Source organism: Bradyrhizobium lablabi (genome assembly GCF_001440475.1).
Lineage (GTDB): Bacteria > Pseudomonadota > Alphaproteobacteria > Rhizobiales > Xanthobacteraceae > Bradyrhizobium > Bradyrhizobium lablabi.
On sequence record NZ_LLYB01000066.1, the window covers coordinates 514 to 56764 of the forward strand.

A 56251-nucleotide genomic window follows, 5' to 3' on the forward strand; every position below is an offset into this window, starting at 1 on the left:
TGATAGCAAACCTCGGGCGCAACGCGCCGCGCGATCGCCAGATCATATTCAGTTGTCATCCCCGCGAAGGCGGGGATCCAGTACGCTGCGGCTTATCGGTTCAATCATTGACGTCTCTGGAATACTGGATCCCCGCCTTCGCGGGGATGACGATGGTGTGTTGCGCCGCTATCTCCACGTCATTGCGAGCGCAGCGAAGCAATCCATGTCACCTCATGCGCCGAAAGATGGATTGCTTCGCGAAGCCGGTCATCGGGCGGCGCTTCGCGCCGACCCGTTGGCTCTCAATGACGGTGAGGCCGATCGTTCTCCCTCAGAAACCGCTCCAGGTCCTCCTGCACCGAATAAGGCAGCGGGATCGGATCGCCCTGATGGTCTACCGCGCGATCGAGGCAGAGGCGCACCATGCGCGCCAGCTCGGCCTTGCGGTACGGCTTGGCAAGCAACAGCACGCCCTCGCCGGGACGCCTGTCGAGGTCGAACGCACCGAACGTGTTGCCGGAGGTGTAGAGCACCCGCAGCGGTGTGCGCAGTTCGGCGGCCTTTTGCGCGAGCTGCCGGCCGTTCATGGCGCCGGGCATGACGATGTCGGTGAACAGGAGATCGAACGGCGTGCCGGCATTGATCAGCTCGAGTGCCTGCGCCGCGTTGGCGGCAGCAATGACCTTATAGCCGAGGCTTTCGAGCCGGCCGATGACATGCGCGCGGACGACGTCGTCATCCTCCACGCAGAGGATGGTTTCCGTTCCGCCGCGCAGCTCGCCATGCGGCGCGGACGGCGCGGCGCCGGCTTGCGGCATTTCCAAAGGCTCGACGTTGGCCTTCGGCAGATAGATGCGAAAGCAGGCGCCCTTCCCCTCCTCGCCGTCGACCACGACGCCGCCGCCCGACTGTTTTGCAAATCCGAACACCATGCTGAGCCCGAGACCGGTGCCGGTGCCGAACTGCTTGGTCGAAAAGAACGGCTCGAAAACCCGGTCGCGTATCCCAGCCGGAATGCCGGCTCCGCTGTCGATGACCTCGATGGTCACATAGTCGCCGGGGCCGAGCCCGGCCACTTCGGCATCCCCTTCCTCGCGCGTAAAATTCGCGGTCCTGAACAAAAGCCTTCCGCCCTCAGGCATGGCGTCGCGGGCATTGATCGCGAGATTGACCAGCGCGGAAGAGAGTTGGCCGCGATCGACCAGCGCCGGCCAGGCCCGATCGCTCAATGCCGTCTCGATCTCGATCTGCCGTCCGAGCGTCGGAGACAGCAATTGCACCACCTCGTCGACCAGGCCGTTGACGTCGGTCTCGCGCGGCCGCAGCGGCTGCTTGCGGGCAAAGGCGAGCAGGTTGGCCGTGAGCTGGGAAGCGCGATCGGCGGCATCGTCGATCATCCGCACGATCGAGGCGAGCGCGGGATCGTGCTTGACGCCGTCGGCCAGGATTTCGATCGTGCCTGTGATCACGGTCAGCATGTTGTTGAAGTCGTGAGCGATGCCGCCGGTCATTTGCCCGACCGATTCCATCTTCTGCGCCTGGAACAGTTGCTCCTCCGCGGCGCGCTTGGCGGTGATGTCCCTGACGAAGGCGTTGATGATGTGGCCTTCACCGCGGCGCAGCGCGGTAAACGAGACCTCGGCGAAGAATTCGCGGCCGTTCTTTTGCAGCAGCGGCGTTTCGTATCGTCCGCCGACCCCGCTGCCTTCGGCCTCGCTCAGGAAACGATCGAGCCATTGCCGGTACAATACGCGCAGCGGTTCCGGAAACAGAAGCTCTTCCACGCTCCTGCCGACGGCCTCGGCGCGCGTCCACCCCATCAAGGCCTCGGCGTGTGGAGACCAGTTGAGGACGATGCAGCGTTCATCGGTCTGGACAAAGGCATCGAGCGCGCCTTCGATGATGGCTTGCGCCATTTCGCTGTCGATCGTTGTCCGGTGCGAATGTCCCTGCTCCGGAGCATTGCGAATATCCGCGATCTCAGCGGCGTCGAGCCGTTTGAGCCGGAGCCCCCCAAATCCGGCCACAACTGCGAGCACACTGGCCGTTGCGGCGCCCACCAGCGCGGCGCCGACGAGTGTCGCCAGCAGCCCGACCGGCGGAGCGCGTGTCGCAAAATAATAGCTCACCGCGCCCACCACGCAGGACGTCACGACGACCAGCAAAATCATCGCCAGCGCGAGACGTCCAGGTTGCGTCATGGCACCTTTACCAATCTGGGGATGACGGAAAATTTAGCCGACTTCCCGGACCCGATCCCATCTTTTCCGCTCCGTAAAATTACGGATCGGACCGGCGGCAGCGTCTCCCGGTCAGTTCGCGCGGTGCGCCTTGAGCGCCGTCCCGAATGCTTCGAACAAGGCGCGGTTGATCGGGTTGCGCTGCGGGTCGTATTCGGCGTGCCACTGGACGCCGAGCGCAAAGCTCGGGGCGTCCGCGATCCGGATAGCTTCGATGGTACCGTCCTCGGCAATGCCTTCAATGACGACGCGCTCGCCGGGTTCGAGGATGCCCTGCCCGTGCAGCGAATTCACGCGGATGGTTTCGCAGCCGAGCAGGCTCGCAAAGGTGCCGCCGGGCGTAAGGTGGACGTCGTGGCGGTCGGCAAACACGACTGTCGGATCGGGATGGATCTCGCCGTTCTCCAGCCGCGGCATGCGGTGGTTCATGCGGCCGGGGATCTCGCGGATTTCCGGATGCAGCGAGCCGCCGAAGGCGACGTTCATCTCCTGCAGGCCGCGGCAAATGCCGAAGATCGGCACTCCGCGGGCGACGCAGGCCTCCGTCAACGCCAGCGCGACGTCGTCACGGTGGATGTCGTAGGGCTCGTGCTTCTCATGCGGCTCGGTCTTGAAGCGGGTGGGATGAACGTTGGCGCGGGCGCCGGTCAGGATCACCCCGTCGACGACGTCGAGCAGCGCACCGATGTCGGTGATTTCAGGCGACCCCGCAAACATCAGCGGCAACGCGCCTGCGACGTCGGTGACCGCACGCAAATTGCGTTCTCCGACCATCTGGGTCTGGAAACGATTTTCGACGCGATAGGCGTTCCCGATCACACCGACGACGGGCCGTCTCATCGCAAGTTTTCCGCTGTCATCGTCCTGTGCAAGGATCTTCTGGGTTGGGTCATGATTGGAGAAGATAATGCCTGCGGCACGGCTGCGGATCAATATCCGCAGGGCGGCAGCGGAGCTGCCTTGCTATTTTCGCGTGAAAGCCTCCCGGGCATCGATACCGTCGACCCCGGGCAGACCGGCCGCCCGAAGCGCCGAGGCCGCCGGATTGCCGGCGACATCCAGCCAGGGCAATTTGGCCTGGATTCCGCGGGTGACCGGCTCGCCCAGCGCACCGCCAAAATCGAGCGGCCAGTATCCGTTCGGCACTACCTCGGCCGATATCCCCTGGAGGCGATAGCCTTTGCCGAGCACCGCTTCGGCATCATCGGGGCCTACCTGCCGCGCGCTGCCGGGTGTGGCCGGGTCGGCAAAGCTGACGAGCACCGGAATCAGCTCGCCCCTCACCGGTACGATTCCGGTCTGCCGGCTCATCTCGCTGAATGGCACGCGCTTGCCGGCGGCCGCCCCGTAGGCACGCAAGGCCACATAGTTGATGTCATCGAGCACCAGCTTGTTGTCGACATGGGCGAGCAGCGCGACGAGGTTCTTGCCCTGCCCGAGATCGACGAAAACGGCGTCGCCCAGGGTGCGGGTCTGGCCGCGGCGGGTGTAGCTGCGGTCGGGATGGACGGCGACGACGCCGGATGCCGATTTGCGCCCCTCCGGCGTCTCGACCTCGACCGTCAGGCGATATTTGTGGGCGGGCCGGTTGATCCTGATCTGGTCGCCGATCACCAGCGCCGCCAGCAGCGCCAGCGGGCCGAACCATTTGAAGCTCATCTCGTCCTCGCCGGCGTCATATTAGTTCATCCACCGCTTGGCATACCTGACGCGGCAGCGTCAAACCGGCGCGTGCGCCGACGCTTGATCCCGGCGGCGTTTTGTCGAAAGACTGCCCGGTCAATATTCTGCAAGAAGGAATCAACGTGACAGGTCCGGCTGACAATCGCCTTCAGGCCCGCAGCGACATGGCGTGGGCGATCTCGGTCGGGGGCATCGGCGTCGTGCTGTTCGCCGCGATGCTTGCGTTCACCTGGCACTTCGCCGCGACGCTGTTTCTGATCTTTTCCGGCATGCTGCTCGGCGTCGCCCTCAACGCCATGAGCAATTTGCTCGGGCGCGTGGTGCGCCTGCCGCATGCGCTGCGGCTGACGACGGTCTGCCTGGTGGTCGCGGGCATGCTGTCCGGCATCATCTTCCTCGGCGGCACCACGATCGCCCAGCAGACGACGGCGCTGAGCAAGACGCTCAAATCGCAGCTCGTCAACGTCAAGGGCTTTCTCGATCAGAACGGCATCGACACCAGCTTCTTCGATTTCGGCACGTTGTCGTCGACCTCGGATGACGGCTCGCCGGCGCCGGCCGCGACGCCGACGCCGCACGCGCTTCCGAGCGCCGGCACGATCGCGGCAAGCGGCGGCGCGATCTTCAGCCAGAGCCTGAAACTGATCCTGGGTACGGCAAGCGCGGTCGGAAACTTCTTCATCGTGCTGTTTCTGGGGATCGCATTCGCGACCCAGCCGAGTGTCTACCGCGACGGGCTGTTATTCATGGCGCCGGCCAAGCATCGCACGCGCGCGGTGGCAATCGTCGACCGGATCGGCGAGACGCTGGAGCGCTGGCTGATCGCGCAGATCATTACCATGGTCGCGGTGTTTCTGGTGACCTGGATCGGGCTGTCGATCATCGGCATCCAGAGCTCGTTCATCCTGGGCATCCAGGCCGGGCTGCTCGCCTTCATCCCGACGGTCGGCGCCATCCTCGGCGGGCTGATCGTGGTGATGGCAAGTCTTGCCTCCGGATGGGTCGCCGCCCTCTCCGCCTTCATCCTGTTCCTCGGCGTGCACGCGCTGGAAAGCTACGTGCTGACGCCGATCATCCAGCGCCAGGCGCTGGATATTCCGCCGGCGACGCTGTTTGCATTCCAGATCCTGCTCGGCGTCGTCTTCGGCATCTGGGGACTGGCGCTCGCGCTGCCCCTGATGGCGATCGCCAAGGTGATGATCGACCACTTCAAGGCGGAAGCCGCGCCCATACAGGTGATGGCGGCGTGACGGTCTCAGCCCGCCGTGGTCAGCACCGTCTCGGTATGCTCGACCTCGGGGGGCGAGGCAAAATACGGCCCGACCAGCGCGCGCCAGGCGGTGAAATCCTCCGAGCCGCGGAAATCCACCGTGTGGTTTTCCAGCGTCTCCCACTTCGCCACCAGCCGGTAGCGCTGCGGCTTCTCGATCGACTTGTGCAGCTCGAACCCCTTGCCGCCCTTGGCGCGCAGGAACAGCGGACGCGCCTTGGCGACGGCCGCTTCAAACTCCTTCTCGGTGCCCGGCTTGACGTCGATTTGTGCGATTTCGGTGATCATCGGTTACGCCTTCTCATAGGAATGGCCGTGTCTAACCCAGCCGTCCCAAAAGCAAAAGGCCGATGCATCGGCGTTGCTGCGTTGCACGATGCCGCGAGCGTGAGGAAATCGCGCGCGTGACATGCTCCCGCCGCAACCCTCGTTTGATGTACGCTTGCGCCACACGACGAGCGGCAAGCTCGCGGTCACGGGGAGAGAAACCATGAATCTCGATCGGGCCTTGTTCGCATTCACCCTGGCAGTATCGGCAGGTGTGCTCAGCTTGATGGCGCCACCATCGCGCGCCCAGCAGTCGGCGGCGGTCCCGATCGACAATGACGATATCGGCGGCGTGGTCGCCGGCCCGAACGGGCCAGAGGCTGGCGTCTGGGTCATCGCCGAGACCAACGAGTTGCCGACTAAATTCGCCAGGATCGTCGTCACCGACGATCAGGGGCGCTATGTGATCCCCGATCTTCCACTGAACGTGAACTACACGATCTGGGTCCGCGGCTACGGGCTGGTGGATTCACCGAAGCTGCGCGCCAAGCCCGGCCAGCAGATTAATCTCGCGGCGGTCCCGGCGCCGAACGAGGCGGCAGCCGCCCATTATTACTCGGCGATCTACTGGTACACGATGATGAAGATCCCGCCGGCGAAGGATTTCGGCGGGACGACCGAGATTCCGAAGGAGATCACGCAGGACATCTGGCGCCAGCGCATGAACAATGTCGACTGCATCGGCTGCCATCAGCTCGGCCAGGAATCCACGCGCACGATCCCCGGCGCATTCGGTGAATTCAAATCGGGCGAGGAAGCCTGGATGCGCCGCGTCTCCTCAGGGCAGACCGGCGAATGGATGGTGAACCGGCTCGCGGGCCAAATGGGCGGCGTGCCGTTCAAATATTTCGGCGACTGGACCGACCGGGTCGCCAAGGGCGAACTGCCGAAATCGAGGCCGCCACGGCCGGCCGGCATCGAGCGCAACGTCGTCGTCACGTCCTGGGAATGGGCGACCGAAAAACACTTCGTCCACGATCTGATTTCCTCGGACCGGCGCTATCCGACCGTCAACGCTTACGGCCCGCTGTTCGGAGCGAACGAATATTCCTCCGACGACATGCCGATCCTCGATCCCAAAACGCACAAGGTGACATTCTCGAAGATGCCGGTCGCCGATCCCAACGCACCGGAATCGTTCGGCCCGCCGCTGCATGGCACCGCCGTGCTCAATCCGGTCAGCCCGTCCGCCTATTGGGGCGAGGAGAAGATCTGGAGCCAGCGCGCCAACAATCACAACAGCATGTTCGACAGGAAGGGCCGCGTGTGGCTGGCGGCGGCAGTGCGCGGCATTGAAAATCCGGCGTACTGCAAGAAGGGGTCCGACCATCCGTCAGCCAAGGCCTTCCCGCTCGAGCGTTCAGGGCGGCAGGTGACGGTGTTCGATCCCAAGACCCAGAAGTACAGTTTCGTCGATACCTGCTTCGGCACTCATCACCCGCAATTCGGCTACGATGCCGACGACACGCTTTGGACGTCGGGCACGGGTCCGGTCGCCGGCTGGATCAACACCAGGATCTGGGACGAGACCGGCGATGCGGTCAAAGCGCAGGGCTGGGCGCCGTTCGTGCTCGACACCAACGGCAACGGCAAGGTCGACGAATACACCGAACCCGGCAAGCCGGCCGAGGCCGGCAAGGACATGCGCGTCGGCGGCTCGGGTCCCTATGCGGTGATGCCGCATCCGACCGATGGCTCGGTCTGGTACACCGTCAACGTGTTCGTCGGCCAGCCCGGCTTCATGCGCTTCGACCCCAAGACCAAACTGTCGGAGTTTTATGCCATCCCGAAGGAAGGCATCGGCGTGCGCGGCGGCGACATCGACAAGAACGGCGTGCTGTGGGGCTCGGGCTCGAACGGCAGCCTGATCCGCTTCGACCGCAGCAAATGCAAGGCTCCGCTGAACGGGCCGGAAGCCACCGGCAACCACTGCCCGGAGGGATTCTCCTACTTCAAATATCCCGGACCCGGCTTCGAGGGCTTCGAAAACTCCAGCGCCGAGGCGAGCTACTACACCTGGGTCGATCACCACAACACGGTCGGCCTCGGCGAGAACATCCCGATCTCCACCGCCAATCTCAATGACGGCTTCGTCGCCTTCAAGGATGGGCAGATGGTGATGCTGCGCATCCCCTATCCGCTCGGCTTTTTCGCCAAGGGCCTCGACGGTCGCATCGACGATCCGGCCGCAGGCTGGAAGGGCCGTGGCCTGTGGAGTTCGAGCGGCGATCGGACGCCGTGGCTGATGGAGGGAGGCAAGGGTTCAAAGCCGCGGGCGGTGCACATTCAAGTGCGTCCCGATCCGTTGGCGAAGTAAAGGATTCTAGCTGAACAGCAGGACCGTCCCGGCCACCATCAGCGCACAGCCGATGAAGAAAATGGCAGGCCAGCGCATTCTGCGCTGATCATAACGCCCCTGCGCACGGCGCTCAGTGATGAGCGCCATCTCGTATTCTTCCGAGGTCGAGAACATGCAACCAAAACCGCCGCGGGCTGAAGCTGCCGCAGCTTCGAGCGACATCAGGGCGGACCGCGGGTTACGTCTGCGAGATGAATCCATAAGCAGATGATATGGACGGAATGGTAAACGGGAGGTTACCGCACCGTCTCCGTCCGGAGATCAATTCAAAACTATTGAATTAGCCTCCGGACGTATCGCGTTGTTCGCACGCGATGTTTGCGAAAGCGCTACTCGCGCCCTACTCCAGCTTGATGTTGGCGGCCTCGATGACCTTCTTCCATCGCGTCGTCTCGGAGGCGATGTAGGCCGCGAACGGCTGGGAATCGAGCGCTACGGCGTCCGCACCGAGTTCGGCCATCTTCTGCACCGTCTCCGGCTGCTGCATGAACGCCCGGATCTCCGCCGACAACTTTTCGACGATCGGCTTCGGCGTCGCGGCCGGGACGAAGAAGCCGTGCCAGGCGACCGCCTCGAAGCCGGGCAGATGCTCGGCGACGGTGGGAAGGTTCGGATCGAACGACGCGCGCTTGGGCGTCGCGGCCGCGATCAGCGCCAGCTTGCCGTCCTTGGCCTGCGGCAGGAGCAGCGGCACGTTGTCGAAGGCAAGGTCGATCTGTCCGCTGATCAGATCCGTCAGCATCGTGCTCGAGCCCTTGTAGGGCACATGCACCATCTTGGTCCCCGTCATCTGCTGGAACAATTCCGCCGCCAGATGCTGCGAGGTGCCGACGCCGGCCGAACCGAACGAGACCTTGTCCGGGTTGGCCTTCAGGTACGCGATCAAATCCGGCAGCGTCCGCGCCTTGATCTTGTCGGGGTTAACGACCAGCACGTTGGGAACCATGCTGATCTGGACGATCGGCTGCAGATCCTTGTCGGGCTGATAGGTGAGCTTCGGACCGTACAGCGACGGGTTGATCGCAAGGGCGGACGTGCTCGCCAGGCCCAGCGTCAGGCCATCAGGCGCCGCGCGCGCCAGCCGCGTGACGCCGACGATGCTGCCGGCGCCGCCGACATTTTCGACCACGAACGGCTTGCCGAGTTTCGCCTGAAGATGATTGGCGACCATGCGCGCAAAGATATCGGCGGTGCCGCCGGCGGCGAAGGGAACGATCACGCTCACCTGCCTGGAAGGATACGCATCCTCCGCCTTCGCGGGCGCCGCCAGCAGCATTGCCGACGCAAGAATAAGCCACATTGATCTCATCGAAGTTTCCTCTGCTTGCTATTGGTTTACCGCCGCCCCGCCCCCAGCGAGTTGGCTAAAACGCCGTCTCGTACATCTTCAAAATTTCGTCGCGGGAGAGATCCCGCGGGTTGTTGTCGAGCAGGCGGCGAATGGCATGGGCCTCATCCGCCATGGTGCTGAGATCGTCCCTGGGAACGCCGAGCGCCGACAGGCGCATCTCGATGCCGAGATCGGCGCAGAACTGATAGGTGGCGTCGAATGCAGCCGCGGGAACGTTGCGCTCCGGCAGGCCGAGCGCGTGCAGCACGGCGATCGTCTTTACCGATGTCTCCGGCATATTGAACGCCAGCGTATGCGGGAAGATCACCGCACAGGCGAGGCCATGCGCTACATGGTGCCGCGTGCCGAGCGGATAGGCCACCGCATGGCCGGCCGTCGTGTTCACCGGGCCGAGGCAATAGCCGCCATAGAGCGAGGCCAGGGCGAGACCGGCGCGGGCTTCGCGATCGCTGCCGTCGGCAACGGCACGCTGCAGGTAGCGTCCGACCAGCCGTGCGCCTTCGAGCGCGTAGAGGTCGATCGCAGGGTGTGCCTTGCGGCTGGTATAGGCCTCGACGCAATGCGCCAGCGCGTCCACACCGGTTGCGGCGGTAACTTCCCGCGGCACGGTCATCGTCAGGTCGGGATCGACGATGGCGATATCGGCCAGCATGAAGCGGCTCTGCACGGCGAGCTTGTTGCGGCTCGCGGGATCAGTGACGAGCGCGCGGGTGCCGGCTTCGCTGCCGGTTCCCGAGGTGGTCGGAATCTGCATCAGCGCGACGCCGCGGCCCGCGACCTTTTCGGCGCCGACGATGTCGGCAAAGGCCACCTCGCTAGTGCAGAGCACGGCAACAAGCTTGGCGAGATCCATCGCGCTGCCGCCGCCGAAGCCGACGATGAGGTCGGGCGCCACTTCGCGCGCCATCGCCACCGCCTTGTCGAGGTTGGGCAGATCGGGCTCGGGCTTCACGTCGCCGAACACCTTGACCGCGCCGGGCAGTGCCAGTTGATCAACGCGGCGCGCGTTGAAGGAATCCGAGATCACCAACGGCCGCCGTGCGCCGATCCGCTCCGCAAAGCGCGCCGCAGCGGCGATGGTCCCACATCCGAACTCGAGGATGGTGGGACGAAGGATTTCGATCGGCGTGAAGGAATTGGTCATTGGACGTCCGGCCTTATTGCTTTGGAGCTGAAGAAATGCCGCCGGCCAGACGCTCGGCGTAGTCGATGGCCTCGATCAGGCTGTGTTCGTTGGCGATGCCCTTGCCGGCAATGTCGAAGGCGGTGCCGTGATCGACGGAGGTGCGGATGATCGGCAGGCCCAGCGTGATGTTGACGCCGGACAATTCCTGCCAGCGGCCGGTCGCGGGATCGACCTGGAAGCCGAGCAGCTTTACCGGGATGTGTCCCTGATCGTGATACATCGCGACCGCGGCATCGAACTGGCCGGCACGAAGCTTGACGAAGATGGTGTCGCCGGGCACCGGACCGACGACGTCGAGACCATCGGCGACCGCCTTGGCGATGGTCGGCGCCGAGACGTCGATATCCTGACGGCCGAACAATCCGCCCTCGCCGGCATGCGGGTTGAGCGCCGCAATCGCGATCTTCGGGCGCGCAATGCCGAGCCGCAACAACGCGTCGTTGGTGAGATCGATCACCTGGCGCAGCCGCTCCGGGGTCAATCGCTTCGGCACGTCCTCCAGCGCCACATGGGTCGAAACGTGGCTGACGCGCATGTTGCCATGGGCGAGCAACATCACCGAGCCGCGCACGCCGGTGAGATGGGCCAGCATCTCGGTGTGTCCGGGATAGTGGAAGCCCGCCTTGTTGAGCGCCTCCTTGTTCAACGGCGCCGTGACGATCGCCGCGGTCCTGCCAGCCTGCGTCAGCCGCACGCCCTGCTCCACTGCCTTGTACGCGAAGCGTCCGCCATCGGCACTCAGCACGCCTGGATGGATCGGCGTCCCCTCGGCGTCGGCCTGCAGAAAACAGAGATTGGGCCAGTCGCGGTCGTCGGCCTCGACCCGCGGAATCGCAACGCTGGCGCCGAGCGCAGCTTTGGCACCCTCCAGCGCCGCGCCGCTACCGATGATCAGGAGGCGCAGATCGCCCTTTGCGATCCGCTCCTGCAATCCGATGCAGGCCTTGACGATGATCTCGGGACCGATCCCGGCCGGATCGCCCATGGTGATCGCAAGATGGCGAGAGGTCATGTCAGTTTCCCTGTGCTGAGCAATTGATTGTCATGGAGCAAATCGCGCCATAGCTCCCTTGTACCAAACGCTCCGGATTTGGAGATCACGTCAACGCCGGCCCAGCGGCCGCCCTGCAGGATCGAACGCGGCAGCCCCGGCACGAGGCGGCCGGTGACCTGCAACGCCTGCGCACCAAGCGCGACGCAGGCCGCCTTCAAGGTCTCACCACCGGCAACGATCAGCGTGCCTGGAGGATCAAGCGCTGCGATCAGCACGGTCATTTCGCGCGCGATCCGCCGGGCCGCGTCGGCGCGCGACAGGCCTTCGGGTAGCGCGAATTTCACCAGGGCCGCGCCATCATCGGCAAGCTTGCGCTGCACCCGCGCAGCACCTGCAGCCTCTCCTTCGGCAAGGGTGATGGTGGCCTCGCCGCACGCCTCGAGTTGGGATGCGGTGACGATCTGATCGGAACCAAACAATCCGAGCACCGGCTTCTTCAAACGCCGAGACACGCCGGCGTCACGGCCGCGCGCCAGGGCACCGGCCAATCCGCCGCTCCCGCACCACAGCACGGGCGCGGCCAGGCTTCGCCCCATCTCGACCACGCGGTCGAGATCGCGATCGCTTTCGGCATCGAAGACCTGAACGCCGCCATGCGACAGCGTGTCGGACCGGCCTTGCCGGGCGTCGATGTTCTCCGCTTTCAGCCGCGCCAGAAGGTTCGCGCCGACCGGATACCAGTCGCCCTCCGGCGTGCGCGCGAATTGCTGCCCCTCGCAGGTGCGGCGGCCCTGGTATTCGAAGGCCGGCGCAACAACGCAGGAAGCCCACTGACCGCTGCGCAGGCAGGCGCCGAGTTCGGCGGCCCACGCGCCGCGCAACAGGCTATCGACCTTTTTGTAGGCGATGGTGCCTTCGCCAAGCAGCGGCGCCAGCCGCCCAACGATCTCGACGCTCTCATCTTTGGCGAGCTCGCGCGTTCCACTATCGATCGCAAGACTTTGCGACTTGTCCGTCGAGAGCGCCTCCGGCCAGGTCACATCGAACGGTCCGCACAGCCCGACAAACTCTGCCGCGGTGTCGAGCGCACCGGTGAGGTCGTCGGCGAGGAGGCGGACGCTCGTCATCGTCATGCCGCTCCTGCGTGCTTATTCGCGAAGATCTTGTCCGGATTCATCAGGCCGTTCGGATCGAGCAGTTGCTTGATGCCCCGCATCAGGTCGATGTCGAGTGGATCGGTCACGCGCGCGAGCCGGCCGCGATTGGTGATGCCGATGCCGTGCTCGGCGCTGATGGCGCCACCCTGCGCCGCCGTCTCGTCGTCGACGATCTCGTTGATCTCAGCCACCAGGGCAGCCGTCGTCGCAGGGTCGCTGCACCGATCGCGGTCGATCAGGGCGACCACGTGAATATTGCCGTCGCCGATATGGCCGTGCATCACCACGCGCGCATGCGGGACGGCCGCCATGATCCTGGCCTCGACATTGGTGACGAACGCGGCCTGCCGCTCCAGCGGAACCACGCTGTCGTGCGACACCACATAGCCGCTGCGCTTGTTGCCTTCGGACACGCTGTGCCGCACTGCCCAGATCGCCTTCGCCTGCGCGAGGCTCGAGGCCAGCACGGCATCCTCAGCCAGTCCCGCATCCATCGCATCCGACAGCACGGTGGCCAACGGCTCGTTGAGGTCGATCCCGGCCAGCGTATCGGTCAGTTCGACGATCAGGTACCACGGCGTGGTGAGTTCGAAGGGAATGGTGACATGCGGCACGGTCTCGGCGATCGCCTCGATCTGGCTGCGCGACATGATTTCGAGGCTGCCGAGTCGGTCGCCGACCGCGCCACGCAGGCGCTTCATGATCTCGAGGGCCTGCGCGACGCTCTGCAATTTGAGCAACGCCAGAGCCGAGCTGCGCGGCGGCGCGAACAGTTTCAGCACGGCAGCCGTAACGATACCGAGCGTCCCCTCCGCGCCGATGAAGAGCTGCTTGAGCGCATAGCCCGTGTTGTCCTTGCGCAGCGCGCGCAGGCCATTGAAGATGCGCCCATCCGGCAGCACCACTTCCAGCCCGAGCACGAGATCGCGCATCGGTCCGTAGCGCAGCACCGCCGTGCCGCCGGCATTGGTGGAGATATTGCCGCCGATCTGGCAGGAGCCCTCGGCGCCGAGGCTCAACGGAAAATAGCGGTCCGCGGCCGTGGCCGCAGCCTGCACCTCGGCGAGGATGCAGCCGGCCTCAACTGTAATAGTGTTGGCGAGCGGGCTGACATCGCGCACGCGCCGCATACGGTCGAGCCGGATCACCACGTTGCACGCGCCGTCATCCGGCGTGGCGGCGCCGCACATGCCGGTGTTGCCGCCCTGGGGGACGATCGAGAGCCGCTTGTCGGCACAATAGCGGACGACCGCGGCCACCTCGGCGGTCGAGCCGGGCTTGACGACCGCAACAGCACGGCCGCGATAGCGTCCGCGCCAGTCCACCACATAGGGCTCCTGATCGCCGGCGGAATCGATGACGTAATTGTCGCCGACGATATCAGCCAATCCAGCGAGCACATCCTGGAAGGATTCGGACATCGGATCGCCTCGTCGCCGGCGTCGCGCTAGGCGACCGCCGCGGCATTCGCGCCGGCGTTGGCAAGCAGCTCTTTCAAATACGGAGCCGGCAGGGACTCCAGCGGCGGCCGCAGGCGCTGCCATCCGGCATGGCCGGTGCGCTGTGCAACCAGCGCCTTCAGCGATGCCATCTGCGAGAAACGCGAGACAAGCTCGCGCGCCTTCACAATGCGGGCCTGTGCCGCCGCAAGCTCGGCGTCATCGTCGGCCTTGCCGAAATTCCGGTAGACATGGGCAAGGTCGCGCGCGACCAGGTTGGAGGTCGCGGTGATGCACCCCGCGCCGCCCTTGCGCAACAGCGGCAAGAGCAACGGATCCGCGCCGGTCAGCACCGAGAAGCCCGGGAAGCGCTCGACCATCGCGGTCATGTTGGCGAAGTCGCCGGAGGAATCCTTGATACCGACGAAGGTCGTCGGATAGGCCGCGCGCAGCCGCTCGATCAGCGCATGCGAGATCGGCTGCATCGACATCTGCGGAATATGGTAGAGCACGACCTTGAGCCGCGCATCGCCAAGGCGCTGGACGATTTCGCTGTAGGACGCGTAGACGCCGTCGTCGGTGACGCCCTTGTAGTAGAACGGCGGCAGCATCACCACGGTATCGACACCGACCGAGAGCGCATGACGCGTCAGCGCAATGGTATCGCTGAGGGCCGCGACGCCGGTGCCGGGCAGCAGCCGGTTCGGCGCGATGCCGTCCCGCACGACGGCCTCAAGCAACGCCGTGCGTTCGGCGACCGAGAAGGAATTGGCCTCGCCGGTGGTGCCGAGCATCGCGATGCCGTCGCAGCCCTCGCTCAGGAGATAACGGCAATGCGCGACGAAGCGCGCGTGGTCAGGGCCGAGTTTGGCGTCGAGCGGGGTCAGCGCGGCACAGAACACGCCATGAGGATGCAGGGATGATGTCGACAAAGGTTCCTCCGATCCGCCCGAATCCCATTGTTCGGAATGCGAACATTTGTTATATTTACTGCATTCTCCTAGAACCGGACCGGTGTGGCCGTCAAGGGCCGCCGGCCGGCGTTCTTGCAAGCGGGCATTGACGTAATGGCGAAAACCTCCAGGCGCGCATCGACCAGTGCGCCGAAAAATCCGAAGAACTATGTCGCATCCGTCGGCAAGGCCTTCGCGGTGCTGCAGAGCTTTTCCAGCGACGCCTTCGAATTGACGCTCAGCGAGATTGCCGCGCGCGCCGATCTCGATCGCGGAACGGCGTTCCGCCTGATCCAGACGCTGATCGAACTCGGTTATCTCCAGCCCGTTCCACAGAGCCGACGGTTCCGGCCCGGCGTCGCCTGTCTCGATCTCGGCTACACGGTGCTGTCAGGAGGAACGCTGCGAGCCCTGGCCGAGCCGCTGCTGCGCGACCTCGTGCCGTCAGTGAGCGATGCGGCCTCGCTCGGCGCACTTGATGGAGGCGACGTGATCTACCTTGCCCGCGTCGGCACCGGGCTCGACCGGCACAAGATGGATCGCCGGCCCGGCGCCCGCATTCCGGCGTACAGCGCTGCCCTCGGCCATATCCTGCTGGCGCACCTGCCGCGGGACGAGCAAATACGCCGGCTGGAATTGCGGCCACGCGTCAAATTGTCGGAGCGGACCCTGACGGACCTCGATGCCCTGCTCGACCGGCTCGATCTGGTGAAGCGGCTGGGCCACGCAATCTCCGATGGCGAAAACGCCTACGGTCTCCGCACGCTGGCAGCGCCGATCTTCGATGCGCAAGGCTCGGTGACGGCTGGATTGAGCGTGACGGTCGATGCGACGCGCATGGAGATGGCGGCGTTCCGCGACCAGGCCCTGCCCCCACTGACGCGCGTCGCGGCCGTTGTGCAGGATCTCGCAATCAAGGCCAGTCTGTCGAACTAGCGGCGCGTCGCATTCCGCTACGTCGTTGCCGTCACCTGCCGTGCGGAAGCTGAGCGTCCGGCGCTCTTGCGCCGCCACTTCTCCAGCGACAGCGGCAATTCTTCCGCGACCTCGACCCGGTTACGGCCGGTGCGTTTGGCCTGATAGAGCGCGGTGTCGGCTGCCGCCAGCAGCACCTCGAGCTCCGTGCCCGCCGGACCGCCGGCGACGCCGATGCTGACGGTGGTGACGACCGGGCCTTCCTCGCAGACGATGTTGGATGCCTCAAACGCCTCGCGCACCCGCTCGGCCACGATCACCCCCTCCTCCAGCGGACACGCCAGCAGCGCTGCGAACTCCTCGCCGCCGATGCGTCCCGAAAGATCGCTGATGCGCAAACTGCTGACCACGACGGTGGAGAACAGTTTGAGGATTTCGTCGCCGGCGGGGTGGCCGAAGCGATCGTTGATGCTCTTGAAATGGTCGATGTCGAAAATCAGCACGGTCACCGGCCGCCCCGCGGCGGCCTCGCGCTCGATCACGCGGTTGCAGGCTTCCGTAAAGCCGCGGCGGTTCAACATGCCGCTCAGGGGATCGACCGAGGCAGCGGTCTTGTGCACCGTCACGGCGCGGTCCGACACCAGCATGAAGATGACGAAGACAGTGCCGATCGCATACAGGATCAGTTCGATCGAGAATGCCGTCACCCAGATGCTGCTGACAAAAGTCTCGTCATGCGGGCGCAGCAGGCTGCCGAGCAGGAGCGGCAGCATCAGCACGCAACCATGCATCACCGGCACGGCGATCGACGGCCAGCGCGACTGCATCGTCCGCCGCCGCTCGTTCCACAATTCGGATGCCGTCAGAGCCGCGTAGATTGCGACGATCGATGCACCGACGATCAACCGCATGGCCGGGTTCAGCGACGGCAAGGCCAGCATCGTGCCGACCCAGGCGACCGCGCCAAGCGCGAGCCCCAACAGATTGGGCTTGCGGCCGTGGAATACGCGCGAGGCGTTCCACACCATGCCGCAGGCCATGACTCCGACCGCGTGCAGCGCCAGCAACAGCGGCTCGCCGAGCGCAGCGCCGCCGATGGTCCAGATCGCGACCGAAGCCGCGCCCAGCAGATAGGCCGACCCCCACCACTTCAAGGCCGGAATGTTGTCCTGCTTGCCGAACAGCACCAGCATGGCCCCGAGCATGCCGGCGACCATCGTGGCAAACAGATATAGCGTGGAAGTATCGAATGACATGGGCTCACCCGAACGCGTGTGATGCTACTTGTTCGGCGCACACTGAAATGCAATTTCGCGCCATCGCATCATCGACACTAGGCGGGCCGTGTTCCATTTTCGTGAGTGCGGGTAAGCAAGTTTTCACGAAAATCCGTGGTAACCCATCACTAAATAGTAAGCAAAAAGGGCGCCGATCGGCGCCCTCTTTCGTCTGGTGATTGCAGCAATGCGCTGCAAATTTTAGCGAAGCAATTAGCGCTTCGAGAACTGAAACGACTTGCGCGCCTTCGCTCTGCCGTACTTCTTGCGCTCCACGGTACGGGAGTCGCGGGTCAGGAAGCCGCCCTTCTTCAGCACGCCGCGCAGATCCGGCTCGAAGTTGGTCAAAGCCTTCGAGATGCCGTGACGCACCGCACCCGCCTGGCCCGACAGACCGCCGCCGGCGACCGTGCAGATGACGTCGTACTGGCCGTTGCGCGCGGCAGCAACCAGCGGCTGCTGGATCAGCATCCGCAGCACCGGGCGGGCGAAATAGACTTCGACCTCGCGGGTGTTGACTGTGATCTTGCCGGCGCCCGGCTTGATCCAGACGCGGGCGACCGCGTCCTTGCGCTTGCCGGTGGCATAGGCGCGGCCGTACTTGTCGACCTTCTTGACGTATTTCGGCGCTTCCGGAGACGCCGTCTTCAGCGACGCCAACTGGTCGAGCGACTGCATGGTATCCGACATCTTATGCGGCCCTCATGTTCTTGCGGTTCATCGAAGCGATATCAACCTTCTCGGGCTGCTGGGCTTCATGCGGATGTTCGGCGCCGGGATAGACGCGCAGATTGCCCATCTGCACGCGGCCGAGCGGACCACGCGGAATCATGCGCTCGATGGCCTTCTCGACCACGCGCTCGGGGAAACGACCCTCGAGGATCGACTTCGCGGTGCGCTCCTTGATGCCGCCGATGAAGCCGGTGTGCTTGTAGTAGACCTTGTTGTCGCGCTTGCGACCGGTCAGCACGACATGCGCCGCGTTGATGATGACGACGTTGTCGCCGCAATCGACGTGGGGCGTGTAGGTCGGGAGGTGTTTGCCGCGCAGGCGCATGGCGACGAGGGTGGCGAGACGACCGACCACCAGACCCTTGGCGTCGATCAGGACCCACTTCTTCGTCACCTCGGCGGGCTTTGCCGAATAGGTTTTCATGTGAGGAAATCCGTGAAAATGGAAATCGGCGCCAGATGCGCCGAACTGGCGGGTTTCTAGAGAACGGCGCGCCACCCGTCAACGCCCTTGATCGCAAATTATATACGTAAAAACAATGGCTTAAAAATATGGTGCAATAATACCGCTAAAAACCTCACGTATTTGGAATGGAGTAAGTAGACGTCACGTGGGCGATCGGATCGGGTGACGATCCCGAAAGCAGGCTGNACCTCGCCGACCGCCAGCCGCTTGCCGAGCTTCAACAGCTTCGCGGCGGCCANGCACGTCCTGGCCCGGCTGGCCCTTGCGCAGGAAATTGATGTTGAGATTGGTCGTCACCGCCAGCCCCACCGGCCCGATCGCCGAGAGCAACACCACATACATCGCGAAATCGGCCATCGCCATCAGCGTCGCCCCCGAGACCGTGCCGCCTGGACGCAGCATGCGCTCGCTATAGCGCTGCCGCAGCAGGCAGGTCTCGCCATCGGCGCTCTCTATGGTGATATCGCCGTCGCTGAAGGCTTGCGGAAATTCCTTGCGGAGGAACTGCTCCAGTTCAGCCACGCTCATTTTCGCTGCTGCCATGCCGTACCCTGCCCTCGCTTCGGACCGCCTGTTACATTAGGTTATCATCAAAACCCAAATCAAAATCGTCGGAGTGGAAACCCCGGAAATGCCCGCCCAGACCGCCCGCGCGCCCACGCCGCAAGCGCCGATCCTGCTGCAGGAAAATGTCGGCAGCATCCGCGTGCTCACCCTCAACCGGCCGGCCGCGCGCAACAGCCTGTCGGAGGGCCTGATCGCCGAGCTGCACGGTGCGCTGAAGGAAATCCACGATGACAACAGCGTCCGCGCCGTCGTCATCGCGGCCAACGGCCCGGCCTTCTCCGCGGGCCACGACATGAAGGAATTGACAGCGCGCCGCAGCGATGCCGATCGCGGCCGTGCTTATTTCGGGCAGATCATGAACGCCTGCAGCGCGATGATGCAGGCCGTCGTACTTCTGCCGAAGCCGGTCGTCGCTGCCGTGCAGGGCATTGCGACCGCCGCCGGCTGCCAGCTCGTGGCGAGCTGCGATCTTGCAGTCGCCTCCGAGGCCGCGGGCTTCGCCACCCCCGGCGTCGATATCGGCCTGTTCTGCTCGACGCCGATGGTGGCGCTGTCGCGCAACATCCCGCGCAAGCAGGCGATGGAGATGCTGCTCACGGGCGAGCCGATTTCGGCAGCGACAGCGAAGAATATCGGCCTCGTCAACCGCGTGGTCGCCGCCGGCACCGAGCGCGATGCGGCGATTGCGCTGGCGCAGAAGGTCGCGCTCAAATCCGCCTACACCGTCAAGCTCGGCAAGGAGGCGTTCTATCGCCAGGCCGAAATGAACCTCGCCGACGCCTACCGCTATGCGGCGGAAGTGATGACCGAAAACATGATGGCGCGCGACGCCGAGGAAGGCATCGGCGCCTTCATCGAGAAGCGCGAGCCGAAATGGCAGGATAAATAGTTGCTCCTCATCCTGAGGAGCCGCGCAAAGCGGCGTCTCGAAGGATGAAGGCCCGACTGGGGCCTCATGGTTCGAGACGCGCGTTCCGCGCTCCTCACCATGAGGGTCTAAGGAATAGAGATGAACCACGACGCTTACGACGACAACTACATCCGCGGCATTCTCAACTCCGTCAAGTCGATCGCAATGGTCGGCGCCTCGCCGGTCAATGTGCGGCCGAGCTACTTCGCCTTCAAATATCTGGCGCAGCGCGGCTATGACATGATTCCGGTCAATCCTGGCCATGTTGGCAAGAGCCTGCTCGGAAAACCCTTCGTCGGCTCGCTGTCGGATATCGGCCGTCCCGTCGACATGATCGACATCTTCCGCAACTCCAGCCACATCATGCCTGTGGTCGACGAGGCGCTGACCTTGTCGCCGCCACCGAAGGTGATCTGGATGCAGCTCGGCGCGCGTGACGATGCGGCAGCCGAGAAAGCTGAAGCCGCCGGCCTCAAGGTGGTGATGAACCGCTGCCCGAAGATCGAGTATGGGCGGCTGTCGTCGGAGATTTCATGGATGGGCGTAAACTCCCGCACGCTGAGTTCGAAGCGCGCACCGATTCCGACGCAGGGCATGCGCCTGTCGCTGAACCGGATGAGCGTCAGCGGCGGGACGACGGCTGCATCGGATCGCGCCGCGAAGAACAAAAGCGAGCCGACGTGAGGCCAAGCGAAACGATTATTCCGAAGACGCGACCTAACGAAGCAGACCCGTTTTCAATCCAGCGCATGTGAACCCCTCGCCTTGACGGCGGACGCGGCGACGATCAGCATGCCGCACATTTCGAGCAGGCCCAAAGACAAGCCCAAAGAACAGGACGCCAAGTATGACCGATCGTCTCCCGGGATTTTCGACCCTTGCCGTGCATGCCGGCGCACAGCCCGATCCCACCACCGGCGCGCGGGTGACGCCGATCTATCAAACCACGTCCTTCGTGTTCAACGATGCCGACCATGCCGCCTCGCTGTTCGGGCTGCAGGCGTTCGGCAATATCTATACCCGCATTGGCAACCCGACCACGGCGGTGCTGGAAGAGCGCATTGCGGCACTGGAAGGCGGTACCGCGGCGCTGGCGGTTGCCTCGGGACACGCGGCGCAGGTCGTCGTGCTGCAGCAGCTATTGATGCCGGGCGACGAGTTCATCGCCGCGCGAAAACTCTATGGCGGCTCGATCAACCAGTTCACGCATGCATTCAAGAGCTTTGGCTGGAACGTGGCGTGGGCCGACCCCGACGATGTCGCCAGTTTCGAGCGCGCGGTGACGCCGCGCACCAAGGCGATCTTCATCGAATCGATCGCCAACCCTGCGGGCAGCATCACCGACATCGAGGCGATCGCGGAGGTGGCCCGCAAGGCCGGCGTGCCGCTGATCGTCGACAACACGCTGGCGACGCCCTATCTGATCCGCCCGATCGATCACGGCGCCGACATCGTCGTGCACTCGCTGACGAAATTCCTGGGCGGCCACGGCAATTCGCTCGGCGGCATCATCGTCGATGCCGGCACCTTCGACTGGTCGAAGGACAACAAATATCCGATGCTCAACGAGCCGCGGCCGGAGTATCATGGCATCCGCATCCAGGAGACGTTTGGCAATTTCGCCTTTGCGATCGCCTGCCGCGTGCTGGGCCTGCGCGACCTCGGCCCGGCGCTGTCGCCGTTCAACGCCTTCATGATCCTGACCGGCATCGAGACCTTGCCGCTGCGCATGCAGAAGCATTGCGAGAATGCCAAGGCGGTCGCGGAATTTCTGGCCGGCCATCCGGCGGTGGCGTCGGTGAACTATTCGGGCCTCGCCAGCGACAAGTACAACAAGCTCGCACGCAAATACGCGCCAAAGGGCGCCGGCGCGGTGTTCACCTTCAGCCTGAGGGGCGGCTACGACGCCGGCGTCAGCCTGGTGTCGAAGCTGCAATTGTTCTCGCATCTGGCCAATGTCGGCGACACCCGATCGCTGGTGATTCACCCGGCGTCGACCACGCACAGCCAGCTCGACGACGAAGCCAAGGTGAGATCCGGCGCCGCGCCGGATGTCGTGCGCCTGTCGATCGGCATCGAGGACAAGGAGGATCTGATCGCGGATCTGGAGCAGGCGCTGAGCGCATAGCCTTCCGGCGATGCGCGTGGCGGGCACCGTGTTGCCCCACAAGAGCTGTCATACCCGCGAAGGCGGGTATCCAGTACGCCGCGGCCTCTCGGTTAAACTACAATTTTCTCTGGAATACTGGATCGCCCGCTTCCGCGGGCGACGACATCGGAGGCGGCTGGCCGCAGCCTGCAATCACGTTCTACCATTACAAGCCTCTCATTAACGCCCATTCCGGCATAAAGTAGCGTTGATCCGCCCTCGATGATTCGGAGCTGACGATGCTGCGCTGGACGATGCCATTCCTGGTCGCGATTTTCGCGGTCGGAACCGCTGCGGCTGCCGAAGACCCCGGAGCTTCGAAGGCCGCCGATGGCCCCGCCGCAGCGAAGCCTGCCGATCCTCCTGCCGCCGCTACGCCGGCCGACAGCCCGGCCGCCGCCAAACCCGCCGATAGTCCCGCCCCCGCCAATCAAGCCGCGACAAAGCGCGTCGACAAATCTGCCGCCGGCAAACGCGCCGCAGTCCGCGCCGCCAGCCAATTGCCGCCCGGCCTGCCTCGCGCCCATTACAATTACCGGACCACTGTGGCCCCGGCCGCAGCCCCCCTCTACGTGCGGCGCGGCCGTGCATTGGTGGTCGAGGAAGAGAGTCCCGGCGTCCTGTTGGTACCGATCGACGTGGCGGCCTACGCGCCGCGCCTCTTCAACACACCGCTGTTGCCGGGATCAGCGACACTGCCCGGTTACTACGGGACCAGTCATTCCTACAGCTATGACGGCCCCTACTATGGCGGCCCCTATGAGCCGTATTGGAACCGCCTGCCGTATGCTTGCGGCGTGTACGGATACTGCTAAACGCGCATCAGCCAATAACGGAGACGGACGACCGACGTGGCAGGGGCAACGCGGAAAGTAGGCAAAACGGGCGCGGCCAATGCGATCACGGCGGACCTTGTCGCCGTCCTCGTCGCCGTCACCGACGGCGAGCCGAAGATCATGACCATCGCCAACGACGGTGCGCTGCCGAGCGGCCCGTTCGAATTCGCGCACCGCTCGCTGCAGACGGGATTGCGGGCGTGGGTCGAGGCGCAGACCGGCCATCCGCTCGGCTATGTCGAGCAGCTCTACACCTTCGCCGATCGCGGCCGGGGCGGCGATGCGAAGTCGCTGCATTCGATCTCGATCAGCTATCTGGGACTGACGCGCGAAGACAAGGTCGGCAAGGGCTTTCAGGCGCATTGGTCCGGCTGGTACGAATATTTTCCATGGGAGGACCAGCGGGCCGGCCTCTCCGCTTCGCTGGCGAAGACATTGGCATCGCGGCTGCGGGCGTGGGCAAAATCCGCCGATACCACGGCCCTGCAGCGCGAACGCTGGCAACGCGCCGCTATCACCTTCGGCCTCGACGAGCGCGACTGGAACGAGGAGCTGGTGCTGCAGCGCTATGAGTTGCTCTACGAAGCCGGCCTGATCCCGGAGGCGGCGCGCGACCGCAGCACTGCTGCGGCGGTCATTCCCGGCCGTCCCATGACCGGCGATCATCGCCGCATTCTCGCCACCGGGATCGCGCGGCTGCGCGCCAAGATCAAATACCGTCCCGTGGTGTTCGAGCTGATGCCGGCGGAATTCACCCTGCTGCAACTGCAACGCAGCGTTGAGGCGCTTGCAGGCCGCCTGGTGCACAAGCAGAATTTCCGCCGCCTGATCGAGCAGCAGCAACTCGTTGAGGAAACTGGCGCAATCGCCGCCGAAACCGTCGGCCGCCCCGCCAAATTGTTCAGGTTCCGCCACGGCGTGCTGGCGGAACGGGCCGTCGCCGGAACCAAGCTCCCGCTATCGCGCACTTGACTTCGATTATGCTCAGGATAAGTATAAGCCAAGATATACTCAAGGAGAGTATAAATGGCCAATCTCAGTTCCACCGCGCTCGCCCGCACCTCCCCGCTTTACGATCGTGTCAAACGGGTCATCCCGCCGCCTGAATGGGCGGTTTTCGCCGAGGACGTCGACGCCATCCTCGAGCTGAAGCGAAGCCGCAATGCGGTCATCCTCGCGCACAACTACCAGACGCCGGAAATCTTCCACGGCGTTGCCGACATCGTCGGCGACAGCCTCTTGCTGGCGCGCGAAGCCACCAAGGTCGATGCCGACATCATCGTTCTAGCCGGCGTGCACTTCATGGCCGAGACGGCCAAGCTGCTGAACCCGGAAAAGACCGTGCTGATCCCCGACCTTTCGGCGGGCTGTTCGCTGGCGGAATCCATCAACGCGCAGGACGTGCGGCTGATGCGGCAGCGCTATCCCGGCGTCCCCGTCGTCACCTATGTCAACACGTCGGCGGCGGTGAAGGCGGAATCCGATATCTGCTGTACCTCCGGCAACGCGCTCAAGGTCGTGGAGTCGCTCGGCACTGAGCGCGTGATCATGCTGCCGGATGAATATCTGGCGCAGAACATCGCCGCGCAGACCAACGTCAAGATCGTCGCATGGAAAGGCCATTGCGAGGTGCACGAACTGTTTACGGCATCCGACGTCCGGCAACTGCGCGAAAATCACCCTGATGTGACCATCCTGGCGCATCCGGAATGTCCGCCCGAAGTGGTCGCGGAAGCCGATTTCTCCGGCTCGACGGCGGCGATGTCCGATTTCGTCGGCACGAAGCGCCCGCCCCGCGTGGTGCTGCTGACGGAGTGCTCGATGAGCGACAACATCGCCGTGCTCCACCCCGATGTGGAGTTCGTCCGGCCCTGCAATCTCTGCCCGCACATGAAGCGGATCACGCTGAAGAACATCCGCGATGCGCTGGAAACCGGTCGGCATGAGGTGACGATCGATCCCGCCATCGCCGCACCTGCCCGGCTCGCCGTTGAAAGGATGCTGGCGATATGAGCACGGAGATTTCATCGCTTGACAACCTTCCCGTCATCATCGGCGGCGGCGCTGCCGGACTAATGACGGCGCTGCAAATGGCGCCCGAGCCCGTGGTGCTGTTGTCAAAGGCATCGCTGGGTGCGGAAGCCTCCAGCCTGTGGGCGCAGGGTGGACTGGCCGCGGCGATGGGCGAAGACGATGCCCCTGCCCTGCATCTCGCCGACACGCTCGCCGCAGGCGCAGGCCTCTGCGACGAAGCCGTTGCGAGCCGGATCGTCCACGCAGCCCCTGCGGCGGTCGAGCATCTCGCCCGACTTGGCGTCGCCTTTGACCGCCGGCCCGATGGTGGTTGGCGGCTTGGCCTCGAAGCGGCACACAGCCGCAACCGGATCGTGCACGCTACCGGCGACGGCACCGGGCGCGAGATCATGCGCGCACTGATCGCAGCCGTGCGCCGCTGTCCGTCGATTACCCTGCTTGAAGGTGTCGAGGCGCGCAGCCTGATCGTCGAGGACAATGCCATCAAGGGCGTGGTTGCGGTGAACGCGCAGGGACCCCGGGCGATCAATACCGGTCGCGTCGTGATCGCCACGGGCGGAATCGGCGGACTGTTTTTGGAAAGCACCAACCCGGCTGGCTGCTTCGGCCAAGGGCTGGCGCTGGCGGCACGCGCGGGCGCAAAACTCTCCGATCTCGAATTCATCCAGTTTCACCCGACCGCCTTCGACGGGCCGTCGCGCCCGATGCCGCTGGTGACGGAGGCCGTCCGCGGCGACGGCGCGATCCTGATCGACGACACCGGCCAACGCTTCATGGCAGACCAGCCAGGCGCCGAACTCGCGCCCCGCGACATCGTCGCCCGCGCGGTCTGGCGCCGTCGTGCCGAAGGACATCGCGTCTTCCTCGACGCGCGCCAACGTCCGGGAGCGGAATTTGCAAAACGCTATCCCGTGATCTCCGCGTTCTGCAAGATGGCCGGGATCGATCCCGCGACCGATCCGATTCCAGTGAGGCCGGCCGTGCACTATCACATGGGCGGTATCGCCGTTGACACCGAAGGCCGCAGCACCGTGACCGGTCTCTGGGCCTGCGGCGAAGCCAGCCGCACCGGGCTGCATGGCGCCAACCGGCTCGCCAGCAATTCGCTGATGGAAGCGATTGTCTGCGCGCAATGGGTGGCCGAGAGCGTACGGGCTGCAAGCGGCGACCCGCTGAAGGCACGCGCCGCCGACGCGCCTCCGCCGGCATCCGATCCTTCGGCCGTAAAGCCGATCCTGTCGCAAGGCCTCGGCGTGCTCCGCGAGCGGCACGGTATCGAACGCGCGATCCGCGGCCTCTATCCACTCGCCAACGGCCGAAGTGCAGCTTCCGATCCCGCTCTGGTGGGATTGATGATCGCAGTCGCGGCCTGGCGGCGCGAGGAAAGCCGCGGCGGGCATTTTCGCAGCGACTTCCCCGATGCCCTGCCTTCGGCCGCACCTTCATCCATCACGCTTGCGAAAGCGCTCGACGCCGCGCGCGACCTCTTTGAAACCGAATCCCTGCCTGTCGGGAGTGCCCAGCCGTGACCCTTACGCCGCTTCTGCCTCTCATGTATGAGCCGCTGGTTCGAACCGCCCTGCTCGAAGACCTGGGCCGCGCCGGCGACATCACCGCCGATGCGATCGTTCCGGCCGACAGGCGAGCTTCACTGGTGCTGCGCGCGCGCCAGCCCGGCGTCGTAGCCGGACTCGACATCGCGCGCTGTGCGTTTCAGTTTGTCGATCCCGCGATCCAGCTCGCTGCCGAGCGGCCTGATGGCAGCGTGGTGGCGCCGGGCGATGTGATCGCCGCCATCGAAGGCCCGGCACGCGGGCTGTTGACCGGCGAGCGGACGGCCCTGAATTTTCTCTGCCATCTCAGCGGTGTCGCGACCGCGACAGCCTCGCTGGTGTCGGCGGCGCAAGGCACCAGGGCGCGCATCGTCTGCACCCGCAAAACCACGCCCGGGCTGCGCACGCTGGAAAAATACGCGGTTCGCGCCGGCGGCGGCAGCAATCACCGCTTCGGCCTCGACGACGCCATCCTGATCAAGGACAACCACATCGCGCTGGCCGGCGATGTCAGGACCGCGATCGAGCGCGCCAAGGCGCATGCCGGCCACCTCGTCAAGATCGAGGTCGAGGTCGATACCCTGTCGCAGCTCGAACAGGCCCTTGCGATCGGCGTCGATGCCGTCCTGCTCGACAACATGACGGTCGAGCAATTGCGGCAGGCGGTGGCGATGACCGGCGGCCGGGCCATCACCGAGGCTTCCGGCCGCATCACGGCCGAGACCGTGAAGGCCATCGCCGCGACCGGCGTCGACCTGATTTCGGCCGGCTGGCTGACGCACAGCTCCGCCGCGCTCGACATCGGGCTCGACTATCTCGGACTCAACCGGCAGGCAGCGTAGCTATCGGCGGACTACTCGGCCGCCCGCATGGTGGCCTTGTCCTCGCGCATCAGGCGGCTGTTGCGCTGGAACACCGAATAGGTCGCGAACACGAACAGGATCACCAGTCCCTGGATCGACAGCGCTTCCATGGACGGATTGAGGCCGATCGCAGTCAGGAACGCCGAGCCCTTGACCTCGGTGACGGTGATGATCGCCTGCTCCTGGAATTCCTGCACCGCCTCGCCGATGAACTTGATGGCCATGATGAACAGGAAGGCCGAGGTGATGATGAACAGCGGCCGCAGCGGCAGCTTTCGCGCAATCAGGTTGATGAAATAGAACAGCACGGCAAGTCCCGCCGTCGCGGCTGCGAGACCCGCGAACAGCCCCACGCTCCAGCCGCCTTCGGCCGTCGCCAGCGCGTTAATGAACAGCACGGTTTCGGCGCCCTCGCGGAACACCGCGAGGAAGGCCAGCGCGCCGACCGCCCACACCGTGTCCTGCGTCAGCGCCTGATCGGCCTTGTGCGCAAGATATTCCTGCCAGCCGCGCGGATCCTGCTTCACCATCAGCCAGCCGCTGACATAGAGCATCAGGCCGGCGGCGACGAGAATGATGACACCTTCGAGGATGTCGCTGTGCTCGCCCGAGTTCAGCACCGCGAACAGCCAGGCGGCGATGATGCTGGCGCCCACGGCCGCGAGCGCGCCGCCATACAGCGCCTGAATGCGATGAGCGGCGCCGGCCTTGGTCAGATAGCCCGCGAGCGCCGCGATCACCAGCATGGCTTCGAGCCCCTCACGGAGCAGGATGACGGCGGCCTGGACGAATGCTGATGACATGAAACGAGACCTGTTTTTGGTCTCGTTTTATCGTCCAGACCATCCAAGTAAAGCGGGGCGCCCCCACACAAATGCGTCAGGGCGCGAGAAAGCCCGGAAAATTCGGCACTTCCGAAACATGCGGCAGATTAGAATCGCTCAATTTCAGCCGGGTTGCCCGACCGGCAGCACCAGTTTCCGCTGGTCGGCCTCGGTGCGGCGCGCAACCAGACGCTCGGTCTGAAGGACGGCAAGCGTCAGCACCACGATCGCGACCGCCTGATGCGCCAGCGCCAGGTCGATCGGCACCTGATGCAGCAGCGTGAGGATGCCGAGCACCGCCTGCAGCGTGATTGCCGCAACCAATGACCACGCGCCGCCGACGATGGCCGCTCCGGCGCGCGCGCGAGCCGCGTCGACCGCATGCCATAGCGCCAGCGCCAGCAGCGCATAGGCCGTCATGCGATGTTCGAACTGCACGGTGAGCGTGTTGTCGAACAGATTGCGCCACCACGGTTCCTCGAACCATAGCCGCGCTGCCGACGGAATGAGGGCGCCGTCGATCTCTGGCCAGGTGTTGTAGACCCTGCCCGCCCGCAGGCCCGCGACCAATGCGCCGAAGTAGATCTGGACGAACGTCAGGCCGAGCAAAGCCAGGCCGGAGATCTTCAACCGCGCGGCAACGACCGGCTGCGGACGCGGCGTCGTCCGCCGCAGCGTCCAGACGATCGAGGCAAAGATGATCAGCGCCAGCAACAGATGCGTCGCCAGACGATATTGCGACACCTCGGTTCGCTGCGAGAGACCCGAGGCGACCATCCACCAGCCGACCGCGCCCTGCAGCGCGCCGAGGGCGAAGATCAGCCACAACCGCTTTTTCAATTCGGCACCGAACGCGCCACGCCACAGGAAGTACAGGAACGGCAGCAGATAGACCGCGCCGATCACGCGCCCGAGCAGGCGGTGGCTCCACTCCCACCAGAAGATGGTCTTGAACTCGGCAAGGCTCATGCCGGCATTGAGTTCGCGGTATTGCGGGATGGCCTTGTAGCCCTCGAACGCCTGCGTCCATTGCGCCTCGCTGAGCGGCGGCAACGTGCCGGTAACCGGCTTCCACTCGACGATCGACAATCCGGATTCGGTCAGCCGCGTGGCGCCGCCGACCAGCACCATGACGGCGATCAGCGCGGCGACCACGATCAGCCACCATCTGACGGCGGTGGCATGCGCGGCCTGCGGTGTGGAACTGGCGGTCATAAAACCCGTCTTGAAGCTTGTCTTAAAGGCCCGTCTTGGCTTGCCCCGAAGGCGCGCTTGATTGAATTCGCGCGCCCCTTATAGTCCGCCCCCTCCCGCGCGCAACCCGCCACGAGCCTGACATATCCGCCATGACGATACGCACCCGCAAATTCTTCGGAACCCTCGCCTTGCTGGTGCTGGTCGTGGTGTGGTCGCTGCTCGGAATGACCATCGCCCAGACACCGTGGCTGGCCAGTTCGGGCCTGCTGCAGGCGATCTTCTATGTCGTCGCCGGCCTTGGATGGGTGCTGCCGGCGATGCCGATCGTGAGCTGGATGTCGCGGCCCGACCGCGCCGCTTAGACCCACGCTGCTTAGACCCAATTGTCGCGGGTCGGCCGGACCGCGGGAAACATCATCCCCGACAGCATCACCCGCATGATGCGCAGCGAACCCTGCCGTCCGTCCCAGGCGATCCGCGGCAGCGCGTGCAGATTGGTATATCCCCTGGCCTCGACGATGCCGGGAATCGTCGATACCGCGCTGGCGAAACCGGCCTCCTGCCCCATGACCACGTGCTCCCGCCGCCAGGACTGCCGGTCGCCGAACGGATAGGCGAAATGCTTGACCGGGCGGCGCAAGGCGGTCTCGGCGACCGCCTTTCCCATCGTCATCTCGCGCTGCGCGTCGGTCCCTTTCAGGTTGGACAGCGCGGCATAGTTCACGGTCGCGCTGCCGATCGTCACCAGCGGATCGGCGGCAAGTTTCGCCAGATCGTCCCAGTCCATCGACTGAACGCGCGACAGCGCCGCGAGATCGACGGAATAGCGCGTGCAGAGATCATGGATCGCGAACGAAAGATCCGGCGGCGGCAGCGTCCGCAGCCAGCCCGCCAGAAATTCGAAAGTGTCATACTTCTCCGGCATGCTCCCGGTTGCAAAACGCCGCTCCTTGCGGTCGATCACCAGGCTGATGCGCTCCTCGCGCGCGATCATGTCTTCCAGCGCGAGCCACCAAGCTTCGCCGAGCCCGTCGGGAAACGCGGTCGGCAGGTAGACGGTGAAGGGCACGCGGTGCTTTGCCAGCACGGGGTAGGCCAGCGTGATCACATCCTTGCAGCCGCCATCGAAGGTCAGGCAGGCAAATCGATTGGCTCTTGGCAGCGTGACCGCCCGCCGGCACACTTCGTCCATCGTGATCAGATCGAAGTTCCAGCGCTTCAGCGCGCGGATTGTCCGATCGAGAAATGGCGGCGTGATCTCACGCCAACGGTTCGGCTGGAACGGCCGGGAATCGCGCGGACGCACCCGCTCGAACCGCAAAATGGCGCCGGCGCCCCCGGTCTGCCGCTGCTTCAGCCTGAAATAACCGCTGAAATAGCCGAGCTCCATCCGGGCCCGCTGCAAAATTCCGATATCCGACGCCAACGTCCCGCCCTCACTCACGGGTCGCGCTGCCCCGCCGCGCCCCGATTGTATTACCCTTTGTTGACATTTCCCTGCGAAGGTCGGCCAACGCCAAAATTGTAAACAATTTCATATAGCACGGGCTTTGCGATGACCATGGCTGCCGCGATTGAAGAACGCACGGCGGATCGAGATGCGTGGTCGAAGGCGGGCCGCATCGCCGGCATCGACATCGTTCGCGACCTCACTGCTGCGGAAACGATCTGGCGCAACCTGGAAGCCGCGCAAACCTCGTTCACGCCATATCAGCGCTTCGATTTCCTCAGTTCCTGGCAGCGGCAGGTCGGCGCGCGTGAAGGTCTCGTTCCCTTCATCGTGATTGCCTACGACGCCGAGCGTCGTCCGCTGCTGCTGCTGCCACTCACGCTGAGGCAGGCCTATGGCGCGCGCTGCGCCAGTTTCATGGGCGGCAAGCATTCCACCTTCAACATGGCGCTGTTCGACCGCGATTTCGCCGCAAGCGCAACGTTAGCCGACCTCGAGAGCCTGATATCGGCGATATCACAGCGATCCGAAGCCGATGTCCTCGCGCTGCATCAGCAACCACTCCGCTGGCGCGATCTGCCCAATCCGCTTGCCTTGCTGGCGCATCAGCCGTCCGCCAATGATTGCCCGCTGTTGGTGATGGAGCCCGGCGCCGCACCTGCGGCGCTGGTCAGCAACTCGTTCCGCCGCCGCCTCAAGGGCAAGGAACGCAAGCTGCAGTCCCTGCCCGGTTATCGCAGCCACGTTGTGTCATCGGAGGGCGACATCAGGCGGGTGCTCGACTGGTTCTTCCGCGTCAAGCCGCAGCGGATGGCCGAGCAGAAGCTGCCGAATGTGTTTGCCGATCCCGGCATCGAGGATTTCGTCCGCAGCGCCTGCACGGCGTCGCTTCCCGGCGGCAGGCACGCCATCGACATTCATGCGCTGGAATGCGATAAGGAGGTGATCGCGATCTTCGCCGGCGTCGCCGACGGCCATCGCTTCTCGATGATGTTCAACACCTACACGATGTCGGCGAATTCGAAGTACAGCCCCGGCCTGATCCTGATGCGCGACATCATCGATCACTACGCCGGACAGGGCTATCGCGCCCTCGACCTCGGAATCGGATCGGATGACTACAAGCGGCTGTTCTGCAAGAGCGACGAGCCGATCTTCGACAGCTTCATTCCGCTCAGCCAGCGCGGCAAGCTTGCCGCCGGCGTGATGTCGGGCGTGAACCGCACCAAGCGGCTGGTGAAGCACAATCCGGCGTTGCTGGAAATGGCGCAGAAGCTGCGCAACGCGTTCAGTTAGTTCAGTATCAGACCTCATCCTGAGGAGCCTGCGCAGCAGGCGTCTCGAAGGATGAATGGCACCAGCGGGGCCACATGGTTCGAGACGGCNNNCGCGCCTCCTCACCATGAGGGTTTNGATGTCTTCAGGCCGCCACCACGCTCGGGCCTGGCTCGACGGCATCCGACGGCTGGCACGGCTTGCTCAGCATCATCACTTCGGAGAATCCCACCGCCCTGAGCTGGTCACACATCAGCGCGCGGGCATCCTGCGCCATCGACGCTTCGGGCACCACGATGGCCCGCGCCTGCGACGTCAGCAATTCGGCCGGCAGATCGGACGCGGTGCCGGCATCCAGCAGCACATGGTCGTAAACACGCAGCAGTGCGTCGATCGCTAGCGTCAGCCGCGGCGACTGAAGCTGCGCGCGGTCGAAACCGGGACGTCCGGCGCTGACGAGATGCGCACGCGACTGCCGGTCCTTGGTGATGATTTGCGTAAACGAGGCTTCACCCTGCATCAGCTCGGCAAGTCCGGGCGCTACCGGATCGGCCGACGCTGCCACGATCGTCGGCGAGGACGCGACGAGATCGACGACGACGACTTTCGCCTGCTGCGCCATCAGCCGCGCCAGCGTCAATGCAGTCAGCGTGATGCTCTCGCTCGATGCGGTGCCGAGCACGGTGACCTTCCGCGTCGCGGCGCCGGCCTCAACCAGCGCATCGGCCAGTTGCTCGATCTCGCCGCCCGCTGCCGCAACATCCATGCGGGGAGCGTCTGTGCGGGGCTCGTGCAACACAGGCTCAAGGATGTGGTCTGACTCGATTGGAAGTTCCGGCGCAATGGCCGGCGCGCGCACCGGTTCCGGCGTTGGCGCCATGACGATGTCGGGCGCAATCTCACGCACGGTCTCCGGCGCAACTGCACCGCGCGCCCGCGGCGCGGTCATGCGCAGCAACTCGCCGGTCGCAATCGCACCTGACGTCAGCAGCAGCGTCGCCAGCGTCGCGATCAACACGATCGGCAGCTTCTTGGGATAAGCCGGCGTGTTGGAAACGGTGGCGCGGGAGATGATGCGGCCATCGGCCGGCGCTGCCTCGATATTCTCGCGGGCGGCCGCCTCGCGGTATTTGGCGAGATAGGTTTCCAGGAGGTCGCGCTGCGCCTTCGCCTCGCGCTCGAGCGCGCGGAGTTGCACGTCCTGGCCGTTGTTGGAGGAGGCCTGCTTCTTCAATTGGTCGAGGCTGTTCATCAAACCCTCGACCCGGCCCCCGGCAATGCGCGCATCAGTGTCCAGCGAGCGCGACACCTTGCCCGCCTCCTCGCGTAGCTGGCGATCGAGATCGGCGAGCTGCGCCTTCAACTCCTTGATGCGGGGATGGCCGCCGAGCAGCGTCGACGATTGCTCGGCAAGCTGGGCACGCAGCGTCACCCGCTGCTCGGAGAGCCTTCGGATCAGTTCGGAATTGAGCACCTCGGATGCCTCGATCGGCTGGCCGCTTTGCAGCATTTCCCTGATCAGCCGGGCCTTGGACTCCGCGTCCGACTTCAATGCGCGGGCGTTGTTCAACTGCGTGTTGATCTCGCCCATCTGCTGGTTGGACAGCGTGGTGTTGTTGGTGCCGACAAAGAGGCTGGATCTGGAACGGAAATCCTCGACGCGGGATTCGGCATCGGCGACCTTCCTGCGCAGTTGCTCAATTTCACCCGACAGCCACTGCCCGGCCGATTTCGCCTGCTGCTGCCGCGCGTCCTGCTGGAGCACAAGATAGCCTTCCGCGATGGAATTGGCGACGCGCGCCGCAAGTTCGGGATCGCGCGATTGGAATTCGACAACGATGACGCGGGATTTGTCGACCACATAGGCAGTGAAGCGCTCGTAATAGGCTTCCAGCACCCGCTCTTCCGGCGTCAGCGAGAACGGGTCGCGCCCGATGCCGATCAGGGCCAGCAGCGACTTGATCGGCGAGAAGCCCCGCAACACCGGATCGAACTCGGGGAGTTCGGCAAGCTTGTTCTTCCTGATGATCTCGCGGGCAAGGTCGCGCGACTGCACGAGCTGCACCTGGCTGGCAACGGCTTCGGGGTCGAGCGCGCTGCGCTCCTCGTTGCGCTCGCCGGTCGGCCGCAGGAACACGTTCTCGCGGCCATCGACCAGGATGCGCACTTCCGACTTGAACCGCGGCGTAATCGTGTTGACGGCGATAAGCGACAATACCAGCGCCAGCACCGTCGGGACGATGATCCAGCTCCGCTTGCGCATCAGCGCCTGACCGAGCGCATGCAGATCGAGATCGCCAGATTCGGATGCGGCGACGGGCTTTCGAGCCGCCGGCGCAGGCTTTGTTACCGCCCGCTGCACCACCGGCTTGTCCTTGCCTGAACGCCAGAACCCCAAACGCATCGCACACCCCCGCGGACGCAACTATCGGTCCGCTCGACCGGCGCGATTACACTTCATTATGGTTGCCGCTGGGTTAATTCGCGCAGTACGCGCGCCGAAACGCCGCCCCTCGCGCATCAGGTCATTTTTTGTTAACCATCCACGCCCTTAATCGCGGAATAGTTTTCTAGGAATTCCCGTAATGCGAGGCGTGCTCGCCCCAACTCCATGTCTGGTTGCTTCGCTGGCGTTTGCGGGCTGCATGGCCCGGGGCTCGCAGGTATCGGTCGCATCTGAAGGCGGTCTCGATGCCTGTCGTTGACGGTCAGCCGCTTCGGATCCTGCACGCGACGCGCGCGCCGGTCGGCGGCATTTTCCGCCACATCCTCGATCTCGCCAACGGCCAGGCCGACCGCGGCCATCACGTCGGGATCATCGCCGACAGCCTCACCGGCGGCGAACGCGCCGAGCAGGCGCTGGCGGAAATCGCCCCGCGCCTCAAGCTCGGCGTTCACCGCACCGCCATTCGCCGCGAGCCGCTTCCGACCGATGTATTGGTATGGGCCCGGTTCCAGCGCATGATCCGCGAGCTGAAGCCGGACGTGCTGCACGGTCACGGCGCCAAGGCCGGCGCCTTCATGCGCCTCAGGACCGCATCCCGCGACAGGATCCGGGTCTACACCCCGCATGGCGGCTCGCTGCACTATCCGCTGTCGACGCTGAAGGGCAACATCTACGCCCGCGTCGAGCGCGCGCTGATGAACGATACCGACCTGTTCCTGTTCGAAAGCGCGTTCGCGCAAAACACCTATCAGCGCACCATCGGCACGCCGAAGGGGCTGGTGCGATGCGTGTTCAACGGCGTCACCGCCAGTGAATTTGATCCCGTCACCAAGGCCGAAGACGCCACCGACCTGATCTATGTCGGCGAGTTCCGGCACATCAAGGGCGCCGATCTCCTGATCGACGCCGTGGCGCGGCTGCGCGCCGACGGCCGACCGGTGACGCTGACGCTCGCCGGCGACGGCGAGGAAAGCGAAAGCCTGAAAGCCCAGGTACAGGAGCTCGGCCTTGGCGAAGCCGTGCGGTTCATCGGCCACGTCAAGGCGCGCTACGGGTTCTCCAAGGGCTCGCTGCTGGTGGTTCCCTCTCGCGGCGATTCAATGCCCTATGTCGTGATCGAGGCGGCTGCCGCCGGCATTCCGATGGTCGCCGCCAATATCGGCGGCATTCCCGAGATTTTCGGCGAGCATGGCGACGCCCTGTTCGCGCCGAGCAACGCGGCGGCCATGGCCGATGCCATTAAAGCCGCGCTTGAGGATCAGGCCGCGACCGAGGCGCGGGCCAAATCGTTGCGCGAACGAATCTTCATGCATTTTTCGCAGAAGGCGATGGTGGAGGGCGTATTTGCCGGCTACCGCGACGCATTTGCCAATCGTTAACCGTTATTTACCAACGTAACCGTTTCTTCCGATTTGTCCCGTAAGCCGTGGTGTGGGGAATTCCGCACCGGCGGGCACGTTTCTATGTGCCCGCTCAAGAACGGGATGAGGACAGTGGAACCGATTAACGCACGCTCGATGCTCGATGCCGCGGCGACCGCCAGCGCCAATCGCCCGCCGGTCGAACGGCGCCGCAGGCTCACGCCAGCCGCTCTTGCTGTCGCCAATCAGAAAGTCGGCCGCGCCTATTCACCGATCGTGATCGCAGGCGTGGTTCGCGTCATCGACTTCGTGATGCTCAGCGCGATCGGCATCGCGCTCTATTTCGGTTATGCTGTCCCGCTCAGCGGCTTCTACTGGGAATTTCTCGCGGCAATCTTCGGCGTCGCCGCCACGGCGGTGATCTGCTTCCAGGCCGCCGACATCTATCAGGTGCAGCTATTCCGCGGCCACCTTCGCCAGATGACCCGGATGATCTCATCCTGGGCGTTCGTGTTCCTGCTGTTCATCGGCGCCTCCTTCATCGTCAAGCTCGGCAGTGAGATTTCGCGGCTGTGGCTCACGGCGTTTTTCCTCACGGGTCTCGCCGCGCTGCTGGCGCAGCGCCTGGTCCTGCGCTCGCTGGTGCGCAGCTGGGCGCGTCAGGGCCGGCTCGATCGCCGGACCATCATCGTCGGCGCGGACCAGAACGGCGAAGAGCTCGTCCAGGCGCTCAAGACCCAGGACGATTCCGATATCGAAGTCCTCGGCGTGTTCGACGACCGCAACGACGACCGCGCGATGGACACCTGTGCCGGCAGTCCGAAGCTCGGCAAGGTCGACGACATCGTCGAATTCGCCCGCCGCACCCGCATCGACCTCGTGCTGTTCGCGCTGCCGATCTCGGCCGAGACGCGCATTCTCGATATGCTGAAGAAGCTGTGGGTGCTGCCGGTGGATATCCGCCTTTCAGCCCATACCAACAAGCTGCGCTTCCGCCCCCGCTCCTATTCCTATCTCGGCGAGGTGCCGACGCTGGACGTGTTCGAGGCGCCGATCACCGACTGGGACCTGGTGATGAAGTGGCTGTTCGACCACGTCGTCGGCTTCGTCATCCTGGTGCTGGCGCTGCCGGTGATGGGGCTGGTCGCGCTCGCGGTCAAGCTCGACAGCCCCGGGCCGGTGCTGTTCCGCCAGAAGCGGTTCGGATTCAACAATGAGCGCATCGACGTCTTCAAGTTCCGCTCGATGTACCACCATCAGGCCGATCCCACCGCCTCCAAGGTCGTGACCAAAAACGATCCGCGCGTCACCCGCGTTGGCCGCTTCATCCGCAAGACCAGCCTCGACGAACTGCCGCAACTCTTCAACGTCGTGTTCAAGAGCAATCTGTCGCTGGTCGGCCCCCGGCCCCACGCCGTGCAGGGCAAGTTGCAGAGCCGCCTGTTCGACGAGGCTGTCGACGGCTATTTCGCCCGCCACCGCGTCAAGCCGGGGATCACCGGCTGGGCGCAGATCAACGGCTGGCGCGGCGAAGTCGATACCGACGAGAAGATCCAGAAGCGCGTCGAGTTCGATCTTTATTACATCGAGAACTGGTCGGTGCTGTTCGATCTCTACATTCTGTTGAAGACACCGATCGCGCTGATGACCAAGAGCGAGAACGCGTATTGAGTTGAGGTTAGTCGTCATTGCGAGCGCAACGAAGCAATCCATCGCGCGGCATCGGGATCGATGGATTGCTTCGCTTCGCTCGCAATGACGGGAGAAGCGGTTCGATTGCTTAGTTGAGTTGCGTGAGTGCGTAATGGCGTATGCGGCCACAGCCGAGAGTTCCCTATCATCGACAACGGCCGCGCCCGGCGTGCTCGCGTTGCAGCGCGCGCTGGTGTGGCTGGTCGGGGCATCCGGCGCCATCGTCTTCATCGAGCCCTCGCCCTATGAGCTTGCGACGCTTGCGGCCACGGTGATCTTCTTCGCAACCGGCTTGCGGATGCGACTGGTGTTCATGCCGCTGCTGCTGCTGCTGTTTCTGGTCAATATCGGCTACAGCATCAGCGCGGTTGCCGTCATGGACCGGCCCAATGTTCCGAACTGGATCGCGACCTCCTGGTACATGGCGATCACGGTCATCCTCTTCGCGATGGTCGTCTCCGAGGATACGACGGCCCGGCTCGACATGCTCCGGCGCGGCCTCGTCGTCGGTGCGGTGATTGCGTCGCTCGCCGGCATCGCCGGTTATTTCAATCTCGTCCCAGGCGGGCGTGACCTGCTGACGCTGTATGACCGCGCCCGCGGTACATTCAAGGATCCCAACGTGTACGGCGCGTTCCTGATCCTGCCGGCGCTGTTCGCGCTGCAAAGCGTCGTCACGGACAGAATCGGCAAGGCGCTCCGCAGCGCGACGGCGTTCGGCATCATATCGCTGGCGATCCTGCTTTCGTTTTCTCGCGCCGCCTGGGGCCAACTGATTGTTACGGCAGCCGTCATGCTCGCGCTGATGGTGCTGACCAGCCGCTCCCAGGCGCAGCGATCACGCATCATCGTCATCGCGCTCGTCGCCGCCGTCATCGCGGCGGCGCTGGTCGCAGTGCTGCTATCGCTCGATTCGATCGCGCAGCTATTCAAGCAACGCGCCAGCTTCGATCAGAGCTACGACTCCGGCCGCTTCGGCCGTTTCGGCCGGCACATCCTCGGCGCCGAGATGGCGCTTGGGCTGCCATTCGGCATCGGGCCGCTGCAATTCAACCGCTTCTTTCCCGAAGACACCCACAATTCCTACCTGAATGCGTTCATGTCGGGCGGCTGGCTCTCCGGCGTCTGCTATCCGGCGCTGGTCTTCGTTACAGTGTTCACGAGCTTCCGCTATGTCTTCGTCCGTGTGCCCTGGCAGCCGATCTATCTGGCGATCTTCGCGGCTTTCCTCGGCACGGTCGGCGAGAGTTTTATCATCGACACCGACCATTGGCGGCATTTCTGGCTGATGCTGGGCACGATGTGGGGCATGTTCGTCGCGGCCGAACGCTGGAAGGCCGACAACGATCCGGTGCTCATGGCGCCTGCGAAACCGTACTAGGAACGCTTGCTTTTCTTGGCGGGCTTTGGCCTGGGCGCTTCGACCATCGACTTCAGTTCTTCGGTCGCCGCCAGCATCGTCTCATAGCCCTTGGTCGCGAACTCCAGCAGCAACTTCAACTCGGCGTCCGAATAGGACTCCCAGAGTTTGACCATGCCGCGCTGCATGTGTTCGTAGAACCGCCCGATCCTGGCAAGGTTTTCCGGCACAATGGCGATGAACACCTTGCGGCGATCGGCGGGATCGCGCTCGCGGCGAACGAGACCCGCCTTCTCAAGCCGGTCGATGACGCCGGTAATGGCGCCGGTGGTCAGCCCGGTCATCTCCGCCAGCCGCCCGGCCGTCACTCGGCCCTCCAGGTTGAGGAAGTCGAGACATTCGAGGTCGGAGCCGGAAATTCCGACCGTATTGGCCACCGTTTGCCCGAAAATGACGCCCTGCGCCGACGAGCGCCGCAGCGCGTTCTCGAGTTCCTGCATCAGCGCAGCCCGCGCCTTCGCCCTTGACAAAGCCAGCCTCTTCTCTTAGTCGATATATATCTTAGTCACTAAGATAATTAGCGACTGTACGTTCCTATCACTTCACGCACGCATGGAGCAAGGCATGAGCGGACGACCCAAGGCCCTGATCATCGGCGGCGGCATCGCAGGGCCAGTGACGGCGATCTTCCTGAAGAAGGCTGGCATCGATGCCGAATTGTTCGAGGCGTGGCCCTACTCCACCGGCATCGGCGGCGGCCTGCAGATCGCGCCGAACGGCATGCATGTGCTGGCGGATATCGGGCTGGCCGACGAGATGACCCGGCGCGGATCGATCGCGGAGTCCTTTGATTTCCATTCGCAATCCGGCGCCCGCCTCGGTTCGGTCAACCAGAACATGCGGCAGCGCTTCGGCCAGCCGGCGGTAAACATGTGCCGTGCCACGCTGAACGAAATGCTGATCAACAAGGCCTGGTGCGAGAATGTTGAACTGCGGTTCGAGAAGCGGCTGGTCGCCATCGAGGATCGCGCCGACAGGCCGGTGGTTGCGCATTTCGCCGACGGCACCATGGCCGAGGGCGATTTCGTGATCGGGGCCGATGGCGTGCACTCGGCGGTGCGGGCGCATGTCATTCCGGACGGCCCAAAACCGTTCGACACCGGACTGATCGGCTTCGGCGGCTTTGTCCCGCGCACCGTGATCGCAGATGCGCCGATCGGCCAGCGCGTCGTGACGACCTTTGGACAAAGCGGCTTCTTCGGCTACGGCTTTTGCAGTTCCGATGAGAGCGACGGCGTGATGTGGTGGAGCACGCAGCCTTCGCACGGCGTCGACGCAGCCGCGTTTCGCGCCATGAGCCAGGACGCGATCAGGCGGCATTTGCTCGATTTCCATGCCGGCTGGCACGATCCGATCCCGCGGATTCTTGACGCAGCCGAAAATATCGTGGTGACGGCGACACTCGACGTCGCGACGCTGCCGACCTGGTCGCGCCAGCGCGCGCTTTTGATCGGCGACGCCGCGCACGCCACCAGCCCGCATGCCGGCCAGGGCGCATCGCTCGCGCTCGAAGACGCGATGCGGCTCGGCCGGCTGATGCAGGACAAGCAGGAGCTTGGCCTGACCTTCCAGCGATTCGAGACCGAACGCCGCCCTCGCGCCGAGAAGATCGTCGCGCTGGCCCGTCGCAACGGCAACAGCAAGCGTGAGTTCAGCGCCACCGGCGCCTGGGTTCGCGATCGTATGTTGAAGTTGCTGTTGCCGGTCACGGCCAAGGGAATGGACTGGATGTACGCCTACGATCCGCGGGCGGCGTAGCGGTCGCGACGCGGCGTAGGGTGGGCAAAGGCGCGCAAGCGCCGTGCCCACCATCCATCTACGACCGAGCTCGCGAGGGTGGGCACGCTGCGCTTTGCCCACCCTACGATTCAACCGTGAACGTCAGCCCCGCATGATCAACAAGCCGCTTGATCAGCTTGTGCTGCATCGCTGCACCCGGCGTCCAGAAGCCGGCCGGCACGTCCGGCGTATCGCGCAGCAGGCAGATCGCGCATTCCGAAATCATCTTCGACGTCGAGCCGTAGCCGGGATCGCGATCGCCCTTGACCGCGGCGCGGACCTGCCGGCCATCGGGCGCGATCGCGACATAGAGCAGATCGTAAAGCCCGTTCTCGCGCTCTTCCTTTGACGGCCCTTCGCCGGGCTTCGGGGCGTTCGGGCCGGTCTTTTCGGTATTGGCCGCCATCACCAGCTTGGCGTTGGCCTCGCCCTTCTCGCCGGGTCCGGTCAGCACCATCTCGTCGTAGATGAAGTCGCGGCCATACGGGAATCCCATCAGCATGTTGGAGCGATGGACGTTGCGCGTGTTGATCAAGGCCATCATGAACGGCGCGGTCCAGGATTGCATATCCTCTTCATAGGCGGGCTTGTTGCCGCGCGGCTGTTTCGGGCCGGTGAAGCCCGGCGTCAACGCAAAGGGATCGTTGAGGATGGCGACAAGACTGAGATCCTTGGCGACCGCATCGAAGGTCGCCTTGGCGCTCGCCGCCGTGCCGCCGGAAAGCGTACCGCGCATGTTGCGCACGCGGCCCTTGACGCGCAGTGCCGGCGCGCCGAACACCCGCTTGGCTTCCTCCTGCACGAAGAACGCGCCGAGTTCGAACGGCACCGAGTCGAAGCCGCAGGAAAACACGATGCGCGCACCGCTCGCTTTGGCCGCGGCCTCATGCTTGTCGATCATCTGCCGCATCCAGATCGGCTCGCCGCAGAGATCGACATAGTCGGTGCCGGCCTCGACGCAGGCTGCGATCAGCTCGTTACCGTAGAGCTGGTACGGGCCGACCGTGCTGATGACGCACCTCGCCTGGCCAACCATCGCCTTGAGCGACGCGGGATCGCCGGCATCGGCCACGATCAGCGGCGTCTCCTTGGGCGCACCGACCGCATCACGAACGGAAGCGAGCTTGTCCTTGCTGCGCCCGGCCATCGCCCATTTCAGCGTCGCGTCGCCCTTGTAACGCTCGGCAAGATATTCGGCGACGAGCTGGCCGGTGAAGCCGGTGGCGCCGTAGACGACGATGTCGAATTTCGACGAAGACATATTCGAATCCTTTTTCTCGTCATTGCGAGCGAAGCGAGGCAATCCATTCTGTCCCGACGTGGAAAGATGGATTGCTTCCGCCTTCGCTCGTTGAGCTACGGCGGACAAGTCGCTGCGCTCGCAATGACGGTTTCCTGTCGCTTTCGCAAGCCTATTTCTTGCCGTACGACACGCCCATCCCGGCGCGCACGTCGGCCTGGATGCCGTAGGGCGCGATCGGATAGCGCAGGCCGTTCTTGGCGAGCTGCTTCATGCCGGCAATGGCCTTGGCGAGATGCTCAGGCTTGAGCGCCATCAGCATCTCCTCATCAGGCACGCCGCCATAGCGCCGTTCGGCAAAGCACGGCAGCGAGAGTGACGGCTCGCCGGTCTTGAGCGCCCTGCCCCAGGAATCCGCACAGGCGGTCTCGCCGACCACGCCCCATTCGAACTTCTTGTAGCCGGTATATTGCAGGCCGTTGATGAGAATGATCATTTGTCCGGGCGTGGCGTAGACCAGGCAAATATCCGGCGGATTGAGCCGGCCGCTGGTGAGCGGGCTCACCGCCATCGCCTGGTACTGACCGAAAGGCACGACGTCGAGCGCTTCCTGACGCTTGCGCGCATCCTCCGCCGTGCCGTGCCAGACGCCGACGTAGTTTTCACCGGCGAGCCATTTTTCGTCCCTTGGCGCCAGACCGATCACGGCGCGGCATTGCGCGCCGACGAGATCCTCGCCGGTGATACCGACGGTCCAGCCGAGCCGCGATGCCATGCTGACGATCTGGTCGGTGGTATGCACTGCCGACGGACGCCGGATCTTTGGGATCGCGGTCATCTCCTCGACGCTGGCAAACATCTTGATGCCGATCACCGTCGTCTTCAGCCGCAGCAGGCTGTTCAGGTCGGCCACCATGCCGGTCAGATCGAACGCTTCCGGCGGTGTCTGCTGTTGCATGGCGTCAACTCCCAAAATCGGCGATCTGCGCGCCTGTTTCCACGATTGTAACCCGGCTTCCGGCCGGCTTCTACTTCGGCGCCGGCCCCGGCAACAGATCATCGATCCTGCCGGTGGCGCGGTAGGCAACGAGGCCCATCCATTCGCGCACCGCCATCTCCGTCCGCCCCAGTCCGTCGAGAGCGGAGTTGGTAAAGCTCAGCACGTCGGCGCGTTTGCCGACGCGCCAGTCGACGGGATAGGGTTCGACCGCAAATCCCGCCTTCCGGAACAGGCCGACCGATCGCGGCATATGAAAGGCCGAGGTTACCAGCAGCCAGCGCTCGCCGTCCTTCGGCGCAAGCAGAGCCTTGGAGAATTCCGCATTCTCCTGCGTGTTGCGCGACGCCCGTTCCATGATCAGCCGCGATTTGTCGATACCGAGGCTTTCGAAGATGGCGCCGGCGAAATCGGCTTCCCTGGCATCGTTCGAAATCAGTTTCGCGCTGCCGCCGGAGAATACGACGCGCGCCTTCGGGTAGCGGTGCGCGAGCGCCGCAGCCGCGATCAGCCGGTCGGGAGAGCTGCGGACCACCGGCGTGCCATGCGCGACGGAGAGATCGGCCTCAATCGATGCGCCGAGCACGATGATGCCGTCTGGCGCGCCACCCGCCCCATCCCGCGAACCCTCCCATGGCGGAAAACGCTGCTCCAGCGGATAGAGCAGCAGGTTCCCAAGCGGCGACAGTCCGCAAATTATCAGCAGCAGAACGGCCGCAATCACCAGCTTGCGGCCCAGCGATGCAAAGCGCGTGAACATCAGGATGGCGCCGACGAAACCGACGCCGATCAGAAAATTCGTCGGCAACAGCAGGAAGCCGAGCGTCTTGGAGAGGACAAAAAACAAGGGAAGCCTCTGACAATGTCTGGTACAGCGTCATACGACGCCATTGCAGCAATCAAAAGCCCTCCCCATGTCCCATCATCACCTGCATTCCAGCCCCGAAACCTGCCATTGGGGCTTCTTCGAAGCCAAATTGAAGCCGGTCCTCACCATCGCCAGCGGCGACGAAGTCACCATCGATACCGTGACCGGCGGCCCGGACGTGGTCCCGGACCGTAACAGGTTTCACGTGCCTCCCGAGTTGGCTGACATTCACGCGCGGAGCGAGCGCATGCTGCCCGGCCACATTCTCACCGGGCCGGTCGCCGTCGAAGGCGCCGAGCCCGGCGACGTGCTGGAGGTCGACATCCTCGACGTCCAGCTCCGGCAGGACTGGGGCTACAACCTGATCCGACCATTGGCAGGCACGCTACCCGACGATTTCCATGAGACGCGGATTCTGAACATTCCGCTCGACCTCAAGCGCATGGTCGGCCGGATGCCGTGGGGACTCGACTTGCCGCTCAAGCCGTTCTTCGGCGTGATGGGCGTGGCGCCGCCGCCCGCCTGGGGCCGCATCACCTCGCTGATCCCGCGCGCGATGGGCGGCAATCTCGACAATAAGGAGCTCGGCGCCGGCGCCAAACTATATCTGCCAGTGTTCGTGCCGGGCGCGCTGTTCTCCTGCGGCGACGGCCATGGCGTGCAGGGCGACGGCGAGGTTTGCGTCACCGCCATCGAGACCGCCCTGCAGGGCCGCTTCCGCCTGACGCTGCGCAAGGACCTGCGGCTCAGCTATCCCCGCGCCGAAACATCAGATCATTACATGACGATGGCGATGGATCCCGATCTCGATCAGTGCGTGGTGCGCGCGCTGCGCGACATGATCGTGCTGCTCGGCGAGAAGCGCAACCTGTCGCGCGAGGACGCCTACACGCTCTGCAGCCTCGCCGCGGATCTGCGTGTGACCCAGACGGTGAACGGCTCCAAGGGCATCCACTGCATGATCGCGAAGACGGTCGTGCACGGGTGATTGGACGATCTGCAGCGCTTCAAAAAGGAGACCGCAGTTTCAGCCTTGCGTGAAACAGCACGCTGGTCTTTCCGACCAATGCGGTGCCCTGCACCTGCGCGTCATCGGCGGTGTACGAGCCGCTGAAGCCGCAGGTGACCTCACGACCGCCGAACAGCGGCCGCGTGCCCGCGGATTTCGTGTGCTCATTAGTAATTAGTTCGCCGCGCCATTTGCCGCGATCCGCGGTGTATGAGCCGGTGTAATAGAAATACGAATCGCCGCCGGCGACCTTGCCATCGTGCAGAACGATCACGCCGTGCGCGCGGCCCTGACCGCCGTCCGTCATCTCGATCTGGATGGTGTAGAGGCCGTTCGTTACCGTCATCGCGCCCTGCCGTCATCCCCGGACATCATCGGCATTCCCACCGGCGCGAGGCAATCAGGAAATAGCCGCAAGGCTGGATCGTTTCGCCGCGCCCGCCACAGGCGTTAAGGCCCGCCGCGCGCCGCGCGTCACAGGCGTTCAGCTCATCCACAAGCCCTACGTTCGTTTTTAATGCGCTTTTTCAAAAGGATAGACAGCTATCCACAAGCCGTTTGACTCATGTGTGCAAAACAAAATAGAGTCTAAATAGATACTTTTCAGTACCCCTTTTGCACGTTAGCGTTTCGTCATGGCTACAGAAAAAGCCGAAACCGACCGCGTTCCCGTGACCTTGGCGCTCTCGACCATCAATTATCTCGAAAGATTGGTGAGACAGGGCACCCACGGCACCAGCGTTCCCGGCGTCGCTAGAACTTTGATCGAGGAAGGGATTCGGCTCGCCATCAAGGACGGGCTGCTTTCAATCCGCGACAACGGCAAGGCGTCCTGACGGGCAACGACGCGGCGGTTTTCACAGAACGTGGAACCGAGAAAATGCTAACGAATCTACCGACCTGGACCACCGATCGCGTCGAACTCCTGAAGAGCCATTTTGAGGCCGGCCTCACCTGTCGCGAGATCGCGGCCAGCATCGGCGTCAGCCGCAATGCGGTGATCGGCAAACTCGCCCGTCTGCAATTGACGCGCGGCCCCGCCCGTGCCGAGCCGCGCCCAACCAAGGTTGCCAGAGAGCGCTCGAGGAAATCGATCCCCAGGCTGCAGTATCAGATCCTGCAGGCTGTCTATGAAAACGCACACCCGCTCGAAAACGCGCAGCCGCTCCAGGAAGAGCCAATCATGAGCGAACGTCGCTGCTCGCTAATCGAACTCAGCAACGAGCGATGCCGCTGGCCGATCGGCTCGCCAGGCGCGGAGGATTTCTGCTTCTGCGGCAACACGCCGGTGGAAGGCATGCCCTATTGCTCCGGGCACACCCGCCTCGCCTACCGTCCTGGCACGCGCCAGCGTGTCTCGCGCGCGTGACGAGGCGCAATGTTTTGTACTCCTGAAAACGCGACAGGAGAAAGCGAGGGCGTCGGTTCTGATTCCAATCAGAACCGACAGCCCGCTAGCCAAGCCGCCAGCCGACCTCTTCCGTAAAGCTCTTGTAGAACTCCGGCGTGTAGGCCTTCTCCGGGGCCTGCCGCACCCGCTCGTCAAGTTTGTGGGCGTCGTTGCCGACGAGAATCCGCCAGCGCTCGGCCTTGACGCCGTCGAGAATGATCTTGGCCGCAGCCGCAGCCGTGGTCGGTGCCTCCTCGCGGAAAGTGCGTGCGCGGTCGAGCGCGATCTGCTGAATGTCCGCGTCCGACATCGGCGCGGTGTCGATGCCCATGCCGTTCAGGCGCTGCCGCGTCGACAGGATCTCATTCGGGCTGAGTTCATCGGATTCGGAGCCGGTTTGAATCTTGCGCGAATTGGAAACGATCGAGGTGCCGATATGGCCGGGCATCACGACGGAGCATTTGATGTGCGGGGCGTTGAGCCGCAGGTCCGTCATCAGTGCTTCGGTGAAGCCCTTCACCGCGAACTTGGCGGCGCTGTAGGCCGTGTGCGAGGCGCCCAGACCAACCGACGCCCAGAAGCCGTTGACGCTCGATGTGTTGATGATATGGGCCTCGTCGGCCTTCATCATCAGAGGCAGGAAGGTGCGGACGCCGAGATAGACGCCGCCCCAGCAGATGTTGAAGGTGCGCTCCCACTGCTCGCGCGTGTTGGTGAACAGGCTGCCGCCGCCGCCGATGCCGGCGTTGTTGAACAGCAGATGGATCTTGTCGGTCGCCTGCTGTTCGATCAGTTCGTCGCGGAACCGCTGCAGATGCGCCTCGATCGAGACGTCGGCGACATGGGTGGTGACGCGCAGACCCTGCGGCAGCTTTTCCGCCTCACACAGCCGCTTGGTCTCGGCCATCGCTTCCACCGAGACGTCGCACATCGCGACATTGCAGCCTTCCGCAACGAGCTGGCGCGCGAGCTCGCGGCCCATGCCCGTGCCGCCCCCGGTGATTACGGCGAACTTTCCGGCAAAATCCTTCATCGCGACGCTTACCTCGGTTTTCAATTTTTGAATTGGGACTCTCATGGAAATGGAGCCCGTGCGGCAGCACAGTAACAGTTCACGACCGTCGGTAAAGCCGCCCGCGAGACGGGCGGCCTGATTGTCTCGTGACCGTTTCGCGGAGCGGAATTTACTCCGCCGCCTCGCGCGAGCCGCCCAGCGCGCCCAGTCCCTCCAGAGCCTTCCGGATGACGGCCTGTTGCGCCGGCGACGCTTCCGGCATCGGCGCGCGGGAGAGTGTCGCCGGCAGCCCCTGCAGCGACTGTGCGTAGCGCGTGCACGCCGGCAGATTGTCCGAGACGATGGCGTTCCACAGCGTCAGCAGTTTCTTGTGCAGTTCGAGCGCGCGGACATGATTGCCGGCCTTGACCACGTTCCAGAGTTCGACCGAAGCATGCGGCGCCGCGCTCAGGATCGCCGCGATCGAGCCATGCGCGCCGAGCGTATAGGACGGATACATCAGCGCATCGACGGCGCTGTAGATCAGTTTGTCCGGCGCCATCATCATGAGATCGGCGAACAGCTTCAGATCGCCCGCGCTCTGCTTGACGCCGACGACGAGCGGCACCTCGTTCATGATCCGTGTCAGCAGCGCAGGCGACAGATAGGACCAGGGCACGACGTTGTAGATGATGATCGGCATGCCGGTTTCGTCGGCCATGCGACGAAAGTGATCGACCATCGCCTGCTCGTCCGGCTTGAACAGGTAATGCACCGGCGTCACCTGCAGCGCGGCGACATTCATGTCGCGCACCAGTCTGCCGCGGCGGATCGCATCGCGCGTGGAATCGACGATGATGCCCGCGATCACTGGCGCGCGCCCTTTCGCCGCTTCCACCGTCGCCGCCACCAGGTCGCGATATTCCTCGTGGTCGAGCGTATGCCCCTCGCCGGTCGAACCGCCGGCCGCCATGCCATGACTGCCAGCACCAATTAGCCAGTCGACCTGGGGTGCAACCAGCTTGAAATCGATCTCGCCGTCTTTGCGAAACGGCGTGGTCATCGGCGGTATTACGCCGGTCGGACGTGTTTTCATCGGTCTGCCCTCGCGTTCCATCCGAATGTGCGTGTGTCCCCGCTTTCCGGCAATACCAGCCGGTGGCTGCAAGCCTATTGAATGCCGTCGCAGCGATCCAGTTGCAGCATCAACGCAGCTGATCAGCAGAAATGCCGTGGCAACGGTAAAGGTGGCGGCTTTTGCGTCGCAGCGCCGATAGTCGTCGGACGAGTGGTTGCGCCGACAGTCCCTTGACCTATGTCAATGGGCACCACGGCGCGATGGCAAACCTTCCCCGGGGCGTAACCTGCTCGCGTGACAGGGTGCGGGGATCGTTCACCTGACGCCGCTTGCTGCGAAAAACCGACAGATGAGGGCACCGCAGATGAATGTGGCAGTCCGACTCCTGATCGCTTTGGCGATCGCGCTGACATCGATGGGTGCGATGTCGCCGGAACGTTCCGAACAGCCCGCCGATGAAACCGAGATACGCATCGGCAATCTCATGCCTTATTCAGGAAAGTTGGCTGAATTCGCCGCCATCGGAAGAGCCCAGGCGGCCTATTTCGACATGATCAATGCACAGGGCGGGATCAACGGCCGCAAGATTCGCTTCATTTCCCGTGACGACAATTCCGATCCGACCGTTGCGCTCGACATGACGCGCAAACTGGTCGAGCAGGACAATGTCCACCTCATATTCGGTTCCTTCGGAACGCCGGGGAACTTGGCGGTCCGGCGCTTCCTCAATGAGAAGAAAATACCCCAACTGTTCCCGGTTTCCGGCGCCGACGAGTTGAGCGATCCAAAGGCGTTTCCGTGGACGATGGGCTGGCAGCCCTCATTCCAGGCCGCGGGGCGCATCTACGCCAACTTCATCCAGGCCACCTATCCGGAGCGCAAGATCGTGATCGTTTGGCAGAACGATCATTTCGGCAACGACCTGCACAAGGGAATCCAGAAGGGCCTTGGCGATCTGAAGCGCATGATCATCGTCGGCCTCGCCTTCGATGTCGCCGATGAGCATATCGATGGACATGTTTCCATCCTGAAGCGATCGGGCGCCGAAATCCTGCTGTTCGCAGGCGTGCCGACCGCGGCCTCGCAAGTCATCCGCTTTGCGGCAGACCTGCATTGGCACCCGGCGTTGCTGCTGAACGATGCCGCAGCCTCGATCGGCGCCACATTGGGGCCGGCAGGAACGCAGAAATCTGCCGGCGTGATTTCGGCCACGTTCCTCAAGGATCCGACCGATCCGGCCTGGAAGGACGATCCCGCGATCAAGAACTGGCTGTCCTTTATGGACAAGTACTATCCCGACGGAGACAAGGGCAGCAGCGCCGCGCTGTACGGCTATGCCGCCGCGGAGACGCTGGTGCAGGTGCTGAAACAATGCGGCAGCGATCTCTCCCGCGAAAATATCATGCGGCAGGCGGCTTCATTGAAGGACTTCGAGGTTTCCGTCCTTCTGCCCGGCATCAAGGTCAATACCGGCGCCGACGATTACCGACCGATCAAGCAGATGCGCCTCGTTCAGTTTGACGGCCGCACCTGGCAGCTGATCGGCGACGTGATCGATACCGCGTTCACGACCGGTCAGAACAAATAGGCCGCGAGGACTTCCAATACGCACCTTGTAGTCGCCGCGTCAGCGCTTGCAGATGTCGCGGGTCTCTTTCTGCTCGCTGCGCATGACCTGCATTATTTCGGCCGGAGCAAAGCTGCCGAAATCGGCGGCGACAAGCGTGCCGTAGCGACGGTGGTTCTTGAGCATGAGCAACAGGCGATCCCTGATATTCTCGATGGCGCGTCCGTCATTGCCCGGGACCATCGACTTGGCGCCGGAATCGGCGGCCTGTTTCGCGTAGCCGAAGAACTTCGCGGTGGTCTCTACTGCCGCGGCACGGTTATCGGGATCGCAGAGTGCGCGATCTTCCAGCGCGTAAATGCAGCTCGCCAATTCCCCCCATGCGTAGGCCAGATGCGCTGCCGGGCTTTCCCCTCTTTCCTTGCCAAGCATGGCGGAAACGTTCGCCTGCATACTGCCGGCCTTCAGGATGAAGTACGCCGCGCTCGGCTCCATCTTCTTCACATCCGGACCGAGGTCGTCCATCACTTTGGAGAAGCAGGTTCGCACGACCGGCGCGACTTCCGGCCGGCCGATACGATTGGCGCCGGCGAACATTGAAACACTCGACCCGCCCGAAAACTGGCTATGCACCATGCGCCATAGTTCGGGCGCCCAGATCCATCCGCCGACCACGAGGAAGCCGCCGACAAAGGCAATGAGAGGCATGCGGATAAGGCTGAATATTTCACCGGCCATTTCAAACTCCTGGCACTAGACTCCTGGCACTAGGCCTTCGGGCAATTGTCGTTCGTACCGTTGTAGCGATCGAGCATCGGCTTCATCGCCGTGGGCACGCTCCAGCCGAAATCGGCCTTGATCAATCGTCCGCTACTGGTGTCCTGCAGCAGGGCTGCGTTGATCGCGCGGTTGCGTGGGCTGTCCCAGAGCTTCCTGACCGTGGACATTTCGGCTTCGCCGTATCGCTTGGCCGTGTTCATCATCTCATCGAACTTCGCAAAATAACGATTGATGTAATCGACGATGTAGGCGCGGTTGTTCCGCTCGCAGACCGCATTGGGGTGCGTGACGAGATAGCAGTTCAGCGCCGCCGTCATGTCCCTTGCGCGGTCGAGATCGCGCCAGTCAACGCGATGCGTGTCGGTGGAAAGCTTCGGGAGCAGCCCGTCCCTTTCGGGGCTTTCAAGCGCGGGGTAACACGCCTCGCGTATTTTAGCCGCCCGCCACTCGCCCATGCGTTCGCCGCCCGGCAGGTAGTCCCCTGTGTGGCCCATGACAAAATAATTGATCAGGTTTATGCCCAAAAAGATGCCGCCAAGAACAAATGCCGCACGCTTCAGGAAATCCATGGCTCATACTCTGCACAGGTTGTGCTCGGGGATTTTGTAACACCCGGAGTGTGCCAAGACTGTTAATCGAGCATCGATGCACGGGTTGAGGTTAATGCGGATTTACTTTCTGGAACGCGCTATCCCCATGGCATCCCGGCTAATCGGCCCGTCGCGTCGCATACCGCGTGAACCTTGAGCCCGCAGCCGCGACTTACATACCAGAGGCAGTATCAATCTATGGGAGGCCGCGGTGACCCATTGGCGCGATACCATGGTTGATCGACCGGAAACGGATGTTGGGTCTTATTTTACGGGCTGGACGATCAGCGGCGTAGCTGTGCTGGGGACCATTGTTGCGGTCTGGGCCCTCGGCATCTAGCCGGGATCAAGATCGCTGTCGGTGAGGATAAATGGTCGGAGCGAGAGGCCTTGAACCTCCGACCTCTGGTCTCCCGGACGGGCCCGAACTGGTTTCAGCTAGCCCTCCCCCAGGCATCAAAACCCCGCGAGGCGGCAGGTTAGAAGCTGGTCGGTGACCTCTTGTTGTCCTTCTCTCCCTTCGCGTTCGCAAGATCGCTGCTCACCATCTCCTTGACGAGTTGCGCGAAGCTCGTCCGGGGCTTCCAGCCAAGCTTCTCACGCGCCTTGCTGGCATCGCCGATCAGGAGATCGACTTCGGTGGGGCGAAAATACGTCGGATCGATGCGGACGACAGTCTTGCCGGACTTGCCGTCGACGCCGGTCTCCTCGACCCCCTTTCCGCGCCATTCAATGCGGCGCCCAACTTCAGCAAAGGCCAGCTCGACGAATTCACGCACCGATCGGGTTTCGCCGGTCGCCAGCACGAAATCGTCGGGAGCATCCGCCTGCAAGATCCGGTACATGCCCTCGACATAATCCCGCGCATGGCCCCAATCGCGCTTGGCCTCGAGATTGCCGAGATAGAGCGTATCTTCAAGGCCGGTTTCGATGCGCGCTACGCCTCGCGTGATCTTGCGTGTCACAAACGTTTCGCCGCGGATCGGGCTCTCGTGATTGAACAGAATGCCGTTCGAAGCGTGCATGCCATAGGCTTCGCGGTAGTTCACCGTGATCCAGTAGCCGTAAAGCTTGGCAACGCCGTAGGGTGAGCGTGGATAGAACGGCGTCGTCTCTTTCTGCGGCACCTCCTGGACCAGGCCGTAGAGTTCCGAGGTCGACGCCTGATAGAACCGCGTCTCCTTCTCCATTCCCAAGATCCGGATTGCTTCCAGCAGGCGCAGTACGCCGATCGCATCGGCATTTGCCGTATATTCCGGACTTTCGAAACTTACATGGACATGACTCTGGGCGGCGAGGTTGTAGATCTCGGTTGGCCTGATCTGCTGCATCAGCCGGATCAGATTGGTCGAGTCCGTCATATCGCCATAGTGAAGCCGGAACGGCACGTTGCCGACGTGGGGATCTTCGTAGAGATGATCGACACGCGCAGTATTGAACGACGACGACCGCCGCTTGATGCCGTGCACGGTATAACCAAGTCCGAGAAGATATTCGGCAAGATAGGCGCCGTCCTGACCGGTCACGCCGGTAATCAGCGCAACACGCCGTTTCGAATTTTGAGCCGGCATATCTTCTCCAAGAGGTGAGACCCGGGCTATTCCGAACTATCTGGTTGCTATCGACCGCAGCCGTGATTCCTGGTCGCGCGGCGGATCTGTCAAAAGCCGATGATACAATTCGATATGCCTTGAGACCATCTGGTCACCTCTGAAGAGGCGCTCATACCGTCTCTCTGCATTTTCACCCATGCGCCGGGCATCTGTCGGATTCTCGACCAGAAAAATCATGGCGCGCCGGAAAGCGTCCGGGTCGTTCGGAGGAACAACAATTCCGGTTTCGCCATGGACATTGACAAACGTGGTACCCGTCCCGATCTCGCTTGAAATCAACGGCTTCCCGAACATCGCTCCCTCAAGCAACGATACGCCAAACGCCTCCGATCGCAGGTGCGACGGGAATACGAAAGCGAAGCAGAGCTTGATGAGCGCGACCTTGTCCTCCTCCGGAAGTATTCCAAGAAAATGCACATTCGCAAGATTTAACCTCGCCGCATGTTTTCGCAGCTCCTGCTCCACCGGACCAGAGCCGACGATGACGACCGGCAATCCGGTGCCATGGATCGCATCGAGCAGGATGTGAAGGCCCTTGTAGTATCTCAGCACGCCGACAAAGAGAAAGAAGCGGTCCCCGAAGCGACGACGCCAATGAGCAAGGCGCTCGCTTGACGGCTCGGGATACGTCGACCTGTCAATGCCGATCGGAATGACGTCGGTCTTTTCCCGAAATTTGTCGAGGACATCGCTGGTTGCAAGATAGTTCGGGGACGTGGCGACGATCCGATCCACGCTTGCAAGGAACCTCATCATCAGCGGACGGTAGAGTTTCAGTAACGTCCGCTGACGAAGAATATCCGAGTGATAGGTGAGGACCGTGGGCTTCGATACCCGGGTCGCAAAATGAACGACGTCGAGAAAGGGCCACGGAAAGTGATAGTGAATGACGTCGGCGGCACGGGCCAGCGCCGCAAATTTTCCGATCACCGAGAACGAAAATCCGGTCGACGCGACCTCAAAGTCAAGTCGCGCCCGATAGGCAGTGTGGTCCTCGAACTCGATCGATTCCTCAGCCGTGTCGCGACTGAGTGAAAGCACATCCACAGCGTGGCCGTGCAGTGCGGTACCACGCGCCAACTGATTGATGACTTGCGCGATGCCGCCGGGCGGGTCCGGAATGTACGTCTTGTAGAAATGAAGAATTCTCACGTTCTTTACGCACTTCCTGTTCAGCCAACCCCGTACCGTTTGCTCGAAGCGGGAACTTCGCAATCCACGTCAACGCTCTCCGTCACTTCAAAGAACTCTCGCACCCTTGATGTGATGATGCGGATATCGGCTTCGTTGAGGTCCGGGTAGCTCGGAAGATTGAAACCACTTTTCGAGATAGCTTGCGCGACGGGAAATTGCTGACCGGTGTCGTAGTGCGGAAATGCGTGAACCAGGGGAAACAGCGGCCGAGTTTCCACCGATCTGCGGCGAAGATGCTGTCGCAGGCTGTCACGGAGCTCTTGAGAAACGAGTACCGAGTAGAGCCACCACGAATGCGTTGAATGAGCTGGCTCTGCTTGCCGCTTCACAGGAAGGCCAGCAAGATACTGATCGTACCAGCCGGCAATCTGACGCTTCTTCCGCAGGATACGATCAACCTGCTCGAGTTGAGCGATCCCGATCGCGGCGCAAATGTTCGTCATGCGGTAGTTGTAGCCGACGGCATCGTGCCAGTACTCTTGCGTCGGCGATACGGCCTGGGTCTTGAGATGGTAAGCCTTCTTGTGAACGTCTGCGCTATTGCTGATCACCATACCGCCTTCGCCGGTAGTGATCGTCTTGTTTCCGAAAAAGCTGAAAGTGGACACGTCGCCGAATGTCCCGACATGCCTGCCTCGATATAACGTCCCAAGGGCTTCGGCGCAGTCCTCGATCAGCAATAGCCCACGTTCTTTGCATATTCTGGAGATTGCCTCCATGTCGCAGGACGCACCGTAGAGATGCACAACCATGACGGCTTTCGTACGTGGAGTAACGGCCCGCTCTATGGCTGATGGATCGGCCTGCCAGGTGCTCTCGACCGAATCGACGAAGACGGGCGTTGCGCCGGTCTGAACGATCGTATTCACCGAAGCGACGTAAGTAAGTGTCGGCACGATGACCTCGTCACCCGGCCCTATTCCGATCGCCAGCATCGCGAGATGGAGCGCGACGGTGCCATTGCTTACTGTCGTCGCATGGCGCACGCCGACATAGTCGGCGAACTGTTGTTCAAATTTGCCAATGAACTCACCCCGGGACGATATCCAGGTAGAGTCGAGGCACTCATTAACGAGTTGCCGTTCCTTGCCGCTCAAATAGGGGCGATACAGAGGATACATTTTTACTCCCAATCGTTTGCATTCTTGTTCTCGTGCCTGCGGCGCCGATTTGCACACCGCAATCAACTTTCAATTGAGATGGACGTAACAGTGCCTGTAGAGTGACCTGAAGGATGGAACTCGTGAAGGTTGTATCTCGACTCAAGCAACCGTCGGTTTGTGTCGGGATAGTGGCGCAGCGATGCTGAATCTGTCGAAAAGCCCGCGAAAAATCAGGATTTTTAGTTTGATGCACTGTAACGTGCATACACAACCTTACGATGCACGCTAACGTGCATAAGCAAGTTCCGCTTCATCGGTTCCAATGCATCGTGACATGCACAAGCAGGCTCTCAGATGACCCCATACGTCCTAGGCATCTACGAATCACGGTACTTCTGGACGCATCTCGCGTTCTCGGATCTTCGCAGCAAATGGCGGCGCTCATTCCTGGGCGTGGCATGGTCGGTGGTGCAGCCGCTCGGAATGACGGTGTTGCTGGCGATCGTGTTCGGAAGGATCTTCCATCAGAATATAATCGAATTCGCGCCGTATATCCTGTCGGGCATGATCACATGGGATTTCTTCATGGCGACCCTCATCGGCGGTTCACTCTCGTTCGTGCAGGCTGACGCGTATATCAAGCAGTACCGTCACCCGCTTGCCATCTACACGCTGCGGACCACGTTGACGAACCTGATGGTGTGGATGATGGCGAGTCTGAGCCTCATTGGCTGGGTGCTGATCGTGAAGCCGCAGTCCTTCGGCTGGAGCTGGCTTGCCGCGATACTGGTATTTCCTTTCGCGGCGCTTATGGCCTGGCCGCTCGCAACGTGCCTTGCCTATGTCGCCGCCCGCTTCCGCGATCTACCCCATGCGCTGGGACTTATTCTGCAGGCGATGTATTTCGTCTCGCCGATCTACTTCGAGGCAAAGCTGTTTCGCGACGGCGGTCTCGACGCGCTGGTGGACTACAACCCGATCTATCATCTCCTGGAGATCGTGCGCGCGCCGCTGTTGCGCGGAGAGTGGCCGACCGCAGCAAACTTCGCGATATGCGGAATTGCCGTCGTTGTCTTCTCCGCACTGGCGATTCTCATTGGCCGCAGCACCGAACGAAAAGTCATCTTCTACCTATGACAGG

General features: G+C 63.4%; 52 protein-coding genes and 3 pseudogenes (1 of these 55 cut by a window edge). 23 read left to right on the forward strand and 32 right to left on the reverse strand.

Translation table 11 applies throughout. From position 1 onward, the window contains the following. Positions 1 to 284 precede the first annotated feature (284 nt). The 3 genes from CQ14_RS15950 to CQ14_RS15960 form a co-directional block, all read right to left on the reverse strand. Positions 285 to 2183: a hybrid sensor histidine kinase/response regulator gene (locus tag CQ14_RS15950; protein ID WP_057858824.1), complete on the reverse strand. Its 1899-nt coding sequence runs from the start codon at positions 2181 to 2183 to the stop codon at positions 285 to 287. A gap of 111 nt (positions 2184 to 2294) precedes the next feature. Then, entirely contained in the window at positions 2295 to 3062 is a 768-nt protein-coding gene (locus CQ14_RS15955; protein WP_057858935.1) for a gamma-glutamyl-gamma-aminobutyrate hydrolase family protein, read from the reverse strand. Between the two features lie 123 nt (positions 3063 to 3185). Then, complete coding sequence (locus CQ14_RS15960; RefSeq protein ID WP_057858825.1) at positions 3186 to 3881, reverse strand: hypothetical protein; 696 nt, start codon at positions 3879 to 3881, stop codon at positions 3186 to 3188. A gap of 146 nt (positions 3882 to 4027) precedes the next feature. On the opposite strand from CQ14_RS15960, the gene CQ14_RS15965 reads away from it, so the two are divergent. After that, entirely contained in the window at positions 4028 to 5155 is a 1128-nt protein-coding gene (locus tag CQ14_RS15965) for an AI-2E family transporter (RefSeq protein WP_057858826.1), read from the forward strand. A gap of 5 nt (positions 5156 to 5160) precedes the next feature. On the opposite strand, the gene CQ14_RS15970 is transcribed toward CQ14_RS15965, so the two are convergent. After that, on the reverse strand, positions 5161 to 5463 hold the full coding sequence (locus tag CQ14_RS15970; RefSeq protein ID WP_057858827.1) for an antibiotic biosynthesis monooxygenase family protein: 303 nt from the start codon (positions 5461 to 5463) through the stop codon (positions 5161 to 5163). 202 nt (positions 5464 to 5665) lie between these two features. On the opposite strand from CQ14_RS15970, the gene CQ14_RS15975 reads away from it, so the two are divergent. Further along, positions 5666 to 7819, forward strand: coding sequence for a carboxypeptidase-like regulatory domain-containing protein (locus CQ14_RS15975; protein WP_057858828.1), 2154 nt, complete (start codon positions 5666 to 5668; stop codon positions 7817 to 7819). Positions 7820 to 7825: 6 nt separating this feature from the next. Here the strand turns inward: CQ14_RS15975 and CQ14_RS15980 are convergent, their stop codons facing one another. From CQ14_RS15980 to CQ14_RS16010, 7 genes are all read right to left on the reverse strand, one after another. After that, complete coding sequence (locus CQ14_RS15980; RefSeq protein ID WP_057858829.1) at positions 7826 to 8062, reverse strand: hypothetical protein; 237 nt, start codon at positions 8060 to 8062, stop codon at positions 7826 to 7828. Positions 8063 to 8201: 139 nt separating this feature from the next. Then, on the reverse strand, positions 8202 to 9170 hold the full coding sequence (locus CQ14_RS15985; protein WP_057858830.1) for a Bug family tripartite tricarboxylate transporter substrate binding protein: 969 nt from the start codon (positions 9168 to 9170) through the stop codon (positions 8202 to 8204). 55 nt (positions 9171 to 9225) lie between these two features. Next, the gene (locus CQ14_RS15990) at positions 9226 to 10356 is read right to left on the reverse strand and encodes an iron-containing alcohol dehydrogenase (RefSeq protein ID WP_057858831.1); all 1131 of its coding nucleotides are present in this window, start codon (positions 10354 to 10356) and stop codon (positions 9226 to 9228) included. 13 nt (positions 10357 to 10369) lie between these two features. Beyond that, positions 10370 to 11410, reverse strand: coding sequence for a 4-hydroxythreonine-4-phosphate dehydrogenase PdxA (gene pdxA / locus CQ14_RS15995; protein WP_057858832.1), 1041 nt, complete (start codon positions 11408 to 11410; stop codon positions 10370 to 10372). Then, the gene (locus tag CQ14_RS16000; protein ID WP_057858936.1) at positions 11407 to 12519 is read right to left on the reverse strand and encodes a four-carbon acid sugar kinase family protein; all 1113 of its coding nucleotides are present in this window, start codon (positions 12517 to 12519) and stop codon (positions 11407 to 11409) included. The genes pdxA and CQ14_RS16000 overlap by 4 nt, the downstream gene beginning before the upstream one ends. Before the next feature lie 2 nt (positions 12520 to 12521). Further along, positions 12522 to 13970, reverse strand: a complete 1449-nt coding sequence (locus tag CQ14_RS16005; RefSeq protein WP_057858833.1) for an FAD-binding oxidoreductase — start codon at positions 13968 to 13970, stop codon at positions 12522 to 12524. 26 nt (positions 13971 to 13996) lie between these two features. Beyond that, a complete protein-coding gene (locus CQ14_RS16010) occupies positions 13997 to 14920 on the reverse strand; it encodes a dihydrodipicolinate synthase family protein (RefSeq protein ID WP_057858834.1) in 924 nt (307 codons plus the stop codon). Positions 14921 to 15055: 135 nt separating this feature from the next. Here CQ14_RS16010 and CQ14_RS16015 point away from each other — a divergent pair, with 135 nt between their 5' ends. After that, positions 15056 to 15877 (forward strand): IclR family transcriptional regulator, encoded by an 822-nt coding sequence (locus CQ14_RS16015; RefSeq protein WP_057858937.1) that lies wholly within the window; start codon positions 15056 to 15058, stop codon positions 15875 to 15877. A gap of 17 nt (positions 15878 to 15894) precedes the next feature. Here CQ14_RS16015 and CQ14_RS16020 read toward each other — a convergent pair whose 3' ends face one another. The 5 genes and pseudogenes from CQ14_RS16020 to CQ14_RS16035 all read right to left on the reverse strand — a co-directional run. Continuing rightward, positions 15895 to 17112: a GGDEF domain-containing protein gene (locus CQ14_RS16020; RefSeq protein ID WP_057858835.1), complete on the reverse strand. Its 1218-nt coding sequence runs from the start codon at positions 17110 to 17112 to the stop codon at positions 15895 to 15897. 234 nt (positions 17113 to 17346) lie between these two features. After that, on the reverse strand, positions 17347 to 17823 hold the full coding sequence (rpsI, locus tag CQ14_RS16025; RefSeq protein WP_057839141.1) for a 30S ribosomal protein S9: 477 nt from the start codon (positions 17821 to 17823) through the stop codon (positions 17347 to 17349). Between the two features lies 1 nt (position 17824). After that, positions 17825 to 18289, reverse strand: coding sequence for a 50S ribosomal protein L13 (gene rplM / locus CQ14_RS16030; RefSeq protein WP_057858836.1), 465 nt, complete (start codon positions 18287 to 18289; stop codon positions 17825 to 17827). A gap of 154 nt (positions 18290 to 18443) precedes the next feature. Next, positions 18444 to 18516, reverse strand: a pseudogene (locus CQ14_RS46295) (phenylacetic acid degradation protein); the annotation flags it as partial. 54 nt (positions 18517 to 18570) lie between these two features. Further along, positions 18571 to 18874: pseudogene (locus CQ14_RS16035) on the reverse strand (PaaI family thioesterase); the annotation flags it as partial. A gap of 88 nt (positions 18875 to 18962) precedes the next feature. On the opposite strand from CQ14_RS16035, the gene CQ14_RS16040 reads away from it, so the two are divergent. The 8 genes from CQ14_RS16040 to nadC all read left to right on the forward strand — a co-directional run bounded on the left by CQ14_RS16040 (position 18963) and on the right by nadC (position 27222). Then, on the forward strand, positions 18963 to 19787 hold the full coding sequence (locus tag CQ14_RS16040; protein ID WP_057858837.1) for an enoyl-CoA hydratase: 825 nt from the start codon (positions 18963 to 18965) through the stop codon (positions 19785 to 19787). Positions 19788 to 19907: 120 nt separating this feature from the next. Then, positions 19908 to 20492: a CoA-binding protein gene (locus CQ14_RS16045; protein ID WP_057858838.1), complete on the forward strand. Its 585-nt coding sequence runs from the start codon at positions 19908 to 19910 to the stop codon at positions 20490 to 20492. Positions 20493 to 20655: 163 nt separating this feature from the next. Then, on the forward strand, positions 20656 to 21936 hold the full coding sequence (locus CQ14_RS16050) for an O-acetylhomoserine aminocarboxypropyltransferase (protein WP_057858839.1): 1281 nt from the start codon (positions 20656 to 20658) through the stop codon (positions 21934 to 21936). Positions 21937 to 22196: 260 nt separating this feature from the next. Continuing rightward, a complete protein-coding gene (locus CQ14_RS16055; protein ID WP_057858840.1) occupies positions 22197 to 22772 on the forward strand; it encodes a hypothetical protein in 576 nt (191 codons plus the stop codon). Positions 22773 to 22808: 36 nt separating this feature from the next. Further along, the gene (locus tag CQ14_RS16060; protein ID WP_057858841.1) at positions 22809 to 23765 is read left to right on the forward strand and encodes an NUDIX hydrolase; all 957 of its coding nucleotides are present in this window, start codon (positions 22809 to 22811) and stop codon (positions 23763 to 23765) included. Positions 23766 to 23819: 54 nt separating this feature from the next. Then, a complete protein-coding gene (gene nadA / locus CQ14_RS16065; protein WP_057858842.1) occupies positions 23820 to 24806 on the forward strand; it encodes a quinolinate synthase NadA in 987 nt (328 codons plus the stop codon). Further along, positions 24803 to 26356, forward strand: coding sequence for an L-aspartate oxidase (locus tag CQ14_RS16070; protein WP_057858843.1), 1554 nt, complete (start codon positions 24803 to 24805; stop codon positions 26354 to 26356). The genes nadA and CQ14_RS16070 overlap by 4 nt, the downstream gene beginning before the upstream one ends. Then, on the forward strand, positions 26353 to 27222 hold the full coding sequence (nadC, locus tag CQ14_RS16075) for a carboxylating nicotinate-nucleotide diphosphorylase (protein WP_057858844.1): 870 nt from the start codon (positions 26353 to 26355) through the stop codon (positions 27220 to 27222). The genes CQ14_RS16070 and nadC overlap by 4 nt, the downstream gene beginning before the upstream one ends. Positions 27223 to 27233: 11 nt before the next feature. Here nadC and CQ14_RS16080 read toward each other — a convergent pair whose 3' ends face one another. Both CQ14_RS16080 and CQ14_RS16085 read right to left on the reverse strand, forming a co-directional pair. Beyond that, entirely contained in the window at positions 27234 to 28046 is an 813-nt protein-coding gene (locus CQ14_RS16080; RefSeq protein ID WP_057858845.1) for an FTR1 family iron permease, read from the reverse strand. A gap of 144 nt (positions 28047 to 28190) precedes the next feature. Further along, positions 28191 to 29282: a COX15/CtaA family protein gene (locus CQ14_RS16085; protein WP_057858846.1), complete on the reverse strand. Its 1092-nt coding sequence runs from the start codon at positions 29280 to 29282 to the stop codon at positions 28191 to 28193. Between the two features lie 131 nt (positions 29283 to 29413). Between CQ14_RS16085 and CQ14_RS16090 the strand changes: the two genes are divergently transcribed. Continuing rightward, the gene (locus CQ14_RS16090; RefSeq protein ID WP_057844248.1) at positions 29414 to 29626 is read left to right on the forward strand and encodes a DUF2842 domain-containing protein; all 213 of its coding nucleotides are present in this window, start codon (positions 29414 to 29416) and stop codon (positions 29624 to 29626) included. 11 nt (positions 29627 to 29637) lie between these two features. Here CQ14_RS16090 and CQ14_RS16095 read toward each other — a convergent pair whose 3' ends face one another. Continuing rightward, positions 29638 to 30690: a polysaccharide deacetylase family protein gene (locus CQ14_RS16095; RefSeq protein WP_199805541.1), complete on the reverse strand. Its 1053-nt coding sequence runs from the start codon at positions 30688 to 30690 to the stop codon at positions 29638 to 29640. 129 nt (positions 30691 to 30819) lie between these two features. Here CQ14_RS16095 and CQ14_RS16100 point away from each other — a divergent pair, with 129 nt between their 5' ends. Next, entirely contained in the window at positions 30820 to 32010 is a 1191-nt protein-coding gene (locus tag CQ14_RS16100; RefSeq protein ID WP_057858848.1) for a GNAT family N-acetyltransferase, read from the forward strand. A 124-nt stretch (positions 32011 to 32134) separates the two neighbouring features. On the opposite strand, the gene CQ14_RS16105 is transcribed toward CQ14_RS16100, so the two are convergent. Next, on the reverse strand, positions 32135 to 34393 hold the full coding sequence (locus CQ14_RS16105) for a GumC family protein (RefSeq protein WP_057858849.1): 2259 nt from the start codon (positions 34391 to 34393) through the stop codon (positions 32135 to 32137). 287 nt (positions 34394 to 34680) lie between these two features. Here CQ14_RS16105 and CQ14_RS16110 point away from each other — a divergent pair, with 287 nt between their 5' ends. The 3 genes from CQ14_RS16110 to CQ14_RS16120 all read left to right on the forward strand — a co-directional run bounded on the left by CQ14_RS16110 (position 34681) and on the right by CQ14_RS16120 (position 38869). Then, positions 34681 to 35814: a glycosyltransferase family 4 protein gene (locus tag CQ14_RS16110; RefSeq protein ID WP_057858850.1), complete on the forward strand. Its 1134-nt coding sequence runs from the start codon at positions 34681 to 34683 to the stop codon at positions 35812 to 35814. 138 nt (positions 35815 to 35952) lie between these two features. Next, entirely contained in the window at positions 35953 to 37467 is a 1515-nt protein-coding gene (locus tag CQ14_RS16115) for an undecaprenyl-phosphate glucose phosphotransferase (RefSeq protein ID WP_057858938.1), read from the forward strand. A gap of 133 nt (positions 37468 to 37600) precedes the next feature. Continuing rightward, positions 37601 to 38869: an O-antigen ligase family protein gene (locus CQ14_RS16120; protein WP_057858851.1), complete on the forward strand. Its 1269-nt coding sequence runs from the start codon at positions 37601 to 37603 to the stop codon at positions 38867 to 38869. On the opposite strand, the gene CQ14_RS16125 is transcribed toward CQ14_RS16120, so the two are convergent. Continuing rightward, positions 38866 to 39348: a MarR family winged helix-turn-helix transcriptional regulator gene (locus tag CQ14_RS16125; protein WP_156435063.1), complete on the reverse strand. Its 483-nt coding sequence runs from the start codon at positions 39346 to 39348 to the stop codon at positions 38866 to 38868. The genes CQ14_RS16120 and CQ14_RS16125 overlap by 4 nt on opposite strands. A gap of 124 nt (positions 39349 to 39472) precedes the next feature. Here CQ14_RS16125 and CQ14_RS16130 point away from each other — a divergent pair, with 124 nt between their 5' ends. Further along, on the forward strand, positions 39473 to 40666 hold the full coding sequence (locus CQ14_RS16130; RefSeq protein WP_057858939.1) for an FAD-dependent oxidoreductase: 1194 nt from the start codon (positions 39473 to 39475) through the stop codon (positions 40664 to 40666). A gap of 103 nt (positions 40667 to 40769) precedes the next feature. On the opposite strand, the gene CQ14_RS16135 is transcribed toward CQ14_RS16130, so the two are convergent. The 3 genes from CQ14_RS16135 to CQ14_RS16145 all read right to left on the reverse strand — a co-directional run bounded on the left by CQ14_RS16135 (position 40770) and on the right by CQ14_RS16145 (position 43771). Continuing rightward, the gene (locus tag CQ14_RS16135; RefSeq protein ID WP_057858853.1) at positions 40770 to 41948 is read right to left on the reverse strand and encodes a saccharopine dehydrogenase family protein; all 1179 of its coding nucleotides are present in this window, start codon (positions 41946 to 41948) and stop codon (positions 40770 to 40772) included. Positions 41949 to 42099: 151 nt separating this feature from the next. Then, complete coding sequence (locus tag CQ14_RS16140; RefSeq protein ID WP_057858854.1) at positions 42100 to 42885, reverse strand: DUF169 domain-containing protein; 786 nt, start codon at positions 42883 to 42885, stop codon at positions 42100 to 42102. A gap of 70 nt (positions 42886 to 42955) precedes the next feature. Further along, entirely contained in the window at positions 42956 to 43771 is an 816-nt protein-coding gene (locus tag CQ14_RS16145) for a YdcF family protein (RefSeq protein ID WP_082649897.1), read from the reverse strand. A gap of 67 nt (positions 43772 to 43838) precedes the next feature. Here CQ14_RS16145 and CQ14_RS16150 point away from each other — a divergent pair, with 67 nt between their 5' ends. Next, positions 43839 to 44780, forward strand: coding sequence for an acetamidase/formamidase family protein (locus CQ14_RS16150; protein ID WP_057858855.1), 942 nt, complete (start codon positions 43839 to 43841; stop codon positions 44778 to 44780). Positions 44781 to 44799: 19 nt separating this feature from the next. Here the strand turns inward: CQ14_RS16150 and CQ14_RS16155 are convergent, their stop codons facing one another. Further along, positions 44800 to 45147 (reverse strand): GrlR family regulatory protein, encoded by a 348-nt coding sequence (locus tag CQ14_RS16155; RefSeq protein ID WP_057858856.1) that lies wholly within the window; start codon positions 45145 to 45147, stop codon positions 44800 to 44802. Positions 45148 to 45436: 289 nt separating this feature from the next. Between CQ14_RS16155 and CQ14_RS16160 the strand changes: the two genes are divergently transcribed. Continuing rightward, on the forward strand, positions 45437 to 45637 hold the full coding sequence (locus tag CQ14_RS16160) for a hypothetical protein (RefSeq protein WP_057858857.1): 201 nt from the start codon (positions 45437 to 45439) through the stop codon (positions 45635 to 45637). 44 nt (positions 45638 to 45681) lie between these two features. After that, the gene (locus CQ14_RS16165; RefSeq protein WP_057858858.1) at positions 45682 to 46170 is read left to right on the forward strand and encodes a GcrA family cell cycle regulator; all 489 of its coding nucleotides are present in this window, start codon (positions 45682 to 45684) and stop codon (positions 46168 to 46170) included. An 85-nt stretch (positions 46171 to 46255) separates the two neighbouring features. On the opposite strand, the gene CQ14_RS16170 is transcribed toward CQ14_RS16165, so the two are convergent. Both CQ14_RS16170 and CQ14_RS16175 read right to left on the reverse strand, forming a co-directional pair. Next, a complete protein-coding gene (locus CQ14_RS16170; protein ID WP_057858859.1) occupies positions 46256 to 47224 on the reverse strand; it encodes an SDR family oxidoreductase in 969 nt (322 codons plus the stop codon). A 151-nt stretch (positions 47225 to 47375) separates the two neighbouring features. Next, positions 47376 to 48281: a dihydrodipicolinate synthase family protein gene (locus tag CQ14_RS16175; protein WP_057858941.1), complete on the reverse strand. Its 906-nt coding sequence runs from the start codon at positions 48279 to 48281 to the stop codon at positions 47376 to 47378. 346 nt (positions 48282 to 48627) lie between these two features. Here CQ14_RS16175 and CQ14_RS16180 point away from each other — a divergent pair, with 346 nt between their 5' ends. Further along, on the forward strand, positions 48628 to 49851 hold the full coding sequence (locus CQ14_RS16180) for an ABC transporter substrate-binding protein (RefSeq protein WP_057858860.1): 1224 nt from the start codon (positions 48628 to 48630) through the stop codon (positions 49849 to 49851). Positions 49852 to 49890: 39 nt separating this feature from the next. Here the strand turns inward: CQ14_RS16180 and CQ14_RS16185 are convergent, their stop codons facing one another. From CQ14_RS16185 to CQ14_RS16205, 5 genes are all read right to left on the reverse strand, one after another. Further along, complete coding sequence (locus tag CQ14_RS16185) at positions 49891 to 50568, reverse strand: hypothetical protein (RefSeq protein WP_156435039.1); 678 nt, start codon at positions 50566 to 50568, stop codon at positions 49891 to 49893. A gap of 29 nt (positions 50569 to 50597) precedes the next feature. Further along, positions 50598 to 51179, reverse strand: coding sequence for a hypothetical protein (locus CQ14_RS16190; protein ID WP_057858862.1), 582 nt, complete (start codon positions 51177 to 51179; stop codon positions 50598 to 50600). Between the two features lie 500 nt (positions 51180 to 51679). Next, on the reverse strand, positions 51680 to 52771 hold the full coding sequence (gmd, locus tag CQ14_RS16195) for a GDP-mannose 4,6-dehydratase (protein WP_057858863.1): 1092 nt from the start codon (positions 52769 to 52771) through the stop codon (positions 51680 to 51682). A 36-nt stretch (positions 52772 to 52807) separates the two neighbouring features. Continuing rightward, positions 52808 to 53965 carry a glycosyltransferase family 4 protein gene (locus tag CQ14_RS16200; RefSeq protein WP_057858864.1) on the reverse strand — a complete coding sequence of 386 codons (1158 nt, stop codon included), beginning with the start codon at positions 53963 to 53965 and terminating at the stop codon, positions 52808 to 52810. A gap of 20 nt (positions 53966 to 53985) precedes the next feature. Further along, complete coding sequence (locus CQ14_RS16205) at positions 53986 to 55128, reverse strand: DegT/DnrJ/EryC1/StrS family aminotransferase (protein ID WP_057858865.1); 1143 nt, start codon at positions 55126 to 55128, stop codon at positions 53986 to 53988. Positions 55129 to 55464: 336 nt separating this feature from the next. Between CQ14_RS16205 and CQ14_RS16210 the strand changes: the two genes are divergently transcribed. After that, positions 55465 to 56247 carry an ABC transporter permease gene (locus CQ14_RS16210; RefSeq protein ID WP_057858866.1) on the forward strand — a complete coding sequence of 261 codons (783 nt, stop codon included), beginning with the start codon at positions 55465 to 55467 and terminating at the stop codon, positions 56245 to 56247. Beyond that, positions 56244 to 56251 (forward strand): annotated as a pseudogene (locus CQ14_RS16215) (ABC transporter ATP-binding protein) (its annotated part continues 698 nt past the right edge of the window); the annotation flags it as partial. The gene CQ14_RS16210 and the pseudogene CQ14_RS16215, both read left to right, overlap by 4 nt.

Excerpts from the sequence above, each read along its gene's own strand:
- CQ14_RS16090 (WP_057844248.1), top strand. The coding sequence starts at position 29,414 with ATGACGATACGCACCCGCAAATTCTTCGGAACCCTCGCCTTGCTGGTG.
- CQ14_RS16055 (WP_057858840.1), top strand. The coding sequence starts at position 22,197 with ATGCTGCGCTGGACGATGCCATTCCTGGTCGCGATTTTCGCGGTCGGA.
- CQ14_RS16040 (WP_057858837.1), top strand. The coding sequence starts at position 18,963 with ATGCCCGCCCAGACCGCCCGCGCGCCCACGCCGCAAGCGCCGATCCTG.
- CQ14_RS16100 (WP_057858848.1), top strand. The coding sequence starts at position 30,820 with ATGACCATGGCTGCCGCGATTGAAGAACGCACGGCGGATCGAGATGCG.
- CQ14_RS16175 (WP_057858941.1), bottom strand. The coding sequence starts at position 48,281 with ATGAAAACACGTCCGACCGGCGTAATACCGCCGATGACCACGCCGTTT.
- CQ14_RS15980 (WP_057858829.1), bottom strand. The coding sequence starts at position 8,062 with ATGGATTCATCTCGCAGACGTAACCCGCGGTCCGCCCTGATGTCGCTC.
- CQ14_RS16185 (WP_156435039.1), bottom strand. The coding sequence starts at position 50,568 with ATGGCCGGTGAAATATTCAGCCTTATCCGCATGCCTCTCATTGCCTTT.
- rplM (WP_057858836.1), bottom strand. The coding sequence starts at position 18,289 with ATGAAAACCTATTCGGCAAAGCCCGCCGAGGTGACGAAGAAGTGGGTC.
- CQ14_RS16205 (WP_057858865.1), bottom strand. The coding sequence starts at position 55,128 with ATGTATCCTCTGTATCGCCCCTATTTGAGCGGCAAGGAACGGCAACTC.
- CQ14_RS16120 (WP_057858851.1), top strand. The coding sequence starts at position 37,601 with ATGGCGTATGCGGCCACAGCCGAGAGTTCCCTATCATCGACAACGGCC.
- CQ14_RS15960 (WP_057858825.1), bottom strand. The coding sequence starts at position 3,881 with ATGAGCTTCAAATGGTTCGGCCCGCTGGCGCTGCTGGCGGCGCTGGTG.
- CQ14_RS16085 (WP_057858846.1), bottom strand. The coding sequence starts at position 29,282 with ATGACCGCCAGTTCCACACCGCAGGCCGCGCATGCCACCGCCGTCAGA.
- CQ14_RS16170 (WP_057858859.1), bottom strand. The coding sequence starts at position 47,224 with ATGAAGGATTTTGCCGGAAAGTTCGCCGTAATCACCGGGGGCGGCACG.
- CQ14_RS16080 (WP_057858845.1), bottom strand. The coding sequence starts at position 28,046 with ATGTCATCAGCATTCGTCCAGGCCGCCGTCATCCTGCTCCGTGAGGGG.
- CQ14_RS16150 (WP_057858855.1), top strand. The coding sequence starts at position 43,839 with ATGTCCCATCATCACCTGCATTCCAGCCCCGAAACCTGCCATTGGGGC.
- CQ14_RS16160 (WP_057858857.1), top strand. The coding sequence starts at position 45,437 with ATGGCTACAGAAAAAGCCGAAACCGACCGCGTTCCCGTGACCTTGGCG.
- CQ14_RS16045 (WP_057858838.1), top strand. The coding sequence starts at position 19,908 with ATGAACCACGACGCTTACGACGACAACTACATCCGCGGCATTCTCAAC.
- CQ14_RS16210 (WP_057858866.1), top strand. The coding sequence starts at position 55,465 with ATGACCCCATACGTCCTAGGCATCTACGAATCACGGTACTTCTGGACG.
- CQ14_RS16180 (WP_057858860.1), top strand. The coding sequence starts at position 48,628 with ATGAATGTGGCAGTCCGACTCCTGATCGCTTTGGCGATCGCGCTGACA.
- CQ14_RS16070 (WP_057858843.1), top strand. The coding sequence starts at position 24,803 with ATGAGCACGGAGATTTCATCGCTTGACAACCTTCCCGTCATCATCGGC.
- CQ14_RS16130 (WP_057858939.1), top strand. The coding sequence starts at position 39,473 with ATGAGCGGACGACCCAAGGCCCTGATCATCGGCGGCGGCATCGCAGGG.
- CQ14_RS16005 (WP_057858833.1), bottom strand. The coding sequence starts at position 13,970 with ATGTCCGAATCCTTCCAGGATGTGCTCGCTGGATTGGCTGATATCGTC.
- CQ14_RS15985 (WP_057858830.1), bottom strand. The coding sequence starts at position 9,170 with ATGAGATCAATGTGGCTTATTCTTGCGTCGGCAATGCTGCTGGCGGCG.
- CQ14_RS16105 (WP_057858849.1), bottom strand. The coding sequence starts at position 34,393 with ATGCGTTTGGGGTTCTGGCGTTCAGGCAAGGACAAGCCGGTGGTGCAG.
- CQ14_RS15955 (WP_057858935.1), bottom strand. The coding sequence starts at position 3,062 with ATGAGACGGCCCGTCGTCGGTGTGATCGGGAACGCCTATCGCGTCGAA.
- CQ14_RS15975 (WP_057858828.1), top strand. The coding sequence starts at position 5,666 with ATGAATCTCGATCGGGCCTTGTTCGCATTCACCCTGGCAGTATCGGCA.
- CQ14_RS16110 (WP_057858850.1), top strand. The coding sequence starts at position 34,681 with ATGCCTGTCGTTGACGGTCAGCCGCTTCGGATCCTGCACGCGACGCGC.
- CQ14_RS15970 (WP_057858827.1), bottom strand. The coding sequence starts at position 5,463 with ATGATCACCGAAATCGCACAAATCGACGTCAAGCCGGGCACCGAGAAG.
- CQ14_RS16050 (WP_057858839.1), top strand. The coding sequence starts at position 20,656 with ATGACCGATCGTCTCCCGGGATTTTCGACCCTTGCCGTGCATGCCGGC.
- rpsI (WP_057839141.1), bottom strand. The coding sequence starts at position 17,823 with ATGTCGGATACCATGCAGTCGCTCGACCAGTTGGCGTCGCTGAAGACG.
- CQ14_RS16155 (WP_057858856.1), bottom strand. The coding sequence starts at position 45,147 with ATGACGGTAACGAACGGCCTCTACACCATCCAGATCGAGATGACGGAC.
- CQ14_RS16015 (WP_057858937.1), top strand. The coding sequence starts at position 15,056 with ATGGCGAAAACCTCCAGGCGCGCATCGACCAGTGCGCCGAAAAATCCG.
- CQ14_RS16140 (WP_057858854.1), bottom strand. The coding sequence starts at position 42,885 with ATGCAACAGCAGACACCGCCGGAAGCGTTCGATCTGACCGGCATGGTG.
- CQ14_RS16115 (WP_057858938.1), top strand. The coding sequence starts at position 35,953 with ATGCTCGATGCCGCGGCGACCGCCAGCGCCAATCGCCCGCCGGTCGAA.
- CQ14_RS16125 (WP_156435063.1), bottom strand. The coding sequence starts at position 39,348 with ATGCAGGAACTCGAGAACGCGCTGCGGCGCTCGTCGGCGCAGGGCGTC.
- gmd (WP_057858863.1), bottom strand. The coding sequence starts at position 52,771 with ATGCCGGCTCAAAATTCGAAACGGCGTGTTGCGCTGATTACCGGCGTG.
- pdxA (WP_057858832.1), bottom strand. The coding sequence starts at position 11,410 with ATGACCTCTCGCCATCTTGCGATCACCATGGGCGATCCGGCCGGGATC.
- CQ14_RS16165 (WP_057858858.1), top strand. The coding sequence starts at position 45,682 with ATGCTAACGAATCTACCGACCTGGACCACCGATCGCGTCGAACTCCTG.
- CQ14_RS16135 (WP_057858853.1), bottom strand. The coding sequence starts at position 41,948 with ATGTCTTCGTCGAAATTCGACATCGTCGTCTACGGCGCCACCGGCTTC.
- nadA (WP_057858842.1), top strand. The coding sequence starts at position 23,820 with ATGGCCAATCTCAGTTCCACCGCGCTCGCCCGCACCTCCCCGCTTTAC.
- CQ14_RS16000 (WP_057858936.1), bottom strand. The coding sequence starts at position 12,519 with ATGACGAGCGTCCGCCTCCTCGCCGACGACCTCACCGGTGCGCTCGAC.
- CQ14_RS16020 (WP_057858835.1), bottom strand. The coding sequence starts at position 17,112 with ATGTCATTCGATACTTCCACGCTATATCTGTTTGCCACGATGGTCGCC.
- CQ14_RS15990 (WP_057858831.1), bottom strand. The coding sequence starts at position 10,356 with ATGACCAATTCCTTCACGCCGATCGAAATCCTTCGTCCCACCATCCTC.
- CQ14_RS15950 (WP_057858824.1), bottom strand. The coding sequence starts at position 2,183 with ATGACGCAACCTGGACGTCTCGCGCTGGCGATGATTTTGCTGGTCGTC.
- CQ14_RS16190 (WP_057858862.1), bottom strand. The coding sequence starts at position 51,179 with ATGGATTTCCTGAAGCGTGCGGCATTTGTTCTTGGCGGCATCTTTTTG.